This window comes from Vibrio sp. 2304 (assembly GCF_033339475.1).
GTDB lineage: Bacteria > Pseudomonadota > Gammaproteobacteria > Enterobacterales > Vibrionaceae > Vibrio > Vibrio alginolyticus.
Genome location: NZ_JAWOUQ010000010.1, coordinates 1 through 57,671, shown reverse-complemented (window position 1 = coordinate 57,671; position 57,671 = coordinate 1). Strand labels below are relative to the sequence as shown.

Here is a 57,671-nt window from a genome sequence, read left to right as displayed (position 1 = left end):
GATAGCATTGCGACCAATGGTGTTTGCTTAACGGTAGTTGACTTCGGAAGCCACTATTACAGTGCTGATCTGTCATTAGAAACCTTGAAGAAAACTGGGTTTGCTGAATACCAAGTAGGCGATAAGGTGAATCTAGAAAAAGCCATGTTGCCAACAACGCGATTGGGTGGACATATCGTTTCTGGCCATGTCGATGGGGTTGGTGAAATTGTCGAACGCAATTCAGTTGGCCGTGCGATAGAGTTTTGGGTTGCAATGCCTGCGGAAATTAGCAAGTACGTTGCAGAGAAAGGCTCGATTACTGTTGATGGTATTAGCCTAACCGTCAACGACTTACGTAAAAATGCTTTTAAGCTGACGATCGTTCCTCATACGAGTGAAGAAACTACGATTGACCAGTTTCAAGTGGGGCGCAAAGTCAACTTAGAAGTTGATGTACTTGCGCGTTATATGGAGCGTTTACTGCAAGGACAACAAGAAGATAAGGCCGAGTCTCGTATCACGATGGACTTTTTACAGCAAAACGGTTTTGCATAAGTCTTGGGAGTGGCTGCGTGAGGCATGCGATAAAGAGCAGACTCACAGAACACCGCGAGATTCATTGACTTGCTTAATGCAAAGCTCAAACTATTGACCTAACTAGCATTCACTGCAACGTAATTTTTCATTGCTGTCGCAATAACAAATTTAGAATAACGGGATAACAGACTATGCCAATCAGTACGCCACAAGAAATTATTGATGATATTCGCGCAGGCAAAATGGTCATCCTAATGGATGATGAAGACCGCGAGAATGAAGGTGACTTGATCATGGCTGCCGAGCATATTACGCCGGAAGCCATCAACTTTATGGCAACCTATGGCCGTGGCCTGATTTGTTTAACCATGACCAAAGATCGTTGCGAAAGTCTAGGTCTGCCACCAATGGTGCAAGACAATAATGCGCAATACACCACCAACTTTACTGTTTCGATTGAGGCAGCAGAAGGGGTAACGACTGGTATTTCAGCCGCAGATCGCGCACGTACCGTTCAAGCAGCAGTCGCGCCAAACGCTAAAGCTGCGGATTTGGTGCAGCCTGGTCACATCTTCCCTCTCGCAGCTCAAGACGGCGGTGTACTGACTCGTGCAGGTCACACTGAAGCTGGCTGTGATTTGGCTCGTCTTGCTGGTTTAGAGCCAGCATCGGTGATTGTTGAGATCTTAAATGACGACGGCACGATGGCTCGTCGCCCAGATCTAGAGATCTTTGCAGAGAAGCACGGTATTAAATTGGGCACTATTGCCGACCTAATTGAGTACCGCAATAACACTGAGACAACGATTGAACGTGTGGCAGAGTGCAAGCTACCGACAGAGTTTGGCGAGTTCACGTTAGTCACGTACAAAGACACCATTGATAACCAAGTGCACTACGCAATGTGCAAGGGCGATTTGAAAGAAAAAGCGCCACTGGTTCGCGTTCATCTTCAAGACGTTTTTACCGACTTACTACGTAGCGATCGTAATGCAGAGCGCAGCTGGACACTAGATAAGGCAATGAAACGCATTGGTGAAGAAGGCGGTGTGCTGGTTGTTCTTGGCCATGAAGAATCGACCGATCTACTTATTCATCGCGTGAAGATGTTCGAAGCGCAAGACAAAGGTGAAGCCCCAACGCTTGCTAAAAAACAAGGCACGTCTCGCCGTGTTGGCGTTGGTTCACAGATTCTTGCGGATCTCGGTGTACATGATATGCGCCTTCTGTCATCGACCAACAAAAAGTACCACGCGTTAGGTGGTTTTGGTCTGAACGTTGTTGAGTACGTCTGCGAGTAACAACCGAACAATAAGTTCCTAGTCTTTGACGTGCTTAACTCGTCAATGGCTAGGAACCGGTGATTTGCCTCCAATTTCCATTAGATATTGCTCACAAATTTGTGCTAGAATCCGGCGATTCTCACTTGATGAACATATTTCACTTATAAATAGAGTTAAAGGAAAGCTTATGAAAGTGATCGAGGGTGGCTTCCCAGCGCCAAATGCAAAAATTGCTATCGTTATTTCTCGTTTCAACAGTTTTATTAACGAAAGCCTACTTTCTGGTGCGATCGATACACTAAAGCGTCACGGACAAGTAAGCGAAGACAACATCACGGTTGTGCGTTGTCCAGGTGCCGTAGAACTACCTCTAGTAGCTCAGCGTGTTGCTAAAACTGGCAAATTCGACGCTATTGTTTCTCTAGGGTCTGTTATTCGCGGTGGAACGCCTCACTTTGACTATGTTTGTAGTGAAATGAACAAAGGTCTAGCACAAGTGTCTATGGAATTCAGCATTCCAGTAGCATTTGGTGTTTTGACTGTTGATACGATCGATCAAGCGATTGAACGCGCAGGAACCAAGGCTGGTAATAAAGGTGCAGAGGCTGCACTAAGCGCACTTGAAATGATTAATGTACTATCTGAAATTGATTCCTAATGGGGGCCAGTGTGAAACCAGCCGCACGTCGTAACGCACGTCAATTCGCTCTACAGGCGATCTACTCATGGCAAATTACTAAAGAGAATGTTGCCAAGATTGAAGAACAGTTTTTGTCTGGCGACAAATACGATGAAGAAGAACTTCATGCATCTGAGCCAGCGCTTGCTGCTCCAGAGACAGACGTAGCTTACTTCCGTGAACTATTAAGCGGTGTTGTACTTAGCCACGCTGAGCTAGATAGCAAAATTCGTCCATACATCTCTCGTCCTATGCAGGATTTAGATATGATGGAACTTGCTCTTCTTCGCCTTGCTATGTACGAGATGACTCGTCGCGAAGATGTTCCTTACAAAGTTGTTATCAATGAAGCGATTGAACTTGCAAAAGTTTTCGCAGCAGAAGATAGCCACAAGTTTGTGAATGGTGTACTTGATAAAGCAGCACCTCACATTCGTAAGAAATAACGATTTCTTCAATGAAAAGGTCAGCACATGCTGACCTTTTTTGTATCAAAAGCTTTTACATCAAAAAGTAAGTGAATTATGTCTGGTGAATTTAATCTGATAGACAAGTACTTCGTCGGTCGTCAGAGCCAACGTAAAGATGTCCATCTAGCCGCTGGTGATGATTGTGCTTTGGTCAAAGCGCCAGCTAATGTTCAGATTGCGATTAGCACGGATACATTGGTAGCTGGAACGCATTTCTTAGCCGACGCGAACCCAGCATGGGTCGCACACAAAGCATTGGCTTCTAACATCAGTGATTTGGCGGCGATGGGCGCAACGCCTGCGTGGGTGAGCTTTGCATTAACGATGCCTGAGCCAGATGAAGAATGGCTTGCTCCTTTCTGTGATGCATTTTTCGAACTGGCTGATTACTATGGTATTCAGTTAATAGGCGGTGATACCACCAAAGGGCCATTGTGTCTGACACTCACGGTGCAAGGTTTTGTACCTGAAGACAAAGCGCTCACGCGATCCGGAGCCAAGCCTGGGGATTGGGTATATGTAACGGGAAACCTTGGCGATGCAAAAGCTGGCTTGGATGTGATTCTAGATGACTCTCTGCGCAGCAGAGCCGGCGCGGAAGCACTAGAGCGAGCTCATTACCTTAGTTCTCCGCGTGTGCTTGCTGGACAAGCTCTTGTTGGCTTAGCCTCGTCGGCGATAGATATTTCAGATGGTTTAATCTCTGATATTAAGCACATTTTACAGCGATCTCAGGTTGGGGTGAGTATTGATGTCTCTCAGCTACCGATCTCTTCAGAATTAGTCCAGTTTTTAGATGATAAGATCAGCGCGCAGCAGTATGCTTTAGCAAGTGGCGAAGAATACGAGTTGTGTTTTACCGTGCCGGAGCAAAATCGAGGCTCGTTACAAAGCGCTTTATCTCATACTGGCTGTAAGGTCACATGTATTGGTCAAATCCGACCAAATGGAACCTTCGAGCTGCATGATAACAATCAACCACTTGATTGGGACTTAAGTGGCTTCGACCACTTTAAATGATCTGAGCTAAGCTCTAGCCAAGAGCCTGTTACTATTGAGCAACTCACAGGCATGACGATTGAAACCAAACTAGCAGTATAGGTTTAAGGATATGACCAACCCTCTTTCTCTGATTTCATTAAAGAACCCGTGGCATCTATTGGCGACGGGTTTTGGCAGTGGATTATCCCCGTTTATCCCTGGAACAATGGGCACACTGGCGGCCGTGCCTTTCTTTTTGTTGTTGGCACAATTACCATTTACGGCGTATGTCATTGTTGTTCTGATTTCGTGTGTGATCGGCATTCAAATATGCCAAGTGACCTCTGCAGACATGAAAGTTCATGATCATGGTTCAATCGTATGGGATGAGTTTGCAGGCTTTTGGATTACGATGAGCATTGTACCTGCACTGAATATTCCACTCACTGAATGGAAGTGGTTGATCACTGGCTTCATCTTATTTCGTTTTTTCGATATGGTAAAACCTTGGCCAATTGGGTGGCTAGATAAGCGAGTTCACGGTGGGCTGGGTATTATGGTTGATGATATCGTGGCGGGAGTTATGGCCGGTGTTGCCCTGTTTCTAGTCGCAAAATATGCGGGCTGGATGAATTAAACGTTGACCGTAAAAAAAGGGATGCTATGAGCATCCCTTTTTACATTCTATTTTGCTAAATAATCCAAGATGGATTTTTCAATTCCTTTTGCATCGAGACCAAGCTCTTCATGCAGTTCATCTTGTGTTCCCTGATGAATAAACTCATCGGGTAAACCTAGGTTCAACACAGGTTTAATGATTTTATCTTTCATCATGAACTCAACGACACCCGCACCTGCACCACCTGCGATAACATTTTCTTCTAACGTCACGAGCACGTCATGATCTGCGGCTAGTTGACGAATCAATGCCTCATCGAGCGGCTTCACAAAGCGCATATCAGCAACACTGGCGTTAAGGTATTCTGCCGCTTCTAGCGCGTTGCCCAGGAAAGTACCAAAGTTCAGAATAGCAACTTTTTCACCTTGGCGAACCATGCGCCCTTTACCGATTTCTAACGCCGTAAACTCAGTTTCGATTTCTACGCCCATGCCGCTACCACGAGGGTATCGAACCGCACTCGGGCCAGAATGTTTATGGCCAGTGTAAAGCATTTGTCGGCACTCGTTTTCGTCACTTGGCGCCATGATCACCATGTTCGGAATACAGCGCATAAAGCTCAAATCGAACGCACCTTGGTGAGTTTGACCATCTGCGCCAACGAGACCTGCGCGGTCGATCGCAAACATCACTGGTAAGTCCATGATCGCGATGTCGTGGATCAATTGGTCATAACCACGTTGCAAGAAAGTCGAATAGATAGCAACGATTGGATGATCGCCCGCAATTGCCATGCCTGTTGCCAGTGTCACTGCGTGCTGCTCAGCAATCGCCACATCAAAGTATTGGTCTGGGTACTCTTTTGAGAAACGCACCATACCTGATCCTTCGCGCATTGCTGGCGTAATTGCCATTAGCTTAGGATCTTGGGCCGCCATGTCACATAAAAAGTCACCAAAGATCTTTGAGTAAGTTGGCTTACCGCCACTGCTTTTCGGTAGACAGTTATGCGTTGGATCGAATTTAGGAACACCATGGTAGCCGATAGGATCTTTTTCGGCAGGCTCATAACCTTTGCCTTTCTTGGTCATGATGTGTAAGAACTGAGGACCTTTGAGCTCACGCATGTTTTTTAGCGTTTTGACGAGTTCATTGACGTCGTGCCCATCAATCGGGCCAATGTAATTAAAGCCGAATTCTTCGAATAGAGTACCAGGCACTACCATGCCTTTTAGGTGCTCTTCCGTACGGCGAACCAACTCTTTAATAGGTGGAACACCAGACAGCACTTTCTTACCGCCTTCACGGATAGAAGTATACAAGCTACCAGAAAGTACTTTTGCAAGGTGGTTATTCAGGGCGCCGACGTTTTCTGAAATCGACATTTCGTTGTCGTTCAAAATCACCAACATATCAGGATGAACGTCGCCAGCGTGGTTCATGGCTTCGAATGCCATGCCTGCTGTAATTGCGCCATCACCAATCACACTGACAATTTTACGGCCTTTGCCTTCTTTTTGTGCGCTGATGGCCATGCCAAGGCCTGCACTGATAGATGTCGAAGAGTGACCGACAGACAACGTGTCATATTCACTTTCTTCACGCCAAGGGAAAGGGTGTAGACCATCCTTTTGGCGAATTGTTGGCATTTTATCGCGACGTCCGGTGAGGATTTTGTGCGGGTAAGCCTGATGACCAACATCCCAGATCAATTTGTCGATAGGGGTGTTGTAAACATAATGCAGAGCGACAGTTAGCTCTACGGTGCCTAAGCCAGACGCTAAGTGTCCGCTAGATTGGCTCACTGAATTTAGCAGATACGTTCGCAGTTCATCACACAGATTTGGTAATGTTTCTTTCGGAAGAAGACGTAATTCTTCCGGTGTATTTGCTAACGCCAGTGTTGGGTACTTTGAAATATCAAGAGTCATATAAATGCGCGCTTATAGTGTTAATTTTTGCGCTCGATGACATATCGGGCGAACTCTTCGAGTAACTGAGTATTGTATGGGATAGCTTCCAATGCTTGAAGTGCTTCCTGTAACAGAGTGTGAGCTTTCTCTATGGCTCCCTCTAAACCCAGCAGGGAAGGATAAGTGCTCTTATTCAGACCTTGGTCGGAACCTTGAGGCTTACCCAGTGTTTCTGTGTCACTGATGATATCAAGAATATCGTCTTGAACCTGAAACGCCAAACCAATTGCTTTTGAGTAGCGCTCCAAGTGAGGTAGAACCTCGATACCTTTCTCACCAGCAGCTAATGCACCTAATTTTACCGCACAATCAATCAGAGCTCCGGTTTTTTTACGGTGTATCTCTTCCATTTCTTCAAGAGAAACTTGGCGATTTTCCGCGCCTAAATCTAAGGCTTGCCCTACACACATGCCGCTGGCACCAGAGGAATGCGCTAATGCTTTGATCATGTTGATGCGTTGAGCTTCTGCCGCCGGGCTTAATTGACCATCAGCAATAATAGTGAAGGCAAGAGTTTGTAGTGCGTCACCTGTCAGTATTGCGGTTGCTTCATCAAACTTAATATGACAAGTTGGTTGACCTCGACGCAGTTCATCATCGTCCATGGCTGGCAGATCATCATGAATGAGTGAGTAGGCATGTATACATTCGATAGCAGCGGCGGGGGTGTCTAAGTCTTCAGGTTTACAGCCGAGCATTTGACCTGTGATGTAAACAAGAAAAGGGCGAACGCGTTTTCCACCTAGCAAAAGGCCGTATTTCATTGCTTGAATCAATGGCTGCTCTTGATATGGAAGCTGATCGAGCCACAAATTCAATTGCTGATTGTTTCTTTGTTGAAAAGACGTCAATGTCTGTTGCATCACATTGCTCACTACTGATTGTTATTCTGAATCTGGTTTGAAGTCACTCAGTGGTGCTTCATCATCTTCACTAAGAAGAATACTCACGCGCTGTTCGGCGTCGCTTAATTTAGTTTGGCCTGCACGAGCTAAGGCAATGCCTCGTTCAAACTTACGCAGGGCATCATCTAGAGCAAGATCGCCATTTTCTAATTGATCAACCAAGCTATCAAGCTCTTCAATGGTTGCTTCAAAGGTCATGTTTTCTGGTTTCTTGACCGCCATCTTTTTTCTGCCTTAATCAAGCCTCGGGTAAGATGCACGAAAGTTACCTTAGCCTAGTAACTTGGTCAAATTTAACCTTATATAATTGTCACAAAATTAGCGTTCAACGAGTCTAAGCGGTGAAACCCCATATTTTGGTTGAGGTTGTTAAGTGTAATTTGTGATCCATTAGCTAAGATTTTTCTAAAAATTCTGCGCGAGTTGTCGATACAGGTAATAATCCGCCCAATGGCAGTATTTGAGTATAGCGTGAGGAGTGCTTTGTGGATTTAGCAACCCTATTAGGTTTGATTGGTGGTTTTGCATTCGTCATTATGGCGATGGTGCTTGGTGGCAGCATCGGCATGTTTGTCGATGTCACGTCGATCCTTATTGTCGTTGGTGGCTCAATATTCGTCGTGTTGATGAAGTTCACAATGGGACAGTTTTTTGGTGCGACAAAGATTGCTGGCAAAGCCTTCATGTTTAAAGCGGATGAACCCGAAGACCTGATCGCAAAAATTGTGGAAATGGCCGACGCGGCACGTAAAGGTGGTTTTCTTGCTCTTGAAGAGATGGAAATAAACAACACATTCATGCAGAAAGGCATTGATCTACTGGTTGATGGCCATGATGCCGACGTTGTGAGAGCGGCACTCAAAAAAGACATCGCGCTTACGGATGAACGACATACGCAAGGTACTGGTGTATTTCGCGCCTTTGGCGACGTTGCTCCTGCGATGGGAATGATTGGCACCTTGGTTGGTCTTGTTGCGATGCTTTCAAACATGGATGACCCTAAAGCGATTGGACCAGCAATGGCCGTTGCACTCTTGACCACATTGTATGGCGCGATCCTGTCCAATATGGTGTTTTTCCCTATTGCGGATAAGCTTTCTCTTCGCCGTGACCAAGAAACGCTAAATCGCCGTTTGATCATGGATGGCGTATTAGCGATTCAAGATGGCCAAAACCCGCGAGTGATCGATAGTTACTTGAAGAACTACCTCAATGAAGGTAAACGTGCCCTTGAGATTGACGAGTAACTTGGAGAGTCGTGATGGATGATGAAGATAACAAATGCGATTGTCCGCCACCTGGCCTCCCGTTATGGATGGGGACATTCGCAGATTTGATGTCGCTGCTGATGTGTTTCTTTGTTCTTCTGCTCTCGTTTTCTGAGATGGATGTACTGAAGTTCAAACAAATTGCAGGATCAATGAAATTTGCCTTCGGTGTGCAAAATCAGCTTGAAGTGAAAGACATTCCCAAAGGCACCAGCATTATTGCCCAAGAGTTTCGACCGGGTAGGCCGGAACCTACTCCGATTGATGTTATCATGCAGCAAACCATGGACATCACTCAGCAGACGCTCGAATTCCATGAAGGAGAGTCTGATCGAGCTGGTGGCACAAAACGTGATGAAGGCAAGTTAACGGGTGGGCAATCGCCAGAAACGTCAACTCAAAACAATGAGTCTGCCGAAGCGGACATGCAACAACAGCAATCTAAAGAGATGTCGCAAGAGATGGAAACCTTGATGGAAAGCATCAAGAAAGCCTTAGAGCGAGAGATTGAACAAGGCGCCATTGAAGTTGAAAACCTCGGTCAGCAGATTGTTATACGTATGCGTGAAAAAGGTGCATTCCCAGAAGGTTCGGCCTTCTTGCAGCCTAAGTTTCGTCCTTTAGTTCGTCAGATTGCAGAGCTAGTAAAAGACGTGCCAGGCATTGTTCGAGTATCTGGCCATACAGACAATCGACCGCTAGACTCGGAACTTTATCGTTCTAACTGGGATCTCTCTTCTCAGCGTGCAGTATCAGTCGCGCAAGAGATGGAGAAAGTGAGAGGCTTCTCTCATCAACGTTTGAGAGTGCGGGGTATGGCGGATACGGAGCCCTTGTTACCGAATGATTCTGATGAAAATCGTGCGCTTAACCGACGGGTTGAAATCAGCATTATGCAAGGCGAGCCTCTCTACAGTGAAGAAGTGCCAGTAATTCAATAACTAGGCTTTAGTTTTAAGTCAGTAAAGAGATAAGAAAGCGAGCAGATTGCTCGCTTTTTTTGTTTTTCCAATCCGCTTGGGTGTATAATCTTGCGCCTTAAAAGTGAGCTCAGACTACTTTTTGTGACTGAAACGCGGTTTTACTGCGTATGAAGTATTGAAGTTGAGTGTCACTCTTTGTTGATTGCGAAACTAACCTGCGAATTAGACTATGAAATTTATTGTAAAGCCCCATCCAGAAATTTTTGTAAAAAGTGAATCTGTGCGTAAGCGCTTCACAAAGATTTTAGAGTGCAACATTCGTAACATCATTAAGAGCCGCACGGAGTCTGTCGCGGTATTTAACCGTCGTGATCACATTGAAGTGACCTCTGAGAGTAACGAATTCCACGCTGAAGTTCTTGAGGTTTTGACTCATACACCAGGTATTCACCACGTACTGGAAGTGAAGCAAACTGAATTTAAAGACTTGCACGATATCTTCGAGCAAGTACTAGAACTCAACCGTGCTGCACTCGAAAATAAAACCTTTGTTGTACGTGCGAAGCGTCGCGGCAAGCATGACTTTACCTCCATTGAACTAGAGCGTTATGTAGGCGGTGGTTTAAATCAAGCGATTGAAAGCGCTAGTGTTAAGCTACGAAACCCAGACGTGACGATCAAGGTAGAAGTCTCGAACGACAAGCTAAACCAAGTATTGTCTCGTCATAAAGGCCTAGGTGGTTTCCCTCTGGGTACGCAAGAAGACGTGTTAAGCCTGATCTCGGGTGGTTTCGATTCTGGTGTTTCAAGCTATCTTCATATCAAGCGTGGTTCAAAAGTACATTACTGCTTCTTTAACTTAGGTGGTCCAGCACACGAAATCGGCGTTAAGCAGGTTTCTCACTACCTATGGAACAAATACGGTTCTTCAGCAAAAGTACGTTTTATCTCAGTTGATTTCGAGCCTGTGGTTGCGGAAATCCTAGAGAAAGTCGATGACGGCCAAATGGGCGTGATCTTGAAGCGTATGTTTATGCGTGCAGCAGGCATGATCGCTCAGAAGATGAAGATCGAAGCATTGGTAACAGGTGAAGCACTAGGTCAAGTATCGAGCCAAACGCTAACCAATCTACGCCACATCGATAACGTAACTGACACGCTGATTCTGCGTCCACTTATCAACTGGGATAAAGAAGACATCATCAATCTAGCACGTGAAATCGGCACAGAAGATTTCGCAAAGACAATGCCAGAATACTGTGGTGTTATCTCTAAGAAGCCAACCGTGAAAGCGGTGAAAGGCAAGCTAGAAGCTGAAGAAGAGAAATTCGACTTCAGTATCCTTGAGCAAGTGGTTCAAGAAGCTCGCATGATGGACATTCGTGATATCGCGAAAGAGTCTGAGCAAGCCGCACCAGAAGTAGAGCAAGTTCAAGCGGTAGAAGAGCACGCGGTTGTGCTAGATATTCGTAGTCCTGAAGAGGAAGACGATAACCCACTTGAAATCGAAGGTGTGGATGTGAAACATATCCCTTTCTACAAGCTGGGTACACAGTTTGGTGACTTAGACCAGTCTAAGACATACCTACTTTACTGTGACCGCGGTGTGATGAGCCGTCTGCAAGCGCTTTACTTGCAAGAGCAAGGCTTCAGCAACGTAAAAGTTTACCGTCCATAGCTGACTGTTAAAATACGTTAAAAGGCGCAAATTGAGACATCAATTTGCGCCTTTTTTGTTTTTGATCGCGTTACAGACAACCATTACTTAGCATAATGTTGAGGCTCATCGCAAAGCCATACACTTTGTGTTGATATAACGATAATTAATCCGAAAGAAGAGTAATAAAGTGATATTGCTGCCAGATATGCGGATGAGATTTTTGATAGATAAAAAAACACCGCCTAATTTAGGCGGTGTAACAAATTTGACAGACAGGTCAAAAATAAATACAGGAAGTATATGTTTTGTCACAGGGAGTGTGGACAAAACATTATGGTAGAAATCTACCTAACTCGAAATACGAGTTTGCAAACACAACATCGCAACAACGAAGCCAATTGATTTCCAAAGAAATCAAGCCGTTCAGGCCCGTGTTGCGGGGTGAAATATAGAATTTATCTGGCTGTTCGACAACGGACATTTTATAATGTTTCAGATTAAAAAAACTAATCCTATTAGAGGTCCCATATGTCTCGCAGATTGCCTCCATTAAATTCGCTTCGAGTCTTCGAAGCGGCTGCTCGTCATCTCAGTTTTACACGAGCAGCAGAAGAGTTATTTGTTACTCAAGCCGCGGTCAGTCACCAGATTAAAGCGCTTGAAGAGTTCTTATCATTGAAGCTCTTCCGTCGACGTAATCGTTCTTTGTTGTTAACAGAAGAAGGCCAAAGTTACTTTCTCGATATCAAAGATATTTTCACCTCGATTGCGGAAGCGACAGATAAGGTGTTGGAACGTAGCGAAAAAGGGGCATTGACGATTAGCCTACCGCCGAGTTTTGCTATCCAATGGCTTGTACCTCGTTTGGCCGATTTTAATGCTCAAGAGCCCGATATCGATGTACGTATTAAAGCCGTAGATATGGATGAAGGCTCACTGACTGATGATGTTGATGTGGCGATCTACTATGGCCGTGGGAACTGGCCAGGTTTGCGAGCAGATAAATTGTACCAAGAGTTTTTGATCCCACTTTGTTCACCTTCATTACTTTTGGGTAACAAACCATTAGAATCTTTAAGTGACCTCAAATTACATACTTTGTTACACGATACTTCGCGTAAAGACTGGAAGCAGTTTGCTCGTCATTACAACATTGAAGGCATCAACGTAAACCACGGTCCTATTTTTAGTCACTCAACGATGGTGCTACAGGCTGCTGCGCACGGTCAGGGGGTCGCGCTCGGTAACAACGTACTCGCCAAACCTGAAATGGAAGCCGGGCGACTCATTGCACCATTCGACGAGGTGTTGATATCTAAGAATGCATTCTATGTGGTGTGTCATGAACAGCAGGCAGATATGGGCCGAATCGCAACGTTTAGAGATTGGATGTTAGCAACCGCGAGAAAAGAACAAGAGGAAGTATTGGATGAATCACTGGATAGCTGAGGGACCTGAAAACGGACCGCTGTTTATTTTTGCTCACGGCGCAGGTGCGGGGATGGAGCATGACTTCATGACAGCGGTCGCCAAAGGATTAGTGGAGCAAGGTATTCGTGTAGTGCGTTTTAATTTCCCTTACATGGTGAAACGTTCGGAAGATGGCAAAAAGCGTCCGCCCGATCGAGCGCCAAAGTTGCTCGAAGCATACAGCGAAGTGATCGCTCACTTTACTTCTTCTCCCGTGGTTATTGGTGGTAAGTCAATGGGCGGTCGTATGTCGAGCTTGTTGGCTGAAAATGAGCTGGTGGCGGGCATTGCCTGTTTAGGGTTTCCATTTCACCCGCCGGGAAAGCCAGAGAAATACAAAGGCGAGCACTTAGCAACCATTGAGAAACCTACGCTGATTCTGCAAGGGGAACGAGACACCTTTGGTAAGCGTGAGGAATTCGATGATTTCGTCCTTTCGTCACAAGTAACGGTGAGCTTTTTACCTGATGGTGACCACAGCTTCAAACCGCGCAAGATCTCAGGTCATACTGAAGTGGGTAACATTGCACTCGTGATAGAGCAGTTAGCGGCGTTTATAAAAGAGGTGTACAGTGAAAAGTAAGTGGTTACTCTCATTCTCTGGTTTTTCTGGGCTGCTTTCGGTCGCTCTTGGAGCATTTGCTGCTCATGGGCTAAAAGCGACACTGGCCCCTTATTTGCTCGGTGTATTTGAGACCGGAGTTCTGTATCAATTTATTCACACGTTGGCGATTGTGTTTTGTGCCATTCTGCTTCTGCTCAATTTGGGACAAAAAGCACAAAAATATTTTTTCATTGCGGCGATTTGCTTTATTATCGGCATCTTTTGTTTTAGCGGCAGTCTTTACGCGCTGGCGCTGACGGGCATTAAGTGGTTTGGGCCAATTACTCCTGTGGGAGGATTACTGTTCATGATTGGTTGGTGTCTGTTCTTTTTTGCTGCGTTCAATATCAAAGAGGTCTCCAAGTGAAACAACTAATGCTCTATTGCCGTTCTGGCTTTGAGAAAGAGTGTGCTGGTGAAATTCAGGACAAAGCGACACAGTTGGAAGTGTATGGCTTCCCTCGTGTGAAGAGAAACTCAGGTTATGTTGTCTTCGAGTGTTACCAAGATGGAGATGCCGACAAACTTGCGAGAGGTTTAGACTTTAAGTCTTTAATTTTTGCTCGACAAATGTTTGCGGTAGCAGCTGAGTTTCAATCGTTGCCAAGTGATGACCGAATTAGTCCAATTTTGAATGAACTAGCAGACATCGAAGCATTCCCTCGTTGTGGTGATTTGAGAATTGAAACGCCAGATACAAATGAAGCGAAAGAGTTACTGAAATTCTGCCGTAAGTTTACCGTCCCAATGCGTCAAGCGTTGCGCGGCAAAGGCTTAATGCTGAACAAAGATAACGCGAAAAAACCAGTACTGCACATTTGCTTTGTTGAGCCTGGCCACTGTTACGTTGGTTACTCTTACACTGACAACAACTCACAGTTCTTCATGGGTATCCCTCGCCTTAAATTCCCAGCAGACGCTCCAAGTCGTTCAACACTTAAACTGGAAGAAGCATTTCATGTCTTTATTCCACGTGAAGAGTGGGATGAGCGTTTGGCACCAGGTATGTGGGGTGTGGATTTAGGTGCATGTCCAGGCGGTTGGACGTACCAATTAGTGAAGCGCTCAATGTTCGTTCACTGCGTTGATAACGGCATGATGGCAGACAGTTTGATGGAAACTGGCCAGATCAAGCACCATATGGTGGATGGTTTTAAGTTCGAACCAGACCGCAAGAACGTAACATGGATTGTTTGTGACATGGTGGAAAAGCCAGCTCGTGTTGCTCACCTGATGGGACAGTGGCTGTTAAAAGGTTGGGCAAAAGAGGCCATCTTTAACCTTAAGCTGCCAATGAAAGGGCGTTATGACGAAGTGCTGCAAGACCTTGAAAATCTCAAGCAGTTCCTCATTGATAATAAGGTAAAGTTCAAGCTACAAGCTAAACATTTGTATCATGATCGTGAAGAGATCACGATTCATATCCAATGTCTGTCGAATATTTCACCTTACTAACTTGATTCCCTGAGTCTTTTGGGGATAGTGATTAGGATAGAAAAAGCGCCTTCAAATGGCGCTTTTTTAATATCTGAGGGTTTCATGGTGTGAAACTACCATCGGGCACTACTCCGCTTTGTTTGGCCCTAAAAAGCGAATATCTTGCAAGTTAAAGCCTAGTTCGATATCGCACTTTAAAGCGGCGACGCGTTTACATAAACGAGCAGACTCAATGTGCTCATCCAATTTTTTACGGTATTTCGGTACGAGATCTTCACTAGCGTAGGCAGCTTCAATACTCTCAAACTGAGTGAGAATCTCTTTCGCTGCTTTCGGGCCAATTCCAGGTACGCCCGGAACCTGGCTAGAGCTTATCCCTGTTAATCCCCAGTAATCCGCTAGTTGACTTGGTTTTACGCCGAACTCTCTTTCGATAAATGGTTCATCTAACCAACGATGTTGGAAATAATCACGGATTTGTAGGGTAGGGGAAAGTAGCTGGCAGTAACCTTTGTCTGTGGAAACGATGGTGACTTTTTCACCATGGCTGGCCACTTTCGTTGCGAGTGTAGCAACCAAATCATCTGCTTCATCGCCTTCAGACAGCAATGAATCAATACCTTGCTCCCACCACGCTTGTTGAATCGCATCTAACCCTTGCAGTAATGGCTGAGGCATTGGTTTTCGGTTTTGCTTATAGTCAGGGAGAATTTCAGCGCGCCAACCTCTGTCTTGTTCGTGGTGATCAAAAACCGCGATGATGTGTGTCGGGTTGGCCTCTGACAGAATGCGAGTGAGGGTTCTTTGCGTTGTGCTTATGGTTCTTGCTATGTCGGTTGGATCTGGTTGTGCTGAGTGCACTCGGCGGATCAGGTTTAGGGCATCAATGATAACAAGATGAATAGACATAATGACTTAGCAATAAAAAAGGGGCGTAATGCCCCTAGTGTAACGAATGCTAGCCTGACTATCGACCACCAATTTCCGGGTGAGCGATTCGATAACACGGTTCGTAGTCTGAACCGCCAGGTAATTTCATTCGGTGCTGTTCGACAAAGTCTTTTAGCAACTTATCGAGTTTTTTCATGAGGACTACGTCGCCATGAATGGTGAAAGGCCCTCTACGTTCTATTTCTCGAATACCTTCAGCCTTTACGTTACCTGCAACTATGCCAGAGAAGGCTTGACGCAAGTTGGCCGCTAAAACTTGCGGTTCTTGATCTAGGCTTAAATCCAATTGTTCCATCGACTCATGAGTAGGTTCAAATGGCAGTTGGAAGTTTGGCTCAATTTTCAATGACCAGTTAAAGCTGTACGCATCGCCTTTCTCTTTTCGGTGAAGGCGTACCGAGTCCATGGAGCGTTTCATAATACGAGCGACTTCTGCCGGGTCGTCAATGATGATCTCGTAGTGCTTTTGCCCTTCCTCACCAAGTGTGTCGCGAATGAACTCATCAATAGAGCGGAAGTACTCTTCACTCTCTTTTGGTCCTGTTAATACGATAGGCATTGGCTGATCGGCGTTATCCGGGTGCATCATGATGCCAAGAATGTACAGTAGCTCTTCCGCTGTGCCCGGGCCACCTGGGAAAATAACGATACCATGAGCCATACGGACGAAAGCTTCCAAGCGCTTTTCGATGTCGGGCATGATGACCAGTTCATTTACTATTGGGTTTGGTGGCTCGGCAGCAATAATCGAGGGTTCGGTTAAACCAAGATAACGTTGCTGAGTATAACGTTGCTTTGCGTGCCCAATTGCTGCACCTTTCATCGGCCCTTCCATTGCACCAGGGCCGCAACCTGTGCAGATGTTAAGTTCACGCAGGCCTAGCTCGTTACCCACTTCACGTGTGTACTGATACTCCACTCCATTGATAGAGTGACCACCCCAACATACGACAAGATTCGGTGCGATACCCGGAGTTAATGCTCTGGCATTACGAAGAATGCCGAACACGAGGTTCGTAATGTGAATTGGGTTAGTAAGGTTGAGCCGTTGGGCGTCTGCCAAATGCATGTTTACGTAAACGATATCACGCAATACGGAGAACAGATGCTCTTGGATACCTTTAATTATTTCGCCGTCAACAAAAGCGTGCTCTGGCGGATTAGTCAGCTCAAGCTTAATACCACGCTCACGACGCATGACGTTGACATCAAACGATTGGTATTTATCGAGCAGTTCTTTCGAGTTATCGGTATGGCTACCGGAGTTCAACACCGCTAATGTGCAATTACGGTACAGCTGATAAAGTTCACTCGAGGCTGTGTTCTTTAAGCGCTCTACTTCTAGTTGAGATAGCAAGTCCATGCTACCAGCGGGGCTTATATGGGTAATCATAACGCCTCCTTGTGTTGCATTAATTTGAGGGAAAGTACCAACTTACCTTTTTGGTGTTATACGTATGATTTGATGAAAGGTAGTTGGCCGATTTGGTTTTATGGTTATCAACTCCCAAGCAACCTCAAGATGATACATTTGCCTTTTATAAATACATCATCTTGAAGTGACTTGGGTTTTTACAGCTTAGCAGACTAAAAGGGAAGAAATGTGATAACTCGTTGAAAATGGGTGGTTATAAAGCGTAGATTGCACCAAATTTGGTTTATTTGCTCGCTTTTTGTACGAATCTTAGCTCCAGTTAAGCTGGTTTGTTCCACGTTTTTTAGCGTCCGCAAGCATCTTGCCAAGACGATCGAGCACATACTCTGGCGTATCGGACTCTTTGAAAGACGTCGATACAGCAGCTAAGGTAATCATGATATTTTGCTCACGGAACTTAAAGGGTAATTGGCTAATATCACGCTGGATATGCTTAATCAGATCCAGTGTGTATTCTTCAGATTGTTCCGGGACGAGTAGAATAAACTCCTCGCCACCAAAGCGAGCTACTGTTTCCGTTTCTGATACGCGCTTGTTAATAGTACGAGCGATGATCTTCAGCGCTTTATCGCCAGCCGTATAACCATAGCTATCATTCACCGCTTTGAAGTTGTCTACATCAAATAGCACAACACGAAGGTTTTGCTGAGAGCGAATCCAACGGCGATACTCTAGCTCTAGTCGATCGTTAAATGCAGTGCGGTTATAAACTTTAGTCAGCGGGTCGAGCAACATACGCTGAGCTTGGTCATCTAAGCGTCGACGATAATCTTGCGTAGTTTCAAATACCGCTTCGAGTTGGTTCTTACTGTAACTCAACCGTTCTTGCAGCGCTTGCTCTCGCTCTTCCGTCATTTTCAGTCGCTCTGTCAGCGACGCCATTTTTTCGAGAAGAGGCGTGATTTCTTTTTTCACAACCGCGATATCTTGAGCTTGATTAAGTGACTTTTGGCTTAATTCAACCAAGCTGTTCATTTCTGTGTTGAGCTCTTGGCGGTGTTCAAAGTAGGTATGATGCTGGTCGACGTTCTGATGAACGGTTTTTAGGTTACTTGCGAGAGAAGTGTTCAGCTGATCAAGGAATTGGCTAGACGCCTCGCGCTCGAACTTTGTTGCTTCGACAACCAATTTCAGCGTTGAGAGCGTAAGCTCAATGAGAGACTCGGCACTCACGCCAAGGAGCAACTTAGCGCGAATATCCAGCAATCTATCGCCTGATTCTCCTTCGAAATCCAGCTCTGTAATAGTATGTTGGAGGTCGCTGGCTAAGCACTCAAGCTGAGATCTGTCGGGATTGTTTTCAAATTCACTAAGATGTAGACGTGAATTAGACGTGATGATTTTCAGAGCGCGTTCGTAAATACTCAGTAGCTTAGTGGCTTGATCAGCTTTATTGCTGGCGTGAACTTCAGAGAAACTCATCAGGTTCCGTAGTTCACGTTTTAACTGCGCAGGTAAGCCAGTGACACGTTGCAGTGTTTCACCACTGTGCTTGATTTGTTCGTCAAGGTAACCGTTCTGTTTATCCATCGTCTTCGACTGCTGTTTGAGCATCCTCTCTAATACCGCTAAACGCGGGATAAGAGTGCTGATATCTTTTTGATGTTGCAGCTCTTGTTGGATTTCAAATAGGTAGTTGGATACCTGAGTATTCGAACCCTGGCAAGCTGAAGACAATGATGCCACAACGCGTTTAAGAACTTGTTGTTCACGTTTGAATTTGAGTGAAGTATCACGATGAGTCAGTCTGAGTTGGTCAAGTTGACAACTCAGCTGATGCAGCTGCGACTGAATATCGGATTCCAAGATTCCCATGAAGTGACTACGGTTAAGTCCATGTACTACTGACAATTATCTGATAATAACAAAAAACTTTATAGCGTCATTAGTTATTACGTTCAACAGGCGTTTAATTATCCATTTTTTAATATTTTCTTGATGTCGTCCTCATTCTTGTAGGACGAATGGATCTTGATCAGGCCTTGGCTAATGGCATGTTGACAGGCAGTTCTTATGTTACCTGTTGCAAAGCTAGCAGCAGGCGCATTATCGATGGCTTTTAAGAACACCCAGTGGCTTTGCTTATCCTTCAAGCTGACTTCTCGTGCGATGTGAGTCGCAAGCAACAACAGATCGAGTAATTCCTCATCGTTAATTGCAGTGTAGGCTCGGGGTAAGAACGGATAATCGCTGATGCCCATACGAATAATACGATTGACGTTGTGTTGCTGAGCGAACTCATTCACCCAAGTCTGGAATTTTTCGAACATGACTTCGGCAGAAGCATCACGGTCAGCGTTCGGTTCAATGTAGAGTAAGTTCGCATCTGAAAAATGGTAAAGACGCGACGGTTTTTCTATTTTTTCCGCAAGGAAGTCGCCAAATGCCCGTTCTAGTTCTAGACCTGCCTTATAGCCGTTATGGACGTACATGCTTCGTAAGAATGGCAAATCGATCATAACAAAGCGTAGGCGATCATTAAGTGGTTCGTGGATCAATTCACCCATTTGCCATTGCTCGAAAGTTTCGCTCGACTTTTTCAATGAGCGAGAAAGCTTAACATTCAGCATACGCAAGTTACGTAAACGAGAGCGAGAGTGGGTGAAGAGGTCGTTACGCAGTTTTTCGATTTCACTTGCTTGGCGCTGCATAATGACACCACGGCGCATAATGAACAAAAACATGACCAAGACAGTAATAAACAATGCAAATGAGATTTTCTGGAATTTACGATGCTCTCTTTCCACTTGCTCTAAGCGTTCTGATTGACCGATGTAATGGATGGTTTGTTCGGCAAATTCTTTTTGCTGACGGAACGCATCCTCACTGATTTGGTTAAGCTGCTTTTGTTCTAGACGAACGAGGTTGGTGTATTTTTTATAAGCTTGCAGAGAAAGTTTGTATTCGCCTGCCTGCTCGTAACCCAACCCAAGTAAACGGTATGACTGCTGCTTAATGAAGTTGTTATTTTCAGGTGACTTTTCAGCAAGCGCTAACGCCAGCTTAGCATTAGTAATGACGTCTTTACTGTCATTTTGATGATAAGCCAGACCTGACTGAAGCAGGGCAGCCTTTGCTTCAAGCTTAGGAATATTGGTGTATTCTAAAAGCTCTTTAGAGCGGTCTAAGTACTGCTCTGCTAGCGCGTAGTTATAGAGTTGTAGGTAGGTAGCCGCCAAGCTTAAGCGAATTTTAATGATTCTATTGATGTTCTTACTGGTACTTTCATGGTCAAGCACGTTGAAGTAATGCACTAATGCAAGGTTAAACTTACCCTGATAAAAGTAGATGTCGCCCATTTGCTCTAGGACGTCCGCTAGGATCGGAGAGCTAGGGTAAGAGTCATAAAAATCTGCGGCTTGAGATAAGTATTCGATCGCTTTGTCGTACACTCGTCGCTCCTGGAAGAGCCTAGCCAAAAGGCGATTCACTTTTGCTAATCTTGCACCACTGTTACTTTCAATAGATTGCCAATAACCGTATAGCAGTTCTGACAAAGCCAAATTGTACTTCTTGCTATTGAGGTAAAACTCGCCGACGGCAGTGTAGTAGTCGATCAAGGCTAACTCAGAGCGGCTATCGTCAAGCATGGTCTTTGCTTCAGAGTAAAAGTTTTCCGCTTTAATGATATCGCCACTATGTGAAGCGAGGAGTGCTCTTTGCATCACTAGTCGGTAGCGAACGCTGTCGGTGCGTTGTAATACGGCATCGGCTTCATCGAGCTGTTGTTCAATTTGGTTAAGCGTGTCTTCCGCTTTTGAGTAGTTTTCGTCGTACATCCAAATCATTTGGTTGCGCATCAGCTGGAGATCTAAGTCCATGTACGGCAATTGATATTCTTGCGCTAAGCGTTCCGCTTTATTTAGGTGCTCGATAGCCGAACGAACATTACCCATGGCGTAATCTGCCTGAGCGATAATCTTGTGCGCTTCGATGGTGCTGCTTGGTGTGCGAACGCTACGATCTGTTTCGTCGCGAGACATGGCTGAAGGGCTGTCACTTTCTTTGCGTTCTGTTAGCTCACGCTGTGACAAATAGTTGGTTGCCGCTTGTTTTGCTTGTGATGGCTCTATTTCCGCCAATTGTTGTGCTTCGTTGAGTAACGCGGACGATAAAATGGTTGCATGAAGTGGCTGTACAAACAGCAAGCAAAGAAAGCCAATCAACTTGAATAGACGCGAACTGTCCCAAAACATCCTTTCGTTCCCTCGAACTGTTTTTAGATATTGCGATAACGGCGAAAAGCCTCAATTAGCCGTTTAAATGCGGGTTGAAGCCATTTGGTATAGTAACATGCTTGGACAATAAAAACGTCCGGCAACCCTTTAGATTGCCGAACTTATTTCTGTTGCCTATGCGCTTACTGACGAGCCATACGGTGATTGTGAGCTGGCTTATCTTGTTCCGTTGAGCGGTAAGGGTTGATATCCAAGCCACCACGGCGCGTATAGCGGGCAAATACGGTCAGTTTGCTTGGTTGGCAGTATTTCATTAGATCCGTAAAAATACGCTCTACACACTGTTCGTGGAACTCATTGTGCTCGCGGAAAGACACTAAGTAACGTAACAGCTTCTCACGATCTATTTTTGCGCCTTGGTAGCGAATTTCTACACTGCCCCAGTCGGGTTGGTTAGTGATCAAACAGTTTGATTTCAATAGGTGGCTATGTAGCACCTCTTCAACTTGTACTTCACCTGCCGCACCTTCAAGTAAATCGGCATCAAAATCGTAACTGGTGATGTCAATGTCTTGGTCATCTATACATTCACCGTCCATTGTCACAATAGGTTGATTGGTATAGTGGGTCACTGGATTCACCTCAACCAGCACCTTTTCACCTGCGCATTCAGACAGGTCTTGTGTTAAACGCTCAGTCACTTCTTCCCAGCTTGCAAAGCGGGTTTGGTTGTAGCTGTTTAAGTACAGTTTGAAAGACTTCGATTCAATCAAGTTTGCACTGGTGGCTGGAATGTATACTTCGCCAACGGCCACTTGTGGTAAACCTTTACTATTTAACCAAGACAGTTCATACAGCGTCCAAATGTCGTGCCCCATAAAAGGCAGAGTATCGCCTAACTGAAGGTCATCTCGGTTCAGGCTGCGAGGGACTGGTTGCAGCAAGCTTGGGTCATACTGGTTCGCATACTCGGTCGTTTTACCTAGTGTTAGGCCAGCAAGCTCTTTAGCGTCAGAATATTTGCTCATACTTTGTGGTCGTTTTCGATTAGAATGGCGAGAATTTTACTGAATCCGCTGGTCAATTGCCATCCGGCAAGTACGGCTATCTGATAAATAAGGAATGAGGAGACCTTCATGACCCAAAACGTTACTCAGGCGCTACAAGAGTTCAGCCTGCGCTACCAACAAGCTTGGCAAGCTAAGCACAATGAGTTGCCAAGCAGTGAAGAGCTTGCAGAGCTTGTTTCTCCTTGTGTCGAAGAGAAGCGTGATGGAAAGGTGCTTTGGAAATCGGTCGCACGTGATGAAATGGCCGATTTCACCAATGTGGAAAATGCGATTGAGTTGTCACTGCAAGATGATGTTAAAGCCTTTTATGGTTCTCAATACTGCGCCGATATGGAGGCAATTTGGCAAGGTAATTCGTTGACGCTGCTGCAAGTGTGGAGCGATGACGATTTCGTGCGTCTACAAGAAAATATTCTTGGTCATTTGGTGACGCAGCGCCGCTTGAAACTTAAACCAACAGTATTTATCGCAGCGACAGATGAGGAAATGGATGTGATTTCTATTTGTAACCTCACTGGCAATGTGATTCTAGAGCGTTTGGGCACCTCTAAACGTGATGTATTGGCAGATTCATTGGTTGAGTTCTTGAATAAGTTAGAGGCTGCCGTCTAAGTATGTATGTTGTTGAGTTGCAGTTTGAGTGTTTTGATAACACCACCGTCAGCGCGGTAGACAAAGCCATTAATGGCTTGATGGATGCTCTGCGTTACAACGGCCAAGTATTAGGTCGTGAATTCCCGATAGTGATGGGAGAAGGTGAATTTTTCGTTCGTGTTGTTTGCCCAGAACAAGACAGCTTGCATCCACGTTATCACTCAGATTTCGTCAAAGTGTGCATGAACCGTTTGTCGGATGCGTCTTTGCTTGCTCCGAAAATGCGTATGCTGGGGCGTGATTTGAATTCAGAACAAGCAGCCGAAGAAGAGACACCTAGCTGGCAAGTGTTGTACACGACTTATGTTCATACGTGTTCGCCTTTGCGAAGTGGTGAAACCCTGTTGCCAATTCCTTTGTATCGTAATGAGCCAACACTTAATGGAGACCATAAAGCCGTCATTAAGTGGCAGACTGAGTGGCAAGCGTGTGATGAAATCCAAATGGCAGGGGGTTGCCGAGCGGAACATGCGGCGCTGCACGAAATTTGCGATGTGGATAGTGTGCTGTTTCGCCGAGGTTGGGACTTACGTGGCCGTATCGAATACATCACGAAGATCCCTACGTACTATTACCAGTATCGTGTCGGAGGTCAGTCGCTGGAGAGCGAGAAAGCGCGCAAGTGTCCAAAATGCGATGGCGAGTGGCTACTCGATGAGCCACTACATGACATATTTCATTTTAAGTGTGATGACTGCCGAATCGTGTCGAATATCTCTTGGGACCACCTTAAGTAGCGAATTGAAGCTACTTAAATGGGTAGATGACAAATAGAAAGGGCTGATGTTTTCACATCAGCCCTTTTGTGTTTAGAACGTTTATGTTTAGAACGTTGTTTTCAGTCATGTTTTGAAAAGTGGGATTACCAACCTTTCACAACACCGCCTTTGAACAGCTCTTTTGCCGCTTCGTAAACTTCTTCCGTTTGGTAAGCTTTTACAAAGTTTTGTACGTTTTGCGCATTAACATTTTCTTCGCGAGCGACAATTAGGTTTACGTATGGTGAGTCTTTATCTTCAACGAACACGCCGTCACGCTCTGGCGATAGGTCGATAGAGCTTGCGTAAGTGGTGTTGATGATAGATAGCGTTACGTCATCCAGTGAACGTGGAAGCTGTGGGGCTTCTAGTTCAATGATTTCGATATTTTTAGGGTTGCCTACGATGTCACGTACTGTAGCGAGTAGACCAACGCCATCACGTAGCGTAATCAAACCTTGTTGCTCAAGAAGCAGTAGTGAGCGACCTAGGTTAGTTGGGTCGTTTGGTACTGCGATGCGTGCGCCATCTTGAATTTCATCAATTGATTTTACTTGCTTTGAGTAACCAGCAATAGGGTAAACGAATGAGTTACCCGCGATAGCCAGTTTGTAGCCGCGGTCTTTCACTTGTTGGTCTAGGTATGGTTTGTGCTGGAACGCATTCGCGTCTACTGAACCATCATCCAGAGCGGCGTTTGGTGTTACGTAATCGGTAAATGTTACTAGCTCAACGTCTAGGTTGTATTTCTCTTTTGCTACTTTAGCGGCAACTTCGGCTACTTGTGCTTCAGCACCAGCAATAACGCCAACTTTTACTTTGTTTACGTCTACTTCTTTGTCGCCGCAACCCGCTAGAGCAAGAGCAGAGGCGGCCGTTGCTACAGTCAAAAGACCTTTAAGGCTAAATTTCATCTTTATCTCCTTATAATTTGTATTTTTGATGCTTATCTGTGGTCTACACGGCGCACCACTGCGTCGCCGATAGACTGAATAATCTGTACTAGAACAATCAACATCACGACAGTCACGGCCATGATAGTTACATCGTAGCGGTGGAAACCGTAACGAATGGCTACGTCGCCTAGGCCGCCGCCGCCTACCGTACCCGCCATAGCTGAGTAGCTAACGAGAGTGACCAAGGTAATCGTTACTGAGTTAACAATAGTCGGCATTGCTTCAGGTAGTAGAACTTTTGTGATGATCTGTGTTGGTGTCGCCCCCATTGACTGCGCTGCTTCCACCAAGCCTGTCGGTACTTCTAATAAAGCACCTTCAATAAGACGAGCGACAAAAGGAATGGCGCCAATAGTCAGTGGGACGATTGCTGCGGTTGTGCCGATAAAGGTTCCAACTAGCATTTTTGTCACTGGAATAATCGCTACCATCAGTACGAGGAATGGCACTGAGCGACCAATGTTAACGATAGCGCCTAAGCCGCTATTTAGTTTGGTGTTTTCAAGTAGGCCGCCTTTCTTAGTAATATGGAGGATTACGCCTAATGGAATACCCACAGCAAAGCCGACTAATCCGGCAACCGCAACCATGTAAAGCGTTTCCCACGTTGCACCTAAAAGTAGTTTGCTGTTTAAACTCAGCCATTCAGAAATCGTATTAAAGGACATAACCAAGTACCTCTACTTTTACGTTGTGCTTACGCAGGTATTCAAGAGCTGCGTTGTCATCTTCTTCGTTACCAAATAGCTCTGCGACCATCATGCCGAATTTCACGCCACCAGCGTAATCAAGGTCGGAACTCAAAATACTCACATCAATATTGTATTTACGAGAAATTTGCGACATTAACGGTGCATCGACGGTTGCGCCAGTAAACTCTAAGCGAACCAACGGGTAGCTGCCATCAACACGCTCTGCTTGCAGACGTGCTTGGTAATCTTCAGGAATGGAAAGATCCAGCGTTGAGCGAATGAATTGGTGCGCTAGCTCTGTCTTAGGGTGCGCAAAAATATCGCCAACGGTGCCTTTTTCCACCAGCTCACCACCACCGATGATTGCTACTTCGTGACAGATACTTTTTACGACTTCCATTTCGTGAGTGATAAGTAAAATCGTGATGTTGAGTTTGCGGTTGATCTCTTTCAATAACTCAAGGATAGATTGAGTTGTTGCCGGGTCTAGTGCACTAGTGGCCTCATCACAAAGCAGCACGCTAGGATCGGATGCCAATGCACGAGCAATTGCCACACGCTGTTTTTGTCCGCCACTTAAGTTAGATGGGTAGCTCTCGTGTTTGTCGGCTAAGCCTACAAGCTTTAGCAACTCAGTTACTTTTGTTGTGATTTGCGATTTGTCTTTACCTGCCAGTTCTAGGGGTAATGCCACATTATCAAACACAGTACGAGACGAAAGCAGGTTAAAGTGCTGGAAGATCATGCCAATGTTACGGCGTGTTTCGACTAGTTGTTTTTTACTGAGTTTGGTTAGATCTACACCATCAACGATGATGGAACCAGAGGTCGGTGCTTCTAGCATGTTGACACAGCGAATCAGCGTACTTTTACCAGCACCTGATGAACCGATAACACCAAAGATGGTGCCTTTGTCGATGTGTAGGTTAATGTCTTTCAGGGCAAGGATTTCCTTACTGCCTTGGTAGAACACTTTATTGACGTTTTTTATTTCTATCATGTTTCAACCTGCCCAAAGATACGGGGAACTTCGCTGTCAAAAACGGCCTTTGACAGAACTTAATGTTGAGCTTTATCTCAATTTTCAGTTGATGCTATGGGTTAAGCAGAATGAAGTCAATAGATATTTTTACGTCTAGACGTCTAAATGTATGGATGTTCTGTTTTGAAACGAAGATGTATAGATAACAAGCAGGAGGTAGACGGCAGGGCACCCTCAGATTTACCGATTCTTGCCCAACAAATCAACCGTTTTGTCGAGGCCAAGAATGAATTAGATAGTGTTGAAGTTTATAAGGTATGTAATAATCTGATTAAACCGAGTTAATAGAGAAATACGTTTTGGCAAAACCTGCTGTTTTTATCGATCGTGATGGCGTGATAAACGTTGACCACGGCTACGTTCATGACGAACATGATTTTGAGTACATTGATGGTGTATTTGAAGCGACGAAAGCGCTAAAAGATAAAGGCTACCTTCTAGTGTTAGTGACGAATCAATCGGGCATCGCACGCGGTAAATTCAGTGAAGACCGTTTCTTGTCTCTGACTCAATGGATGGATTGGAACTTTGCTGATAAAGGTGTTGAGTTCGATGGTATCTATTACTGTCCACATCATCCAGAACATGGCATTGGCGAGTACAAGCAAGATTGTGAGTGCCGTAAGCCAAAACCAGGCATGTTCATTTCTGCGCGTGACTTCTTGAAGATCGACATGGAGAAATCTGTGATGATCGGCGATAAAGCTGAAGACATGATGGCAGCAGAAGCGGCAGGCGTTGGCACTAAGATTTTGGTTCGCACTGGTAAGCCAGTAACGGAACAGGGCGAAGCCATTGCAACGGTAGTATTAGATAGCATTGCAGATGTGCCTGCGTACTTAAACAAGTAATCTTCATTACTGACTGAGATAAGGGAAGCCACTGCTTCCCTTTTGTTTGATTCCTTCTTTTAATCTGAACACTTATGAGCAAAAAACTCACCATTCTTGATATCGCAAAATTGGCAGGCGTGGGCAAATCAACAGTAAGCCGTGTGCTTACTAACGATCCCAAGGTAAAACCGCAAACGCGTGAGAAGGTAGAGCAAATCATTCGTGAATCAGGCTACGTCCCATCAAAGTCGGCGCAGTCGATGCGTGGTGGCAGCCAAAAAGTCATTGGGGTTATCATCTCCCGTTTAGACTCACCATCAGAAAATCGCGCCGTTGGTACCATGCTCAATGCTTTGTATTCCGCTGGTTATGATGCGGTGATCATGGAAAGCCAATTCGATCGCGATAAAACCAATGAGCATTTGGATGTGCTTAAACGTCGCAACGTCGATGGGGTGATCGTGTTTGGCTTTACTGGATGTGATGAGCGAGCATTGGCGGAGTGGGGGAATCGTATCGTCGTGATCGCGATGGACACGCAAATGGTTTCCTCGATCAACTACGATAACCAAGGTGTGATAGACATGGCTTTGTCTCACCTTGAGCAGCAATCTTTATCTCGCATTGCTTATATTGGTGTTGATCCTGAAGACAAAACCACTGGCTTAGCTCGTCTAAATGCTTATAAAGCTTGGTGTCAACGCAAGCAAATTGCACCTTGTTTCCAAACGGGTAAGTTGAGCCATGAAAGTGCTTATCAGTTGGTAGACAAAGTCCTTCAATCTGATACTCAGGCCATCGTGTGCGCCAGTGACACTATCGCGTTGGGCGTGATTAAGCGTCTTCAAGAGTTAGGACGTGAAGACGTGGTTGTGACAGGTGTTGGTGGTAATGAATTGCTCTCTTTCCTTTTCCCTAAAGTATTTAGTGTCGACCCAGGTTATACCCTTGCAGGTGAGAAGTCCGCTAACATGCTGATCAATCAATTAAATGGCGATGAGGAAGTGGTTCACTTTACTCAACAGCCTATCGTTTGTTAATCCACACTAAAACGATCTGCTCTAAAATTATACTGTGATCATTCTCAATTAATGGGACTGTTCCCATTTTGTTTTTTGTCTTCGAATGGCAATATTAAAATTAAGAAATGGGAATGTTCCCATTTATAAAAACAAAATGATGAATCGAATGTATCCAATACAGGGTGGACAAAGTTATGAGTAAGATTGCGCGTCAAGATGTACAGCGTCTTATTGAGCTGGTCGGGGGATCGGACAATATTGCCAGTGTAAGCCACTGCTTAACTCGCTTGCGTTTCGTGTTGAATGACACTGACAAAGCCGATACAAAACAGTTAGATGCACTGCCTATGGTGAAGGGCTGCTTTACCAACGCAGGTCAATTTCAGGTCGTCATCGGCACTGAAGTTGATGAAGTTTACAAAGTACTGATCGAGCTAAGCGGCAAAAGTGAATCGAGCAAAGATGAATCTAAGAACGCTGCTCGTCAAAACATGAACATCGTTGAGCGTGGTATTTCCCACCTTGCTGAAATCTTTGTACCACTGCTACCTGCGATCATCACCGGTGGTCTGATTCTTGGCTTCCGTAACGTGATTGGCGACATCAAGATGTTTGATGGTCAAACGCTAACGGAAATCAGCCAGTTTTGGGCAACGGTACACTCTTTCCTATGGCTAATTGGTGAAGCAATCTTCTTCTTCCTACCAGTTGGCGTGTGTTGGTCGACAGTGAAAAAACTCGGCGGTACTCCGATTTTGGGTATCACATTGGGTGTCACGCTGGTTTCGCCACAGTTAATGAACGCCTACCTAATTGGTAAGCAAGTACCCGAAGTGTGGGATTTTGGCTTATTCGCCATCGAGAAAGTGGGCTACCAAGCGCAAGTGATTCCGGCAATGCTCGCTGGTATGGCACTGGCGTTTATTGAAACCAACTTAAAACGCATCATTCCGTCTTACCTTTACCTAGTGGTTGTGCCGTTTGTCTCTATCATTGTGTCTGTGATTCTTGCGCACTCTATCATTGGCCCATTCGGTCGTATGTTGGGTGATGGTGTTGCTTTCGCAGCAAAAGCAGCCATGACAGGTGACTTCGCAATGATTGGCTCAACCATCTTCGGCTTCCTATACGCGCCATTGGTCATTACTGGTATTCACCACACCACCAACGCGGTTGACCTTCAATTAATGCAAGAGCTAGGCGGCACGCCAATTTGGCCTCTGATTGCGCTTTCAAATATTGCTCAAGCGTCTGCGGTCGTCGGCATCATTATCATCAGTAAAAAACATGGCGAGCGTGATATCTCAGTACCTGCGGCTATCTCTGCTTACCTTGGTGTGACCGAGCCGGCGATGTACGGCATCAACTTGAAATACAAGTTCCCAATGCTGAGCGCGATGATCGGTAGTGCGTGTGCTGCTGCTATTTGTGGTAGTGCGGGCGTAATGGCGAACGGTATCGGTGTGGGCGGTTTGCCGGGCATCTTGTCTATCCAACCGCAGTTCTGGGGCATTTTTGCTTTGGCTATGTTAGTCGCAATGCTAGTACCTGCTGCATTAACGTTAATTCTTTATAAGCGTGCACAAGCCAAAGGTGAGCTTGAGCCTGCAAACGCGTAATTCTATTTGAGGCAGTGACTTGGCTGCCTCCTCCTATTTTTCTTTTCAAATTTTAAGTTTCCGATTACTGGTAAGTGAGTGTTAGAAATGGCTATGACCAAGCATGATGAGAGCTGGTGGAAAACCGCAACCATCTATCAAATTTACCCAAAAAGCTTTTGTGACAGTGGCAGTAAAGGCACGGGCGACATCAAAGGGATCATTTCTAAGCTGGATTATCTTAAGCATCTTGGTGTGGATGCGATTTGGCTGACGCCGGTTTACCAATCACCAATGATCGACAACGGTTATGACATATCCGATTACTACTCGATCAACCCTGAGTTCGGCACTATGGAAGATTTCGATACTTTGCTAGCAGAAGCGCATCAGTTGGGCATTCGTATTATCATGGACATTGTAGTGAACCACACGTCGACAGAACACAAGTGGTTCCAATCCGCACTGGGTGATAAAAACAGCCCATACCGTGATTACTACATTTGGAAAGATCCGGTAGATGGTGTAGAACCAAACAACTGGCAATCTAAGTTTGGTGGTAACGCTTGGGCGCTGGATGAAAAAACAGGCCAGTACTATTTGCACCTTTTTGCTAAAGAGCAAGCGGACTTAAACTGGGAAAACCCAGTAGTGCGTGAAGAAGTGAAAGAAGTCATCAGCTTCTGGGCAGACAAAGGTGTCGATGGTTTCCGTCTCGACGTTATCAACCTGATTTCCAAGCAGCAAGATTTTCCAAGTGACGATATTGGTGATGGTCGTCGTTTCTACACGGATGGTCCACGTGTGCACGAATACCTTCAAGAGATTAGCGAATCTGTGTTTCAAAAATACGGCAGCGTGACGGTGGGTGAAATGTCTTCCACTACGCTAGAGCACTGCCAGCAATATTCTTCGCTAGACGGCAAAGAGCTATCCATGGTGTTCAACTTCCATCATCTGAAAGTCGATTATCCAAATGGTGAAAAATGGACCAAAGCGCCGTTTGATTTCATTCAGTTAAAACAGATCTTCAATCATTGGCAAACGGGCTTAAATGGCAAAGGGTGGGGGGCGCTGTTCTGGTGTAACCACGACCAGCCACGCGTTGTGAGCCGATTAGGTAACGACGAGCAATACCGTGTTGAATCTGCCAAGATGCTTGCGGCATCAGTGCACATGATGCAAGGCACACCTTATGTTTACCAGGGGGAAGAGATCGGCATGACCAACCCGGGTTATACCGAAATCAGCCAATATCGTGATGTTGAAAGTACTAACATGTACGACATCATGGTCAACCGTGATGGTGTATCTCATGACGATATGATGGCGATCTTGGCACAGAAGTCGCGTGATAACTCACGTACACCAATGCAATGGAACAGTGCAAAACACGCGGGCTTTACTGAGGGAACGCCGTGGCTTGAAGTGGCGCAGAATTACTCTGAAATCAATGCTGAAGCTGCGGTTGCCGATTTGAACTCGGTGTTCTACTTTTACAAGCGTCTGATTGAACTGCGTAAACAGGTTCCAGTCATCACCGATGGCCGTTACGAGGACCTGCTGCCAGAGCACAAACGTATTTTCGCTTACGCTCGTCAGAACGATAAGCAAACGCTTTTGTGTATCAATAACTACTACGCTGAAGAGGTGGAATGCGTTCTGCCAGAACGTTTTGATATGAGTAAGGCGAAAAACTTGCTATCTAACTATCAAAACTCAGCGAGCGCAGTCGCGTCAAACCATCAAGTGTTACGACCTTACGAAACTCGTATTTTATTGATAGAAGAATAAACTCGGGTGTCATCACCCCTAAGATTGATGTTCGAGATGAAGGCTTTGGTGTGCTCCCCAAAGCCTTCTTTTATTGAGATATCCTAGCTTATTTTGTTTCAATCGCTGTTAGCTGCACTTTCTCTTCGTTGATTTGTACTTGTTGTACTTTTAGCAGTTCAATTTGTTCAATCAGACCTAAGCTCGGATTAAACCAACGTTCTGCCGAAGTGGCGAACTCCATTGAGTCCATGTCATCACAGTTTAGGTTGTAGATGTTCTCTTCCATCAGGTATGCCGCTTCAATTTTCTTGCCTGAGATCGAGAACGCTTTACGCACGCCAGTCTCTCGGATTTGCTGTTGCCAAACCACTTGGCAAGATGCTGTCATAGGAAGGTTTTGTACCCACTCATGCTCTTCAAAACGGTCTAGAAGGTTGTGAACTGCGTAGCCTGTAAGAGTGGTTTGCAGAGACATAGTTTCTTTACCGATGTCAATATTCGGGCTTTTCTCTTTTACGTCGTCACCGTTTAGGCGGAAAATCGGACCGCTGTGCATAAGCATGGCAATAAACTGATGACCAATGAAATAAGCGTCAGTGATTTCATGGAGTGCACCATCTGATCCTGCAAAGTAAAGCGTATTGCTCTCTTCGTCGTCGTTGTACTGCTCGTCTGAATAGTAGAACTGTTCGGCGCCGTAGTTCACCAAGTCATTAACCAACTGGACCATTGCCTCGCTGTTTGGGGTTTGTGCCAATGCTGCCAATATTTGCTCGCTATCCATCGCTTGGAAGCTCAGTTTCATGTCGCCCTCTGGTTGGCCATCCAAGCTAAACGAATAGCTCAATTGTGTGTTTGGTACAGGAGCGAAAATGGAGTTGTGAATCGAGACGTCGAAACTTTCTTGAGGCACTTTGTTTGGATTCGCACTGCCAGAAGACGAACCTCCGCCACAGCCGTAAAGAGCCAGAGTTGCTGCTGCGATAAGCGTCATTTTGTTTAGCATGGTTTACATTCCTGATTGATAAGGCCGCTTCATGTTGGGCCGTTGCTTGAATGCGAGCATGCTAAGTTCAGTGAGAGAAAAAGGGCAAAAAACAAAAGATAATAGGGGTTAATGAAAGCTTAATTTTATATTTAGGTCTTTGTTTTATTTGGGGTTATTTCGTTGGCTACGTTAGTGCAATACTCGTTAATGAGCGCTTTCCATCGGCTTATGATTTCTTGATCGGTCACACTAACATGCAACGTTTTCCACGGTTGGAGGCAAGTCTCTTTTGATTCAGATTGAGAAAGACGCTCAAACAAGGTTTCGGAAGGTAAAACGCGCAGCAGCGCCACCAGTGATTCCATGTAGTTGAGACGGAACTGTTCAAGTTTGTTCTGCTTGTAAGCAATGTGAGACACAAAGGTATAAATCAGTGCGTTTTGGATACGTGAGTCGCCATCTGGTGTCGTTAACAGAGCTTTTGCCCTGTCTAAGTTACCTAATTTGAAATGCAATAGACCTAACCAGAGGCTCAGCTCATCTGGCAAAATATCAAACGACGATTGTACTTGAGTTAAATACGCTTCCAGCTTTTGATGTTCGTGCTCGTATAAGGCGAGATGTCTTGCTGTTGTGATAGCCGCAAACTCATCAGATTGTCGGAGAGGTTGGCTAGAAAAGGCATTCTCGAATAACATTTTTTTGTGAATATCCGAAAGCTGCCACGTACTTGCCGAAGGTGCAGGCAGATTGAAGTATTGCGCGACATCCGAGTGCATTTGGAAAATATCCGATTGTAAGGCAGATAAACGCAGTGTGTACTCATTGCGAAACGCCAGCTTGCCCGTCGCAGGATAAATAAGGTTCATCTGCGCTTTCAAGATGCCCTGTTTTGTGCCGTCTTTTAACTCGATATTGAGTTCGTAGTCGCTGGTCTGCATGTTTCGTGCGCCAGGGAAATATGGCGTATGACTGATAGGATCAAGAAAGTAACTAGGAGCATCTTGGTTGGCGATGTCGGTGTATGGATATTCGACCTGTTGTTGCAGCAAGATGGCTTTGACCAGTATGCGGTATTTTCGCGCCTGAGAGCCGATTGAATCGACACGGTTGAGTAGTAGCTCGACTTTGGGAATCAGTAGTTGATGACGTGTTTGTTGTGTTGAGATTTCTTGGCGTTGCCATAACAAGCTTGCGAGTGTCATGCTACATACCGCAAGTATGGCACATAAGCTGTAAGCAAAAATCAGCTTGAAGTTCTTATTACTCACCACCTGGGTTGAGATAACGCGCCGATGGTTTTTCGCTGGTGGCACTAAACGAATATTGGCAGGGTTAAGAAAGTAGCCTTTGCGGGGGTAAGTGACTAAAAGCTTAGCGGCATCGTATTCGGGTAAGTACTGCTGTAGCAGTGCACGTAAGGTGCTAATGCGGTTCGTGAGCACATTCTTAGAGATGAACTTGCTCTGCCAAATGGTTTCAATAATGGTGTCAGCAGAGAGTGGGTGGCCAACGCTTGTTAACAGCAGTTCTAATAATTCAACGGTGCGAGGTTCAAGATCAATCGCGATAGCATCTTGATGAAGGCTCTGTGTCTTCGGGTTATAGATCAGCTCTCCAATCGCAATACAACTGTGAGTCTGTTTAGCTTGTTGCAGAAAGTCGCGCATACCGTACCGATCTATTTGGAAATCGCGAAGTATTATATAGCGATTGGAGCGCGAAATCTTATAAATCGCGCTTCAATCATTATCAAAAATTTATGAACCGTAGGTCACGGAATAGCGGTGCGGTTTGTGGTTCATCGCTAACACGACATTGAGTGCAAACGCCCCCAAAATTGAAAGGCCAATCACTTCTGGTGTGACAAAGAAGAATGAAGCAAACAGGATACATGCATCGATTGCCATTTGGCTTTTGCCAACTGAAATGCCAAATTTGTCTTGGATAAACAAACACAGCACGTTAAAGCCACCTAAGCTGGAGCGATGTCTGAATAGGATCAGCATACCGAGCCCCATTAAAAGCCCGCCTGCGACGGCGCAATAAACTTCATTTACCGATTCGAGCGAGATTAGCAAATAAAGATGATCGGCAAAGATAGAAACCAACGCGCCAGAAATGGCACTATTAATGGCGAAATGACGGCCGAAGCGTTTCCATGCTAGTAAGTAAAAAGGACTGTTTGCTAAAAAGTACAGCACACCAAAGGTAAAAGGTGTAAATTGGCTAATAAGCAGAGCCAATCCAGTCGTGCCTCCCGTTAGAAGGTTCGCGGATTGGAGAAAGAAAACGCCTTGAGCTACTAAAAAGGTACCCGTGAGAATCGCTATCCAGTCTTCTTTTAATGAGTGTTTTTCCATCAATGTTGCAGTCATTAGTGATAAATAAGGCGTGCATAGTAGTAAAAAGATGATCTTTTCGGTAGCTAGAGGGTAAAATTTACGGTAAACCTATGTAATTGCTGTTTTACAGGGTGTAAAGCACAAATTTGACAGGCAATAGATTGTCGTTATGCGATTGCAATGCTGGCATGATAAACATTGCTTGTCATCATGAAAAAACTGCATGAGAAAAATTGTAAATTTCTCTTTATGACCTAAATCAAATTATGTAGAATGCGCGCCATTAGGGTGACGAAAACGTTTGCGTCGGGTCATTCAACAGTTTTTTTGCAACTTTCAGTACTAATCTGAGTCAGGAGATACAGATGCTTAAGCGTGATATGAACATCGCAGATTACGATGCGGAACTGTTCGCAGCTATCCAGGAAGAAACTCTTCGCCAGGAAGAACACATTGAACTTATCGCTTCTGAAAACTACACAAGCCCACGTGTAATGGAAGCGCAAGGTTCTCAGCTAACGAACAAATACGCTGAAGGCTACCCAGGTAAGCGTTACTACGGCGGTTGTGAGTACGTAGATAAAGCTGAAGCACTAGCAATTGAGCGTGCATGCCAACTATTTGGTTGTGAGTACGCTAACGTACAGCCTCACTCAGGTTCTCAAGCAAACAGCGCAGTTTACATGGCGCTTCTTAACCCTGGCGATACAGTTTTAGGCATGAGCCTAGCACACGGTGGTCACCTAACTCACGGTTCACCAGTAAACTTCTCGGGTAAGCACTACAACGTTATCCCTTACGGTATCGATGAAGCTGGTCAAATCAACTACGACGAGATGGAACAGCTAGCACTTGAACACAAACCTAAGATGATCATCGGTGGTTTCTCTGCTTACTCGCAAATCGTTGATTGGAAACGCATGCGTGAAATCGCTGACAAAGCAGGTGCTTACTTATTTGTTGATATGGCGCACGTAGCTGGTCTTATCGCCGCCGGTGAATACCCAACACCAGTACCGTATGCTCACGTGGTAACAACAACGACGCACAAAACACTAGCAGGTCCTCGCGGTGGTCTTATCTTGTCAAATGCTGGCGAAGATATGTACAAGAAATTGAACTCAGCAGTGTTCCCTGGTGGTCAAGGTGGCCCTCTAATGCACGTTATCGCTGGTAAAGCAGTAGCGTTCAAAGAAGCGATGGAGCCAGAGTTCAAAGCTTATCAAGCTCGCGTAGTGAAAAACGCAAAAGCAATGGTTGGTCAGTTCCAAGAACGTGGCTACAAAATCGTATCTAACGGTACAGAAAACCACTTGTTCCTTGTTGACCTAATCGACAAAGATATCACTGGTAAAGACGCAGACGCGGCACTAGGTGCAGCAAACATCACTGTAAACAAGAACTCAGTACCAAATGACCCACGCAGCCCATTCGTAACGTCTGGTATTCGTGTAGGTACGCCAGCGATCACTCGCCGTGGCTTCACTGAAGAAGATGCAAAAGAGCTAGCAAACTGGATGTGTGACGTTCTAGATAACATCGGCAACGAAGAAGTTATCGAAGCGACAAAACAGAAAGTGCTAGAAATTTGTAAGCGTCTACCGGTTTATGCCTAACTGTTCTTCATAGAATGAGTCGATTTCGGTGTCGAACATACTCATTTGCTCGCGCAAACTCCGTGTGTTCTCCTAGAACTCGACTCGTCTATTTTGAACATTGATATACTAAAGGTCCTCATTTGAGGGCCTTTTTGTTTGTCTGGCGTTTGGAATGAGATATAGCGAGAGTGTGTGATAAGGGGATGGCTACCAACACTGTCCCTTTTCAATATATCCAAACCACGTCATTCCGACGAGCCGAGGCGAGATCAGGAATCTTGTTGAGGCACACTCTTTTACTCAGAGTTTCCCTAAAAATCCTCAGTATTCTGAAAACAGATTCTGAATCACGTTCGTACCTCGCTGTTCAGAATGACGGTGGTAGAATGGCTTTTTATCATCATTTGCCAGATACAAAAAAGGTTGGCACTGAGCCAACCTTTTCTCTTCAAAACAAGCTTTTCAAAACAAGCGAGAGCTTATTTAATCTCGATACCTTGAGCTTGCATATCGGCATGGTAAGAAGAGCGCACAAATGGACCACACGCTGCATGCGTGAAGCCAAGTTCTAGTGCAACTTCTTTTAGCTCGTCAAACTCTGATGGTGGAACGTAACGTTCTACTGGCAAGTGGTGACGGCTTGGCGCTAAATACTGGCCTAGAGTCAGCATCGTTACGCCGTGTGCGCGTAGATCTTTCAGTACTTCGATGATTTCTTCTTTGGTTTCACCAAGACCCATCATCAAACCAGACTTGGTCGGTACATCTGGATGCTGCTCTTTGAACTTCTTAAGGAGCTCAAGTGACCATTTGTAGTTCGCACCTGGGCGAGCTTTACGGTAAAGACGTGGCGCGGTTTCTAAGTTGTGGTTGAAGACATCTGGCGGATTGTCTTTCATTAGATCAAGCGCTACATCCATGCGACCACGGAAGTCAGGAACCAGTGTTTCAATCTTAATATGCGGGTTTAACGCACGGATCTCGCGGTTACAATCGGCAAAGTGTTGTGCACCGCCGTCACGCAGATCGTCACGGTCAACAGAAGTGATTACTACGTATTTCAGCTTCATATCGGCAATGGTTTTCGCCAGTTTTTGAGGCTCTTCTGCTTCCGGTGGTAATGGGCGGCCATGAGCAACGTCACAGAAAGGACAACGACGAGTACAAATAGCACCTAAGATCATGAAGGTTGCTGTACCGTGGTTAAAACATTCCGCTAGGTTCGGGCAAGATGCTTCTTCACATACGGAGTGAAGTTTATTCTTACGCATCGCCGCTTTGATGTCTTGAATTCGTTGGCTGTCGGCTGGTAGCTTGATCTTCATCCAATCAGGCTTACGTAGCACTTCTTTCTGCTCTGTAGGCATGTTCTTTACGGGAATCAATGCCATTTTATCGGCGTCACGATATTTAACGCCTTTTTCCATCTGGATTGGTTTGCTCATGCTTTATTACCTTGAGAAGGTGCTTCTGTGCTGAATTCTACTTGCTCATAATCGAGCAAAGTAACGAGTTCTTCTATTAATTGTTTTTCTACGGCTTCTACATTGTCTGGGCCGCCAAATTGGCTGACCTGAACCATTTCCATACCTTCATAACCACAAGGGTTAATACGCAGAAACGGTGTTAAATCCATATTTACGTTCAAGGCTAAACCATGAAACGAGCATCCTTTACGAATGCGTAAACCGAGAGAGCATATTTTCTTACCGGCAACGTAGACACCTGGTGCGTCAGGTCGCGCGGCTGAGTCAATATTGTATGCTTTTAGCGTGTTGATCACGAGGTTCTCGATTGTGGTAACGAGATCTCGTACACCTATTTTTTTTCGGCGTAGGTTGATCAAGAAGTAGGCGACCAACTGACCAGGGCCATGATACGTAACCTGGCCTCCGCGATCACTTTGTACAACAGGAATATCGCCAGTGTTAATCAAGTGCTCAGCTTTACCTGCCTGTCCTTGCGTAAATACTGGGTTATGTTCTACCAACCAGACTTCATCACGGGTTTCTTCTGTGCGTTGGTCGGTGAACTCATGCATCGCCTTCCATACAGGCTCATAGTCTTGGCGGCCAAGTCGTTTTACAACAAGTTGGTGTTGCATGGGAATTCCTGTTGCTAATATATAAAGTTTTTGGATTATAAACCGGATAACCCTGATGCTCTACCGCTGCGTAACAGATTTTTAACTGAAAGCGATGTAAAGCCTCGTTATCTCTTTGATAAATAAAAAGAAAGCAGCCAAGGCTGCTTTCAAAAAAAATTTAATCTATCAAAAAATTATAGAACCATACGTACGATGTCAATTTCACCTAACTCTTTGTACAGTGTCTCAACCTGCTCGATAGAGGTTGCAGTAATGTTGATTGACACAGAGTGGTAGTTGCCCTTAGCACTTGGTTTAACGGTCGGGCTGTAGTCACCTGGAGCATGGCGCTGAATAACTTCAAGAACAAGCTCTGGAAGTTCAGGCTTTGCATGACCCATTACCTTGTAAGTAAATGAACAAGGGAACTCAAGCAGGTCTTTTAATTTTGCATCAGAGTTGATGGTTAGCATATCGATAACTCCAGTAGATATTCGTTGCGGTGCGAAATAGTACAGTCAAATTAGGGGGAACTCAAGACGAGGAGCTCAAACTTAAAAAGCCGCCCATTCAGGCGGCTTTGTGAATAAGTTTGCTACTCTAACGTTCTTTTTAGAAGAAGCTCTTGAATAACAATACGATGTAATCCCACATACGGCTAAATAGACTACCTTGCTCTACGGTTTCTAGTGCCATTAGTGGGTACTCGGCAATATCTTCACCATCGATCTGATAGTATAGCTTACCAACTACATCACCTTTATTAATTGGGGCTTCTAGCTCTTTTTCAAGGACGAAGCTTGCTTTTAGGTTTTTCGCTTCACCACGCGGTAGTGTTACGTAAGTATCTTGGTCAAGACCCAGTGCTACGGTGTCTTTGTTACCCATCCACACTTTTTCTTCTACGAACGTTTCACCTGCTTTGTGCGGTGCCACTGTTTCGAAGAAACGGAAGCCGTAGCTTAGCAGCTTTTTGCTTTCTGACTTACGAGCATTGGCATCTTTAGTACCCATAACGACCGCAACCAAGCGCATTTGACCTTCAGTTGCTGAACTTACTAGGCTGTAACCCGCATTACTTGTGTGACCCGTTTTGATGCCGTCAACGTTCATGCTCTTATCCCAAAGTAGACCGTTACGGTTGTATTGGGTGATGCCGTTGTAAGTAAATTTCTTCTCTGAGTACACTCGGTACTCATTTGGTACGTCACGGATAAGTGCTTTACCCAGCAGTGCCATGTCGTATGGTGTTGAGTACAACTCTGCGTTATCTAAGCCATGAACGTTGGCAAAGTGCGAGTTAGTCATACCCAATGTGTTGGCCCAAGCGTTCATTAGGTCAACAAACGCATCTTCTGAACCTGCAATATGTTCTGCCATCGCAACACAGGCATCGTTACCTGACTGGACGATGATACCTCGGTTCAGGTCACGTACTTTAACTGTTGTGCCTACTTCAATGAACATCTTTGATGAATCAGGGAAGTTTTTCGCCCACGCATTTTTACTGATGGTGACATCATCATCTTCTGAGATATTACCACGCGCTAGCTCTTGGCCGATTACATAGCTGGTCATCATCTTAGTCAGACTAGCTGGAGACAATTTTGTGTTCATCTCTTTCTCTGCCAGTACTTTACCTGAATGGTAATCCATCAGCACGTAGCCCTTCGCCGCGATTTGAGGGGCATCTGGAACAACGATAGGTGATGCAAGAGCAGATTGAGCGAAAGTTGCAGAAAGGGCAACCGAAGAAACGAGAATAGATTTCACAAACTTATTTTTATTCATGGTAATTCAAATTTTTGGGTTAACTGCAGACATCTTATCAGAATCCCTAGTTATGTAAGAGGGGGATCAAAGAGAAATTCATGACACGAGGTCATTTGGCAGTGTTGTGTTTTTTAATAAATGCAGACGAATAGCCGAGCAACTTTACTTTATCTAGTGTGGCTTGCGTCAGGGAATAGTCAGTAAATGGCCCTAACAACAAGCGATAAGACTCTTTCGCACTCTCTAGGAAAGTTTCTGTATCCAATTTTTGACCAAGCTCGGTACCTAAAGTTCGCGCGCGCTCTTCATTTTTTGATGATGCCACTTGAATAACGTACCTAGGGTGCGCTTCTAATGACTTTTTGTCCGTGGGCTGATTGATACTGATCACTTCAATTTCCACGTTCGCGGTGCCTGTTTTTATGACATCTAACTTGTGCGCGGCGGCATAGCTTAAATCAATGATACGGCCATCGTGAAAAGGACCTCGGTCATTAACTCGTACTATGGTGGTTTTGCCGTTGTCAGTATTGGTAACTTTTACGTAACTTGGTAACGGTAGCGTTTTATGCGCTGCCGTCATTGAGTACATGTCATAGATTTCGCCATTAGAAGTCAAATGACCTTGGAATTTTTTCCCATACCAAGATGCGCGGCCTTTTTCTTTAAAGCCTTTCGCATTGCGAACTATTTTGTAGTCTTTGCCACGCAAGTGGTAATCTTTGTTCCCACCTAGGCTGTACGGTTCATATTTAGGATGCGCATCCTCGATGTGTTCGACTGAAAGCGGTGTATCCGGTGCAACATCGGATTCGAGTTCGTAACGGCCTTCTTGTTCTTTTTGGCTAGTTGATGAACAGCCTGCCAAAATAAGAGCAGAGAAAACCAAGGAATATAAAGCGCGTTTTTGCATGTCTAGGTCGCCTTAGAGAATGCTTTTCGGTGCGTATGAATCGACATTAGAATACCAAAACCAGCCATCAAGGTTACCATTGATGTGCCGCCATAACTGATGAGTGGCAACGGTACACCTACTACAGGTAGGATGCCACTTACCATGCCAATATTTACAAAAATATACACGAAGAAGCTGAGTACAATACTGCCTGCCATCATTCGTCCAAATGCGGTTTGCGCTTGGCTGGCGAGATATAAACCTCGTCCAATAATAAATAGATAGATGGCTAAAAGGCAAAGGAAGCCAATCATACCCCATTCTTCAGCAATTACTGCAAAGATAAAGTCAGTGTGTCGTTCAGGAAGAAATTCTAGTTGTGACTGCGTACCTTGCAACCAACCTTTGCCGGAAATACCGCCGGAGCCAATCGCAATTTTACTCTGAATAATGTGGTAGCCCGCTCCTAGCGGATCAGACTCCGGGTTAAATAGAGTACGAACTCTCACTTTTTGATACTCTCGCATCAAGAAAAACCACAGAATTGGAATGAAACCACCTAATGCAATCGCAGCACCAGCAATTATTTTCCAGCTAATGCCTGCGAGGAAGATAACAAAAATACCGGAAGCCGCGATCAGGATTGAGGTACCTAAGTCAGGCTGTTTTGCAATGAGAATGGTTGGTAAGCAGACCATAATCAGTGCAACAATGAGTGTTCTTAGCGTTGGTGGGAGGGGCTGTCTACCAACATAGCGAGCCACCATTAATGGCACCGCGAGCTTCAATAGCTCTGACGGTTGAAAGCGCACAAAACCGAGGTTAAGCCAACGCTGCGCGCCTTTCGATGCTTCACCGAAAAACAGCACGCCGAAAAGCAGTATAACGCCACCAACGAACATCAAAGGTGCCAAGCTTTCGTAAGTTCGTGGAGAAAGCTGTGCAAGGACGAGCATCACAACGAGTGAAAGCACCATTCGCATGGCTTGGCGATCCATCATCAGTAAACTTTGGCCACTGGCGCTGTACATGATCACCAGGCCAAATCCCATCAGGGCCAGTATGCCAAGTAGGAGTGGTAAGTCGATATGGAAGCGTTCAAACAGGGCGCGATTTTTACCTGTAGAGGGATCCATCTTCATTACTGTTTTACCTCTTTCTTCGCATTGTTTTCAGGCTCAATTTCTTCTGGACCAAGAACGACTCGGTCAAAAATTTTCCTTACTACTGGGGCACCGTTACTAGAACCACCACCGGCATTTTCTAGTACTACAGTGACGACCACTTTAGGATCATCAAATGGTGCAAAGCCAGTAAATAACGCATGGTCACGTAAGTGCTCGGCGATCTCATCGGCGTTGTACTCTTCGTTTTCACCCAGACCGAAGACCTGTGCAGTACCTGATTTACCCGCTGTTTCATAATTCATTTTGTAGAATGAGCGACGAGCTGTTCCGCGCGTGCCATGGTTTACCCGACGCATGCCTTCTTTCGCCATATCCCAGTACTTTTTAGGCACATTCTTGATTGGTGGGTAAGTCACGTATTCTGTCGTTTGCTGCTCTTCGAAGTCGTTACCATTTTCTATCGTCGCTTTGAGCAAGTGAGGTGCGATCACTTCTCCCTCGTTTACTAATACGGAGGTTGCTTTGGCGATTTGCATTGGTGTTGCTGTCCAATATCCTTGGCCGATACCTACAGGGATCGTATCACCTTTATACCACGGGGTTTTATGGCGAGACATTTTCCAGTCACGAGTCGGCATGTTCGCCTTACTTTCTTCGTAGATATCAATGCCAGTGTAATCACCAAAACCGAACATCATCATCCAATTCGAAATACGGTCAATGCCCATGTCATAAGCGATTTGATAGTAGAAGGTATCAACAGACTCTTCGATCGACTTAATGATATCGACGCGTCCGTGTCCCCAACGCAACCAGTCCCGGAACGGACGTGTGTTAGAGTTTGGTATGCGCCAATAACCAGGATCATTTCGTGTGGTGTTAGGTGTGACGACACCTTCTTGCAGCGCGGCTACCGCCATAAATGGTTTGATGGTAGAGGCCGGAGGGTAAATGCCAAGTGTAGTGCGGTTGACCAAAGGACGGTTTTTATCGTTCAAAAGGGCGCGATAATCTTTACCTGAGATTCCGTGCACGAACGAGTTAGGATCGTAGCTAGGGCTTGAAACCATAGCCAGTACGCCGTTGTCTCTAGGATCGATTACTACAGCACTGCCTCGGCGGCCGTCCAACAATTGGTGTACGTACAACTGCAAGTTGATATCAAGGTTTAAAACGATGTCTTTTCCGGGTACAGGTGGAACGTACTTTAAGGTACGAATTACTCGGCCGCGGCTGTTTACCTCGACTTCTTGATATCCGGCTGTACCGTGTAAGAGGTCTTCGTAGTATTTTTCAATACCCAGCTTACCAATGTCGCGAGTGGCTTGATAGTTTGCGTCTTTTTCTTCTCGGATCAGGCGTTGCATGTCGCGATCATTAATTCGAGAAACATACCCAATCACGTGGGTTAAGACTTCGCTGAAAGGGTAGTAGCGCTTTAAGGTCGCACTTATTTCCACACCTGGAAAGCGGTACTGATTGACGGAGAATACCGCTACTTGTTTTTCGTTCAGTTGGGTAAGCAGTGGGACCGATTTAAATCGACGAGTCCGTTTACGCTCGTGGTGGAAACGTTCAATCTGGTCTGGTGTAATTTCCAGAATAGTTTGTAATTCTTGGATGGTTGCATCAATGTCTTTAATTTTTTCTGGGGTCAGTTCTAAGTTAAAGACGGGACGGTTCTCTGCCAGTAAAACGCCATTTCGGTCATAAATTAGACCTCGGTTAGGCGCGATAGGCACCACTTTGATGCGGTTATCGTTCGAGCGGGTTTGATAGTCTTGAAACTGGTTCACCTGAATGTTGTACATGTTGGCAACCAGAGCTCCCATCAAGACAACAATGCCGATAAAAGCAACAATAGCGCGGCTGGCAAACAGACGCGCTTCGGCTTGATAATCTCGGATTTGACTGCGGCGTTTACGAATCATTAACGCTTGGCTCTAAAGTTAAACAACGATTATTCGCGATGATAAGGGTGGTTAGCGGTGATGCTCCACGCTCGGTACAAGCTTTCTGCCATTACGATACGCACTAGAGGGTGGGGTAGCGTTAAGGCAGACAATGACCAGCTTTGGTCTGCTGCAGCTTTGCATGCAGGAGCGAGTCCTTCAGGACCGCCGATTAATATTGATACATCACGGCCATCTAATTTCCAAGCTTCTAACTGCTCAGCGAGTTGAGGAGTGTCCCATTTTTTACCTGGGATATCTAACGTGACGATACGGTTGCCTTTTGGTACCGCAGCGAGCATCGCTTCCCCTTCTTTTTGCAGGATGCGAGCGATATCGGCATTCTTACCACGCTTGCCAGCAGAGATTTCAATCAACTCCAACGGCATATCATGCGGGAAACGGCGACGATATTCTTGAAAGCCTTCCTCAACCCATTTTGGCATTTTTGTGCCAACAGCAATTAGTTGAATTTTCAAAAGATTAACCCCAGAGTTTTTCTAGCTGGTAGAGTTCGCGGTGCTCTTCTTGCATCACGTGAAGCATGGCGTCGCCCATATCAAGGACTACCCATTCACCTTCGTTTTCACCTTCCATTCCTAGTGGCTCAAGACCGGCTTTTTTCACCTCTGTTGCAACATGGTCAGCGATGGATGAAACGTGGCGTTTGGATGTACCAGTACAGATGATCATGTAATCTGTCACGCTTGATTTATCTTCCACATTTAGGACGATAATGTCTTCCGCTTTCATGTCGTCGGCTTTATCAGCTAAAAAGTCTTTCAGTTCTTCGCGAAGCACTCGGTTTTCCTCGGTTTGTCTCTTATCTCTACAGTGTTTTACATTCTTGCTTGCAAAACAGGTCGCGCACTATATCACGCTTTGATTTTTAAATTGCCAGCTTAATATCAGGAGAGCAGGTTTCTAAGCTCAACTGATGAATAGTTGGCCATACAGACTCGTCATACTGAGTTTTGGCTTTTATCTCGGCTTGAGCCAACAAGGAGAGCAATGCACAAATACGACTCGCTGATAAGCGGGCCAGTGCTGCGTTATAGAGTGGACGCTTGTTTTGCCAAACTCGATATTTCTCAAATACCTGGTTCATTCCCATTTGAGTTAAGTCTTGATGCATATTTAAAAGTTGGCTCAACTCTTTTTGTACACTTCGAATCAAGATCACGGTCTCAACCCCTTCCGCCTCAAGTTGGCGAAGAATACGTTGTGCACGGTTTGCTTTACCTGCCAGTAAGGCGTCGATCCAGTTAAAGGTAGTGAAGTGGTTATGGCGACTTAGGGCTTCCTCTAAACGTATGATGGTCAGCTCACCATCCGGGTAGAGTAGGGCCAATTTCTCTAAGCTTTGTGTCAATGCAAATAGGTTACCTTCATGCCATTGAGCCAACATTTGCAGTGATTGTTGATCGGGTTTTAGGCCCAACGTGCGGCAACGTGCCTGAATGAACATAGGTAAGCGTTGTAGATCTGGCGACAAACAGCTTACCCAGTCGCCTTTTGAGCTTAATGCTTTGAACCATTTCGCATTTTCTTGGGCTTTGGTCAGTTTGCTACCAACAATGACGAGCATGATGTCATCATGCAGCATATCACACAGTGTTTGCAGCTCTTTGCTGACGGCGGTTGTCACGCCACTCTCTGGAATTTCAAGCTCGATCAATTGACGGTTTGAGAACAGGCTCATCGCTTGGAAGCAATCGTAAACTTGATTCCAGTCGATGCTTGCGTCTACCGCAAAACGGTGTTTTTCCTCAAAACCTTGTTGAAACGCTGCCTTTTGGATTGCTTGGCGGCTCTCTTGAATCAGTAACGGCTCATTACCAAAGATTAGGTAAACCTGTTTAACTTGTTTAGTTAAATGATCCGTTAGCTTATCGGCATAAATTCGCATAGTGATTAAGAGTTTGTGTTCGCTGGCTCAGAGATTTGTCCTGCTTCATATTCGGCACGAATACGGCCCAACTGGCGCATCATCTGTTTTGCAGCTTGCAAGCGCATCTCGTCTTCAATTACGTCACGTTCAACAGATTTTGCAAGTGCCGTCAACGGGTTGTCTAGGTAGTTGCGGTTTACTGTTGTCGTAAAGTTTTTAGAGCCATAGCCAGGAATCGTCACACGGTATTTTACTACGTATGTCAGCTCTTTTTCTGCTGCACGGCTATTTTGATACAGAGACAGTGTACGCTCATCGATAGTCGCTTCCGTCAAATGAAGGTTGGGTACCGTCGATGATGGTTGAACAAGTTCAACTTTGTTCAGTTCGAGTTGAGAGCGAACATAGCGAGTTAATTCACTGTATTCATCGTAGCTGGAGAAAGACATAGTGTGCAGCTCTTCCGGTACGGAATACTCGCCGCGAAGGTGAAAACCACAGGCAGAAAGAAGCCCCGCTAATACCAATACCACTGGTAGTTTAATCAAAGAGAAAAAGCGCATTGATTGTATTCATCCTAAATTGAAGGGGTTATTTACCTTAAACCACTCATGTGAATGGTTTGAGGTAAATAAACAGGGTAGAAAACTACCCTGTTTAATGACTCTTGGTTAACAAATAAGTTCGCTAAACAGAGACAAATTGACAGCTGCGATTAGTTTGCAACAATGTTCAGCAGTTTACCTGGAACGTAAATAACTTTACGAATAGTCAGGCCATCAGTGAACTTAACCACGTTTTCGTCGTTTAGACCAAGCTGTTCGATATCGTCTTTAGAGATATCCGCTGGGACTGTTAGCTTCGCACGTAGCTTACCGTTAACTTGAACAACGATAGTTTTTTCGTCTTCAACTAGCGCTTTTTCGTCAAACGTCGGCCATGCCGCGTTATCAATGTCTGTTTCACCTAGTGCTGCCCATAGCTCGTATGAGATATGCGGAGTGATAGGGTAAAGCATGACAACAATAGCTTTCAGTGCTTCGTCAAGGATTGCACGATCTTGCGCAGATTCTTGAGGCGCTTTCGCTAGTTTGTTCATCAGCTCCATGATCGCTGCGATCGCGGTGTTGAATGTTTGACGACGAGCGATATCGTCCGTCACTTTCGCGATAGTTTTGTGAACGTCGCGGCGAAGTGCTTTTTGATCACCAGAAAGCGCTGAGGTATCTACTGCTTCTGCTGCGCCTTTCGCTGTGTGCTCTTTCACTAGTTTCCAAACACGTTTTAGGAAGCGGTTCGCACCTTCTACGCCAGACTCTTGCCATTCAAGTGTCATGTCCGCTGGAGACGCGAACATCATGAATAGACGTACTGTGTCAGCGCCGTACTTATCTACCATTTCTTGAGGGTCGATACCGTTGTTCTTAGACTTAGACATCTTGATCATGCCTGAGTGCGTTACATCGCGACCTTCAGTGTCTTTAGCAGAAGTAATGCGGCCTTTACCATCACGTTCAACGGCTACGTCTGTTGGAGCTACCCACTCTTTGCCGCCTTTCTCGTTCTCGAAGTAGAACGCATCAGCCAGTACCATGCCTTGACACAGTAGTTGCTTGAACGGTTCGTCAGAAGTTACGTAACCCGCATCGCGCAGTAGTTTGTGGAAGAAGCGTGAGTACAGTAGGTGCATACAAGCATGCTCGATACCACCGATGTACTGGTCTACTGGTAGCCAATAGTTTGCTTTTTCTGGGTCTAGGATGTCGTCCGCTTGTGGTGAACAGTAACGCGCGTAGTACCAAGAAGATTCCATGAACGTATCGAACGTATCTGTCTCACGTAGAGCAGGTTCGCCGTTAAAGGTTGTCTTCGCCCACTCTTTGTCTGCTTTGATTGGGCTCGTTACGCCGTCCATTACTACGTCTTCTGGAAGAATCACTGGTAGTTGGTCAGCAGGTACTGGGTGAACTTCACCGTCTTCAGTGGTTACCATTGGGATTGGCGCACCCCAATAACGTTGACGAGATACACCCCAGTCGCGTAGACGGAAGTTTACAGTCTTAGTGCCTTTGCCCTCTGCTTCTAGCTTCGCTGCGATTGCGTCGAATGCCGCTTGGAATTCTAGGCCATCGAATTCACCTGAATCGAACAGTACACCTTTCTCAGTGTATGCTGCTTCAGAGATGTCTAGCTCGCTGCCATCAGCAGGCTTGATAACTGGCACGATGTCTAGACCGTACTTCGTTGCGAACTCGTAGTCACGTTGGTCGTGCGCAGGTACAGCCATTACCGCGCCTGTACCGTAGTCCATCAGAACGAAGTTTGCTACGTATACTGGTACTTCGCGGCCGTTCAATGGATGAATAGCAGTAAGGCCAGTTGCCATACCTTTCTTCTCCATTGTCGCTAGCTCAGCTTCTGCAACCTTGTTGTTCTTACATTCGTCGATAAACGCTGCAAGCTCTGGATTGTTCTCTGCTGCAAGAGCTGCAAGAGGGTGGCCGGCTGCGATACCCACGTAAGTCACACCCATTAGCGTATCTGGACGTGTTGTGTAAACTTCTAGGTCTTGTTGACCCTTAACTTCAAACTTCAGTTCAACACCTTCAGAACGACCAATCCAGTTGCGCTGCATGGTTTTCACCATTTCAGGCCAACCTTCAAGCTTGTCTAAGTCGTCTAGTAGCTCTTGAGCGTACTCAGTGATTTTGATGAACCATTGAGGGATTTCTTTTTGCTCTACAGGCGTATCACAACGCCAGCAACAACCGTCTTCAACCTGCTCGTTTGCAAGAACAGTTTGGTCGTTAGGACACCAGTTAACAGAAGAAGTCTTTTTGTAAACTAAACCTTTCTCGTAAAGTTTAGTGAAGAACTCTTGTTCCCAGCGGTAGTACTCCGGTGTACATGTTGCGAATTCACGGTTCCAATCGTAACCAAAGCCTAGAAGCTTAAGTTGGTTCTTCATGTATTCGATGTTTTCGTAAGTCCAAGGTGCTGGCGCAGTTTTGTTTTTTACTGCTGCGTTTTCTGCAGGTAGACCGAATGCGTCCCAACCGATTGGTTGCATCACGTTTTTGCCTTGTAGGCGTTGGAAACGAGATACTACATCACCGATAGTGTAGTTGCGCACGTGACCCATGTGCAGTCGACCACTTGGGTATGGGAACATGGACAGACAGTAGAATTTTTCTTTATTTGGGTCTTCACTTACAACAAAGGTTTTGTTGTCATCCCAGTGCTTTTGAACTTTTTGTTCAATATCTTGTGGGTTGTATTGTTCTTGCATCGATGGTATCCGTTATCTTGGAATTTGTGAGTTCGGTTAGAACAGACTTAAATAGATCGTCATAGAATACCTAAAGCTAGGGATCACAACAATAGCCAATCTGTACCCATGCGCCCTTAAGTGACGCAGGTAGGAGAAAGATGGAGGTCAGTTATGCCTAAACGTAAAACAGGTTATGAGGAAATGCTCGAGGATGTGATTGAAACCTTGAAGCACAGTCCGGAAGAAGTTAACAAAGCGATTGAGACGTCGGGCAAAGTGGTGGATGCTGCTAATGACTTGACCAAAGATGAATTGGCTTTAATCAAAGCGTACCTTAAAGCAGACTTAAAAGAGTTTTCAGAGAGTTACGAGGATAGCAAAAGCGGTCCGTTTTACTTAACGATTGCGGATTCGATATGGCAAGGGCTGTTAGAGATTACAGACCGAACTAAAGTTGAGTGGGTTGAGTTGTTCGATGACTTAGAGCATCAAGGGCTATATGAAGCAGGAGAGGTGATAGGCTTAGGCACTTTAGTTTGTGATGAGTGTGGTCACAAGACAACGTATAACCACCCAACAGTAATCATTCCGTGTATTAAGTGTGGTCACAAAGGCTTTACTCGTCAGTCATTAAAGCCATAAATGGCGAGTAACGACTGTATAATGCAATGAATAAAAAAGAGGCTTAGTCGCCTCTTTTTTGTCTTTTCTACTTTCAAGCTGTTATCAGCTCTGTTTTCTTCTTAAACCGAAAGCCAGCGCTAAACTTAACCCTACCCAAATATACAATGGCCAAGTACCAACGATTCGATATGGCGTTTTCCCATCGGTTGGGGTGAGCTCTGCGCGCAGTACTGCAGTTTCAAACTGCGGAACTTGCTCAACGATTTTACCCTTGTGATCGGTTACCGCTGTTAATCCATTGTTAGTCGAGCGGATGAGCGGTTTGCCCAACTCTAAGGCACGCATACGGGCGATCTCCATATGCTGAAGAGGGCCGATAGAGTGACCAAACCATGCATCGTTTGAAAGCGTTAGAATGAAGTCTGTTTCGTCAGTCACATTTTGACGCACTTGCTCATTAAAGATGATCTCATAGCAAAGCGCTGGTGCCATGTGCATGCCATTCGCAACGATGTTTGGCTGCACAAAAGCCCCACGGCTAAACGATGACATCGGTAGGTTAAAGAATGGCGCTAATGGGCGCAAAATATCTTCAAATGGTACAAACTCACCAAACGGTAGTAGGTGATGCTTATGGTAACGTTCGCTTAAATCGAAGCTGTAGTCACCGTATGGTGTGATGCCGAGGGACAGAATACTGTTGTAGAACTGTCGATCTTCAGCTTGGTTGACGACACCGGTGATGATTGCGCTGTTATTCATTTTTGCAGCGCTGTCGATATTGCTCAAAAATGAAGGCACTTCAATTTCAAAAGCAGGAATTGCTGCTTCTGGCCAAACGATAATGTCAGCATCCCAGTTTTCACGAGTTAAGTCAGCATATTTCATTATGGTTGGCCAGCGTTGACTTGGTAGCCACTTTAGGTTCTGGTCTACGTTACCTTGAATCAGCGCGAGCTTAGTCGTGTCTTCTGGTCGGGGTGTTACCCAATCGTAGTTGCGAATCCCAAAGCCAGTACTGAGTAGTACCGCAGGGATAATCACCATCAGCCACTGCTTATGAATCCATGCATAGGCTAACGCCCCTGCGCTGATAAGGATAAATAGAGTAAGCAGTTCTACGCCGCCAATTGGTGCAAAGCTTGCGAGTGGAGCATCTATCTGGCTATAGCCTAGCCATAACCAAGGGAAGCCGGTCATCACCCAACCACGCAACCAATCACTTATCAGCCATAAAGCAGGTGCAGCGAGAAGTGCTTTTGTGAGCGTAAATTGAGGAAACAGCTTGTTGTTGAGCCAAGCAAATAAGCCTGAATAAACAGCCAAGTAGGCAACAAGTAAGCCCATTAAAAATAAATTGGCAATGAGCGGCATACCGCCAAAACCGGAGATACTGACGTAAACCCAGCTAACGCCAGTTGCAAATTGACCTAACCCCCAAGCATAACCAATCCATAGTGCGCGTTTCGGAGTTTGGTTAGCAAGAAGAATCAGTAGAATTGCAGGGCTAAGAATGGCAATAGGCCACAGCTGGTAAGGAGCGAAAGCGAGTGTAGTAGAGGCGCCAACAAAAGCGGCCACTAAGGGCCGCTTAAGGCGATGAAAGAGTTCATTCATCATTGTAATTTTCTGAGATTCCCAATGGGTATCGCGTTACTCTTGAGTGGCTTCAACCAGGGTTTCTTCGTCTGGGATCGTCACTTGGAGTTGAATGACACGACGGTTATCGGCAGCGGTGACTTTGAAGTTGTAGCCTTCAATTTCAACCAGTTCACCACGAGAAGGTAAGTGACCAAAGGCAGTCATGACCATACCACCAACGGTATCAACTTCCTCATCGCTGAAGTTGGTTCCGAATGTCTCATTAAACTCTTCGATGGTTGTCAGCGCTCTGACAGCAAACGTATGCTTGCTCAGCTTACGAATGTCCGTCTCTTCACTTTCATCGAATTCATCTTCAATATCCCCGACGATTTCCTCAAGGATATCTTCAATGGTTACAAGACCAGAAACACCACCGAATTCATCGACAACAATGGCCATATGATAACGTTCTTCACGGAATTCTTTCAGCAGTCGATCAACGCGTTTACTTTCCGGTACTACAACCGCTGGTCGAATGACTTCTTCGATATCAAATGGATTGCTGCCTGAGCCTAAGTATTTAAGTAAGTCCTTCGCTAGAAGTATGCCTTCCACATGGTCTTTATCTTCGCTGATCACAGGGTAGCGAGAGTGTTGAGCATCGGTAATCAAAGCAACCAAGGTATCAAGGTCGTGAGTACGCTCAACGGTAACCATTTGCGAACGCGGGATCATAATGTCACGCACACGCATTTCGGAGATTTCCATAACACCTTCAAGCATATCGCGAGTGTCATGGTCAATCAGGTCGTTAACTTCAGAGTCGCGGATAACATCCACAAGCTCTTGGCGATCTTTTGGTTCGCCCTGAAATAGTTGACCTAGACGTTCAAAGAAGGACTTTCTACTCGGACCTTCTGCCTTTTCTTTCTTATCTTCGTTAGAAGAGGGAGAATTATCTTCGTTCATTGTTTCTCAATTAAGTAACGCTATCAGAAGTGTGATAGCACACATAGAGAGGCGAACACGAGAGTCATTTAGGTGGTTCGCCTTTCCCTGTCGAGTGGCCAATAGCTACTCTTTTTCAGCAATGTAAGGATCTTCATAACCCATACCTTGCATGATTTCGGTTTCGAGGGACTCCATCTCTTCGGCTTCGTCATCCTCTATATGATCATAACCTAGCAGATGCAAGCTGCCATGTACAACCATATGCGCCCAATGTGCTAGCAGAGGCTTGCTCTGTTCAACCGCCTCTTTTTCAACAACTTGGCGGCAAATAATCAAATCACCAAGTAAATCTATTTCCATACCAGGAGGTGCTTCAAATGGAAACGACAACACATTAGTTGGTTTATCTTTGCCGCGATACTCATGGTTGAGCGTATGACTTTCTTGTTCATCAACAATACGAATTGTGACTTCGGCTTGTGGCTGGAAGAGAGGAATGGTCTTATCTAGCCACAATTGGAAATCTTGCTGCGAAGGCAGACCTTCTTCATTTTCGACTGCCAGTTGCAGATCAAGTTCAATCGCCATGATTATTCCTTAGTTGAAGCAACTTGTGCATTCAATTCGGCTTTTGCTGCTTCTAGTAACTTCGCATCGCGTTCTTCACGACGGCGTTTCTCGAACTCTTTACGCTCTTTCTGGTCTTGTGCTTCCCACTTCTCGTACGCGTTAACGATACGAGCAACCACAGGGTGACGTACAACGTCGTCGGCTAAGAAGAAGTTAAAGCTGATGTCGTCAACTTCGCTTAGTACTTCAATAGCATGACGAAGACCCGATTTCGCACCACGAGGTAAGTCAATCTGCGTGACATCACCAGTGATAACCGCGCGAGAGTTAAAACCAATACGCGTTAGGAACATCTTCATCTGTTCAACTGTGGTGTTCTGACTCTCATCAAGAATGATAAAGGCGTCGTTTAGAGTACGACCACGCATGTAAGCAAGAGGGGCAACCTCAATCACGTTACGTTCAATCAGCTTCTCTACGCGCTCAAAGCCCAGCATTTCAAATAGAGCGTCGTATAGCGGACGTAGGTATGGGTCGACTTTCTGGCTTAAATCACCAGGCAGGAAGCCCAATTTCTCACCAGCTTCAACCGCTGGACGAGTAAGTAGAATACGACGGATCTCTTGGCGCTCTAGTGCGTCAACAGCTGCTGCTACAGCAAGGTAGGTTTTACCTGTACCAGCCGGGCCAATACCAAAAGAAATATCATGCGTGACCATGTTAACCAAGTACTGCGCTTGGTTTGGCGTACGTGGTTTGATCACACCTTTCTTGGTTTTGACGAAGACTTCTTTACCATGCTCGATGTTAGACTCAGTATTCTGCTCAAGAACACCAGACTCTTTGATCGCTAGATGGATTTGCTCAGGCTCAATATCTGGGATCTCACCTCGTACAGGTGCGGTATCAACATATAGAGTTTTCAGGATATCCAGCGCAGCTGATGCGGTATGAGGTTTACCGACAATCGTAAAGTGGTCACTACGGTGGTTAATTTCAACGCCTAGACGACGTTCTAAATGCTTGATGTTGTCATCGAATGGACCGCACAGGCTAGCTAGTCGGCGGTTGTCTGAAGGTTCTAGGTTAATTTCTAGAGTTACGATTTTATTGCTCAATGTTGCCTCTCATTTTTTGCCACTTAGTGAGAGCCTGATAACGACCAGGCTCTCCATGGCTATTTATACGAGCTTACGGCGTAAAAGTAGCTACACCCAGCTCATCTTCGCGACGTGTTTTCGCCATCATCTGCGTTGGGGAAATCACACTACGAAGATCCATGTCTTTTTCAGTACGTACTAGCTCACCACGCAGTGAGTTTGCAAATACGTCTACGATCTTCACATCAACGAACTGACCAATTAGGTCTGCACTACCTTCAAAGTTTACTACACGGTTGTTTTCTGTACGAGCGCGCAGTTCCATTAGGTTTTTCTTCGAAGGACCTTCAACTAGAACACGTTGTTCTGTGCCAAGCATTAAGCGAGAGTAACGCATCGCTTGAGCATTGATAGTTTGCTGTAGTTCGTAAAGGCGCTCTTTCTTCACTTGTTCTGACACATCACAAGGGTAATCCGCTGCTGGCGTGCCTGGACGTGGAGAGAAAATAAAGCTGAAGCTCATGTCAAAGTCTACATCTTTGATTAGCTTCATGGTGTCTTGGAAGTCTTTGTCTGTCTCACCAGGGAAACCAACAATAAAGTCTGAACTGATTTGAATATCAGGACGAGCTTTACGCAGTTTACGGATGATCGATTTGTATTCGATAGCGGTGTGAGGGCGTTTCATCATCGTTAGGATACGGTCACTACCACTTTGCACAGGTAAGTGCAGGAAGCTCACAAGTTCTGGCGTATCTTCGTATACTGCGATGATGTCGTCTGTGAATTCTAACGGGTGGCTCGTCGTGAAACGAATACGGTCGATACCATCGATAGACGCAACCAAACGAAGCAGTTCTGCAAATGAACAGATCTCACCATCGTGCATAGGACCACGGTACGCGTTTACGTTTTGACCCAGAAGGTTTACTTCACGTACGCCTTGTTCAGCAAGTTGGGCGATTTCGAACAGTACGTCATCCATTGGACGGCTTACTTCTTCACCACGAGTGTACGGTACGACACAGTAAGTACAGTACTTAGAGCAGCCTTCCATAATAGAAACGAATGCTGTCGCACCTTCAGCGCGAGGTTCAGGTAGGCGGTCGAATTTTTCGATCTCTGGGAACGAAATGTCCATAACTGGTGCATCATCGGACTGAGATTGTTTGATCATCTCAGGTAGGCGGTGCAAAGTTTGTGGGCCAAAAATAACGTCAACGTATGGTGCACGTTCACGAATATGGTCACCTTCTTGCGTTGCTACACAACCACCTACACCGATAACTACGCCAGGTTTTTTATCTTTTAGTGTTTTCCAGCGGCCTAGCTGGTGGAAAACTTTCTCTTGCGCTTTTTCACGGATCGAACAGGTGTTAAGTAGAAGTACGTCTGCTTCCTCTGGCTCTTCCGTCAGCTCGTAGCCGTTTGCAGCATTAAGCAGGTCGGCCATTTTTGATGAATCGTATTCGTTCATCTGGCAGCCCCAGGTTTTAATTAGCAGTTTCTTACTCATCTCACTTTCGCTCGTTCAGTTGTACTTAAATCGGAGAGCTATTGCTCAAATTATAGCCGCCATCACGGCGGTAAGCGGCGTATTGTACTGCTTTAAAAAGCACCTGACTAGTGATCTAGCTAATTCTCTGCAAAGCCTGATGAAATCTAGTTTTTCGCCCTATGCTGAACAAGGTTTTTTGTTAAACAATTTTGTAAAAGTAGCCATGGAAAGTACAATAAAAAACGCCAATTAATCAGCACGATGAAGAGTGAAAAATGAACAAGTATGACATCGCCGTGATCGGTGGCGGTATGGTCGGGGCAGCCGTCGCTGTTGGATTTGCCAAGCAGGGCAGAAGCGTTGTCTTGGTTGAAGGTACAAAACCTAAAGTTTTTGATGCCGCTCAGGCGATGGATATTCGTGTATCTGCAATCTCGCACCAGTCGGTGGAGTTACTTGATTCACTCGGAGCATGGTCAGAGATCAAGAGCATGCGAGTTTGTCCTTATCGGCGGTTAGAAACTTGGGAGCACCCAGAGTGCCGTACTCGTTTTCACTCTGATGAATTGTCATTGGATCAGCTAGGTTACATCGTTGAAAATCGCCTAATCCAATTAGGTCTTTGGCAAGTCTTCTCTAAGTATGAAAATCTAACCGTGATGTGTCCTGAGCGATTAAAAGCCATTGAGTTTGCAGATGTAAATCTTGTGACACTAGAAAGTGGGGCGCAGTTTGAAGCTAACTGGGTGATTGGTGCTGATGGTGCAAACTCTAAAGTTCGTCAATTGGCTGGAATTGGTGTAACTGCGTGGGATTACCGACAACACTGCATGTTGATTAACGTGAAAACAGAATTGCCTCAGCAAGATATTACTTGGCAACAATTTACACCTTCAGGCCCACGTTCATTTTTACCTCTGTGCTCTTTGAGTAACGACGATGGTCAAATAGTAGGCCAAGGTTCTTTGGTTTGGTATGACTCGCCTAAACGTATTAAACAACTGTGTGCGATGGGTAAACCTCAACTAAGGGAAGAAATCTTACGTCATTTCCCTGCAGAATTAGGCGATATTGAAGTTTTACAGTTTGGCTCATTCCCACTCACTCGTCGTCATGCGCAAAGCTACTCAAGCAAAAATTGCGTATTAGTGGGTGACTCTGCCCATACGATCAACCCGCTTGCAGGGCAAGGGGTAAACTTAGGCTTCAAAGATGTAGACGTTCTCCTTTCGGTAACAGAACAACAAGAAAAGCTGGAAGATACCTTACTCGCGAAATACGAACGCGCACGTCGACCTGACAACTTACTCATGCAGACGGGCATGGACTTTTTCTATAAAGGTTTTAGCAACGATCTAGGGCCATTGAAGTTCGTACGTAATTCTGCATTGAAGCTTGCTGAAAACTCAGGGCCAATTAAGGCTCAAGTACTGAAATACGCGTTAGGTATGTAGTAAGCTACTCAAATCACAGATAGAAAAAAAGCGAGCCATGAGCTCGCTTTTTTAATTCGGCAAATCTAATGATTTTCCGAGTCCAGAACCAAAAAAAGAAAAAACCCAGCAAAGTCATGCTGGGTTTTCCGATAATGGTGCGGAAGGAGAGACTTGAACTCTCACACCTTGCGGCGCCAGAACCTAAATCTGGTGCGTCTACCAATTC

The 57,671-nt window shown here is 45.4% G+C and carries 54 protein-coding genes (1 of these 54 running past the window's edge); 22 read left to right on the top strand and 32 right to left on the bottom strand.

Annotation, left to right across the window (positions count from 1 at the left end; translation table 11 throughout):
• The 6 genes from R7P64_RS17990 to pgpA all read left to right on the top strand — a co-directional run.
• On the top strand, window positions 1-537 hold the 3' portion of the coding sequence (locus R7P64_RS17990) for a riboflavin synthase (protein ID WP_005381574.1). It extends 117 nt beyond the left edge of the window; only the last 537 of its 654 coding nucleotides appear in the window; its start codon lies off the left edge, out of view; its stop codon occupies window positions 535-537.
• Window positions 538-710: 173 nt separating this feature from the next.
• On the top strand, window positions 711-1,820 hold the full coding sequence (gene ribBA / locus R7P64_RS17985) for a bifunctional 3,4-dihydroxy-2-butanone-4-phosphate synthase/GTP cyclohydrolase II (RefSeq protein WP_005381573.1): 1,110 nt from the start codon (window positions 711-713) through the stop codon (window positions 1,818-1,820).
• 169 nt (window positions 1,821-1,989) lie between these two features.
• Complete coding sequence (ribE, locus tag R7P64_RS17980; protein WP_005381572.1) at window positions 1,990-2,460, top strand: 6,7-dimethyl-8-ribityllumazine synthase; 471 nt, start codon at window positions 1,990-1,992, stop codon at window positions 2,458-2,460.
• Window positions 2,460-2,927, top strand: a complete 468-nt coding sequence (gene nusB / locus R7P64_RS17975; RefSeq protein ID WP_005381571.1) for a transcription antitermination factor NusB — start codon at window positions 2,460-2,462, stop codon at window positions 2,925-2,927. Before ribE ends, nusB begins: the two co-directional genes overlap by 1 nt.
• A 78-nt stretch (window positions 2,928-3,005) precedes the next feature.
• Entirely contained in the window at window positions 3,006-3,971 is a 966-nt protein-coding gene (gene thiL / locus R7P64_RS17970; protein WP_005381570.1) for a thiamine-phosphate kinase, read from the top strand.
• A 91-nt stretch (window positions 3,972-4,062) separates the two neighbouring features.
• On the top strand, window positions 4,063-4,569 hold the full coding sequence (gene pgpA, locus R7P64_RS17965; RefSeq protein WP_031780838.1) for a phosphatidylglycerophosphatase A: 507 nt from the start codon (window positions 4,063-4,065) through the stop codon (window positions 4,567-4,569).
• Between the two features lie 47 nt (window positions 4,570-4,616).
• On the opposite strand, the gene dxs is transcribed toward pgpA, so the two are convergent.
• The 3 genes from dxs to xseB are packed head-to-tail and all read right to left on the bottom strand — an operon-like array spanning window position 4,617 to window position 7,651.
• Window positions 4,617-6,482: a 1-deoxy-D-xylulose-5-phosphate synthase gene (gene dxs / locus R7P64_RS17960; RefSeq protein ID WP_213911241.1), complete on the bottom strand. Its 1,866-nt coding sequence runs from the start codon at window positions 6,480-6,482 to the stop codon at window positions 4,617-4,619.
• 20 nt (window positions 6,483-6,502) lie between these two features.
• Window positions 6,503-7,387, bottom strand: a complete 885-nt coding sequence (gene ispA / locus R7P64_RS17955) for a (2E,6E)-farnesyl diphosphate synthase (protein ID WP_005383621.1) — start codon at window positions 7,385-7,387, stop codon at window positions 6,503-6,505.
• Window positions 7,388-7,408: 21 nt separating this feature from the next.
• A complete protein-coding gene (xseB, locus tag R7P64_RS17950; RefSeq protein ID WP_005381566.1) occupies window positions 7,409-7,651 on the bottom strand; it encodes an exodeoxyribonuclease VII small subunit in 243 nt (80 codons plus the stop codon).
• 263 nt (window positions 7,652-7,914) lie between these two features.
• Between xseB and pomA the strand changes: the two genes are divergently transcribed.
• From pomA to rlmM, 7 genes are all read left to right on the top strand, one after another.
• Window positions 7,915-8,676 (top strand): flagellar motor protein PomA, encoded by a 762-nt coding sequence (gene pomA, locus R7P64_RS17945; protein WP_005381564.1) that lies wholly within the window; start codon window positions 7,915-7,917, stop codon window positions 8,674-8,676.
• A gap of 14 nt (window positions 8,677-8,690) precedes the next feature.
• A complete protein-coding gene (locus tag R7P64_RS17940; protein ID WP_042521210.1) occupies window positions 8,691-9,638 on the top strand; it encodes a flagellar motor protein MotB in 948 nt (315 codons plus the stop codon).
• 211 nt (window positions 9,639-9,849) lie between these two features.
• Window positions 9,850-11,298, top strand: coding sequence for a tRNA uracil 4-sulfurtransferase ThiI (gene thiI, locus R7P64_RS17935; protein ID WP_005383617.1), 1,449 nt, complete (start codon window positions 9,850-9,852; stop codon window positions 11,296-11,298).
• A 510-nt stretch (window positions 11,299-11,808) separates the two neighbouring features.
• Entirely contained in the window at window positions 11,809-12,729 is a 921-nt protein-coding gene (locus tag R7P64_RS17930) for a transcriptional regulator GcvA (protein ID WP_005383616.1), read from the top strand.
• Window positions 12,710-13,333 carry an alpha/beta fold hydrolase gene (locus tag R7P64_RS17925; protein WP_154204797.1) on the top strand — a complete coding sequence of 208 codons (624 nt, stop codon included), beginning with the start codon at window positions 12,710-12,712 and terminating at the stop codon, window positions 13,331-13,333. Before R7P64_RS17930 ends, R7P64_RS17925 begins: the two co-directional genes overlap by 20 nt.
• Window positions 13,323-13,721 carry a DUF423 domain-containing protein gene (locus R7P64_RS17920; protein WP_154204796.1) on the top strand — a complete coding sequence of 133 codons (399 nt, stop codon included), beginning with the start codon at window positions 13,323-13,325 and terminating at the stop codon, window positions 13,719-13,721. Before R7P64_RS17925 ends, R7P64_RS17920 begins: the two co-directional genes overlap by 11 nt.
• On the top strand, window positions 13,718-14,809 hold the full coding sequence (gene rlmM / locus R7P64_RS17915; RefSeq protein WP_017820611.1) for a 23S rRNA (cytidine(2498)-2'-O)-methyltransferase RlmM: 1,092 nt from the start codon (window positions 13,718-13,720) through the stop codon (window positions 14,807-14,809). Before R7P64_RS17920 ends, rlmM begins: the two co-directional genes overlap by 4 nt.
• Window positions 14,810-14,917: 108 nt before the next feature.
• Here the strand turns inward: rlmM and xni are convergent, their stop codons facing one another.
• The 5 genes from xni to queF form a co-directional block, all read right to left on the bottom strand.
• Window positions 14,918-15,700: a flap endonuclease Xni gene (gene xni, locus R7P64_RS17910; RefSeq protein ID WP_213969055.1), complete on the bottom strand. Its 783-nt coding sequence runs from the start codon at window positions 15,698-15,700 to the stop codon at window positions 14,918-14,920.
• Window positions 15,701-15,758: 58 nt separating this feature from the next.
• A complete protein-coding gene (gene ppnN, locus R7P64_RS17905; protein WP_318123782.1) occupies window positions 15,759-17,135 on the bottom strand; it encodes a nucleotide 5'-monophosphate nucleosidase PpnN in 1,377 nt (458 codons plus the stop codon).
• Window positions 17,136-17,426: 291 nt separating this feature from the next.
• Window positions 17,427-18,992 (bottom strand): sensor domain-containing diguanylate cyclase, encoded by a 1,566-nt coding sequence (locus R7P64_RS17900; protein ID WP_005381978.1) that lies wholly within the window; start codon window positions 18,990-18,992, stop codon window positions 17,427-17,429.
• Between the two features lie 98 nt (window positions 18,993-19,090).
• Window positions 19,091-21,373, bottom strand: coding sequence for a tetratricopeptide repeat protein (locus tag R7P64_RS17895; protein ID WP_318119027.1), 2,283 nt, complete (start codon window positions 21,371-21,373; stop codon window positions 19,091-19,093).
• 164 nt (window positions 21,374-21,537) lie between these two features.
• Window positions 21,538-22,383 carry an NADPH-dependent 7-cyano-7-deazaguanine reductase QueF gene (gene queF / locus R7P64_RS17890; RefSeq protein WP_213886769.1) on the bottom strand — a complete coding sequence of 282 codons (846 nt, stop codon included), beginning with the start codon at window positions 22,381-22,383 and terminating at the stop codon, window positions 21,538-21,540.
• 108 nt (window positions 22,384-22,491) lie between these two features.
• Here queF and syd point away from each other — a divergent pair, with 108 nt between their 5' ends.
• Window positions 22,492-23,037 carry a SecY-interacting protein gene (gene syd / locus R7P64_RS17885; protein ID WP_318119029.1) on the top strand — a complete coding sequence of 182 codons (546 nt, stop codon included), beginning with the start codon at window positions 22,492-22,494 and terminating at the stop codon, window positions 23,035-23,037.
• Between the two features lie 2 nt (window positions 23,038-23,039).
• The gene (locus R7P64_RS17880) at window positions 23,040-23,816 is read left to right on the top strand and encodes a Zn-ribbon-containing protein (protein WP_005383605.1); all 777 of its coding nucleotides are present in this window, start codon (window positions 23,040-23,042) and stop codon (window positions 23,814-23,816) included.
• Between the two features lie 125 nt (window positions 23,817-23,941).
• On the opposite strand, the gene R7P64_RS17875 is transcribed toward R7P64_RS17880, so the two are convergent.
• Genes R7P64_RS17875 through metN form a run of 3 tightly spaced genes read right to left on the bottom strand, consistent with a single transcriptional unit; the run spans window position 23,942 to window position 26,485 of the window.
• Window positions 23,942-24,751: a MetQ/NlpA family lipoprotein gene (locus R7P64_RS17875; protein WP_005381966.1), complete on the bottom strand. Its 810-nt coding sequence runs from the start codon at window positions 24,749-24,751 to the stop codon at window positions 23,942-23,944.
• Between the two features lie 32 nt (window positions 24,752-24,783).
• A complete protein-coding gene (locus R7P64_RS17870) occupies window positions 24,784-25,461 on the bottom strand; it encodes a methionine ABC transporter permease (protein ID WP_005383604.1) in 678 nt (225 codons plus the stop codon).
• On the bottom strand, window positions 25,451-26,485 hold the full coding sequence (gene metN, locus R7P64_RS17865; protein ID WP_005381962.1) for a methionine ABC transporter ATP-binding protein MetN: 1,035 nt from the start codon (window positions 26,483-26,485) through the stop codon (window positions 25,451-25,453). Before metN ends, R7P64_RS17870 begins: the two co-directional genes overlap by 11 nt.
• 341 nt (window positions 26,486-26,826) lie before the next feature.
• On the opposite strand from metN, the gene gmhB reads away from it, so the two are divergent.
• The 4 genes from gmhB (at window position 26,827) to treC (ending at window position 31,774) form a co-directional block, all read left to right on the top strand.
• The gene (gene gmhB / locus R7P64_RS17860) at window positions 26,827-27,378 is read left to right on the top strand and encodes a D-glycero-beta-D-manno-heptose 1,7-bisphosphate 7-phosphatase (protein WP_054729997.1); all 552 of its coding nucleotides are present in this window, start codon (window positions 26,827-26,829) and stop codon (window positions 27,376-27,378) included.
• Window positions 27,379-27,452: 74 nt separating this feature from the next.
• On the top strand, window positions 27,453-28,400 hold the full coding sequence (treR, locus tag R7P64_RS17855; RefSeq protein WP_005381960.1) for a trehalose operon repressor TreR: 948 nt from the start codon (window positions 27,453-27,455) through the stop codon (window positions 28,398-28,400).
• Window positions 28,401-28,576: 176 nt separating this feature from the next.
• Window positions 28,577-30,001: a PTS trehalose transporter subunit IIBC gene (gene treB / locus R7P64_RS17850; RefSeq protein WP_054729996.1), complete on the top strand. Its 1,425-nt coding sequence runs from the start codon at window positions 28,577-28,579 to the stop codon at window positions 29,999-30,001.
• A gap of 87 nt (window positions 30,002-30,088) precedes the next feature.
• Entirely contained in the window at window positions 30,089-31,774 is a 1,686-nt protein-coding gene (treC, locus tag R7P64_RS17845) for an alpha,alpha-phosphotrehalase (RefSeq protein WP_191116343.1), read from the top strand.
• Between the two features lie 88 nt (window positions 31,775-31,862).
• Here treC and R7P64_RS17840 read toward each other — a convergent pair whose 3' ends face one another.
• The 3 genes from R7P64_RS17840 to R7P64_RS17830 form a co-directional block, all read right to left on the bottom strand.
• Window positions 31,863-32,762 carry a hypothetical protein gene (locus R7P64_RS17840; RefSeq protein WP_318123779.1) on the bottom strand — a complete coding sequence of 300 codons (900 nt, stop codon included), beginning with the start codon at window positions 32,760-32,762 and terminating at the stop codon, window positions 31,863-31,865.
• Between the two features lie 131 nt (window positions 32,763-32,893).
• The gene (locus tag R7P64_RS17835; protein ID WP_318123777.1) at window positions 32,894-34,414 is read right to left on the bottom strand and encodes a transcriptional regulator; all 1,521 of its coding nucleotides are present in this window, start codon (window positions 34,412-34,414) and stop codon (window positions 32,894-32,896) included.
• Window positions 34,415-34,504: 90 nt separating this feature from the next.
• Window positions 34,505-35,107, bottom strand: a complete 603-nt coding sequence (locus R7P64_RS17830; protein ID WP_031780204.1) for a YitT family protein — start codon at window positions 35,105-35,107, stop codon at window positions 34,505-34,507.
• A 347-nt stretch (window positions 35,108-35,454) separates the two neighbouring features.
• Between R7P64_RS17830 and glyA the strand changes: the two genes are divergently transcribed.
• Window positions 35,455-36,705: a serine hydroxymethyltransferase gene (gene glyA, locus R7P64_RS17825; protein WP_213964613.1), complete on the top strand. Its 1,251-nt coding sequence runs from the start codon at window positions 35,455-35,457 to the stop codon at window positions 36,703-36,705.
• A 461-nt stretch (window positions 36,706-37,166) separates the two neighbouring features.
• Here glyA and lipA read toward each other — a convergent pair whose 3' ends face one another.
• The 12 genes from lipA to leuS form a co-directional block, all read right to left on the bottom strand.
• Complete coding sequence (gene lipA / locus R7P64_RS17820) at window positions 37,167-38,132, bottom strand: lipoyl synthase (protein WP_005391329.1); 966 nt, start codon at window positions 38,130-38,132, stop codon at window positions 37,167-37,169.
• Window positions 38,129-38,791 carry a lipoyl(octanoyl) transferase LipB gene (gene lipB / locus R7P64_RS17815; RefSeq protein ID WP_318123775.1) on the bottom strand — a complete coding sequence of 221 codons (663 nt, stop codon included), beginning with the start codon at window positions 38,789-38,791 and terminating at the stop codon, window positions 38,129-38,131. Before lipB ends, lipA begins: the two co-directional genes overlap by 4 nt.
• Window positions 38,792-38,967: 176 nt before the next feature.
• The gene (gene ybeD / locus R7P64_RS17810) at window positions 38,968-39,246 is read right to left on the bottom strand and encodes a DUF493 family protein YbeD (protein ID WP_005384135.1); all 279 of its coding nucleotides are present in this window, start codon (window positions 39,244-39,246) and stop codon (window positions 38,968-38,970) included.
• Window positions 39,247-39,385: 139 nt separating this feature from the next.
• Window positions 39,386-40,564 carry a serine hydrolase gene (locus tag R7P64_RS17805; protein WP_005384132.1) on the bottom strand — a complete coding sequence of 393 codons (1,179 nt, stop codon included), beginning with the start codon at window positions 40,562-40,564 and terminating at the stop codon, window positions 39,386-39,388.
• 91 nt (window positions 40,565-40,655) lie between these two features.
• A complete protein-coding gene (locus R7P64_RS17800) occupies window positions 40,656-41,459 on the bottom strand; it encodes a septal ring lytic transglycosylase RlpA family protein (protein ID WP_017635670.1) in 804 nt (267 codons plus the stop codon).
• Between the two features lie 2 nt (window positions 41,460-41,461).
• Window positions 41,462-42,583, bottom strand: a complete 1,122-nt coding sequence (gene rodA / locus R7P64_RS17795) for a rod shape-determining protein RodA (protein ID WP_005384128.1) — start codon at window positions 42,581-42,583, stop codon at window positions 41,462-41,464.
• Entirely contained in the window at window positions 42,583-44,499 is a 1,917-nt protein-coding gene (gene mrdA, locus R7P64_RS17790; protein WP_005384126.1) for a penicillin-binding protein 2, read from the bottom strand. The genes rodA and mrdA overlap by 1 nt, the downstream gene beginning before the upstream one ends.
• 29 nt (window positions 44,500-44,528) lie before the next feature.
• The gene (gene rlmH / locus R7P64_RS17785) at window positions 44,529-44,999 is read right to left on the bottom strand and encodes a 23S rRNA (pseudouridine(1915)-N(3))-methyltransferase RlmH (RefSeq protein WP_017821762.1); all 471 of its coding nucleotides are present in this window, start codon (window positions 44,997-44,999) and stop codon (window positions 44,529-44,531) included.
• 4 nt (window positions 45,000-45,003) lie between these two features.
• On the bottom strand, window positions 45,004-45,321 hold the full coding sequence (gene rsfS, locus R7P64_RS17780; protein ID WP_005373015.1) for a ribosome silencing factor: 318 nt from the start codon (window positions 45,319-45,321) through the stop codon (window positions 45,004-45,006).
• 88 nt (window positions 45,322-45,409) lie between these two features.
• Window positions 45,410-46,429, bottom strand: a complete 1,020-nt coding sequence (gene holA / locus R7P64_RS17775; protein ID WP_054576930.1) for a DNA polymerase III subunit delta — start codon at window positions 46,427-46,429, stop codon at window positions 45,410-45,412.
• A 5-nt stretch (window positions 46,430-46,434) separates the two neighbouring features.
• Window positions 46,435-46,974, bottom strand: coding sequence for an LPS assembly lipoprotein LptE (gene lptE, locus R7P64_RS17770; RefSeq protein ID WP_005373019.1), 540 nt, complete (start codon window positions 46,972-46,974; stop codon window positions 46,435-46,437).
• 152 nt (window positions 46,975-47,126) lie between these two features.
• Window positions 47,127-49,700, bottom strand: coding sequence for a leucine--tRNA ligase (gene leuS / locus R7P64_RS17765; protein ID WP_005384121.1), 2,574 nt, complete (start codon window positions 49,698-49,700; stop codon window positions 47,127-47,129).
• 153 nt (window positions 49,701-49,853) lie between these two features.
• On the opposite strand from leuS, the gene R7P64_RS17760 reads away from it, so the two are divergent.
• Window positions 49,854-50,324, top strand: a complete 471-nt coding sequence (locus tag R7P64_RS17760) for a zinc ribbon-containing protein (protein ID WP_005373024.1) — start codon at window positions 49,854-49,856, stop codon at window positions 50,322-50,324.
• Window positions 50,325-50,408: 84 nt separating this feature from the next.
• Here the strand turns inward: R7P64_RS17760 and lnt are convergent, their stop codons facing one another.
• From lnt to miaB, 5 genes are all read right to left on the bottom strand, one after another.
• Entirely contained in the window at window positions 50,409-51,926 is a 1,518-nt protein-coding gene (gene lnt / locus R7P64_RS17755; RefSeq protein WP_005384119.1) for an apolipoprotein N-acyltransferase, read from the bottom strand.
• A 33-nt stretch (window positions 51,927-51,959) separates the two neighbouring features.
• Window positions 51,960-52,859: a CNNM family magnesium/cobalt transport protein CorC gene (corC, locus tag R7P64_RS17750; protein WP_005384118.1), complete on the bottom strand. Its 900-nt coding sequence runs from the start codon at window positions 52,857-52,859 to the stop codon at window positions 51,960-51,962.
• Window positions 52,860-52,964: 105 nt separating this feature from the next.
• Complete coding sequence (ybeY, locus tag R7P64_RS17745; RefSeq protein ID WP_005373030.1) at window positions 52,965-53,429, bottom strand: rRNA maturation RNase YbeY; 465 nt, start codon at window positions 53,427-53,429, stop codon at window positions 52,965-52,967.
• Between the two features lie 2 nt (window positions 53,430-53,431).
• Window positions 53,432-54,529, bottom strand: coding sequence for a PhoH family protein (locus tag R7P64_RS17740; RefSeq protein ID WP_005373033.1), 1,098 nt, complete (start codon window positions 54,527-54,529; stop codon window positions 53,432-53,434).
• 73 nt (window positions 54,530-54,602) lie between these two features.
• Complete coding sequence (miaB, locus tag R7P64_RS17735) at window positions 54,603-56,027, bottom strand: tRNA (N6-isopentenyl adenosine(37)-C2)-methylthiotransferase MiaB (protein WP_005373038.1); 1,425 nt, start codon at window positions 56,025-56,027, stop codon at window positions 54,603-54,605.
• A gap of 257 nt (window positions 56,028-56,284) precedes the next feature.
• On the opposite strand from miaB, the gene R7P64_RS17730 reads away from it, so the two are divergent.
• Window positions 56,285-57,463, top strand: a complete 1,179-nt coding sequence (locus R7P64_RS17730) for a 2-octaprenyl-3-methyl-6-methoxy-1,4-benzoquinol hydroxylase (RefSeq protein WP_213903845.1) — start codon at window positions 56,285-56,287, stop codon at window positions 57,461-57,463.
• Window positions 57,464-57,476: 13 nt separating this feature from the next.
• Here the strand turns inward: R7P64_RS17730 and R7P64_RS17725 are convergent.
• The coding region (locus R7P64_RS17725; protein ID WP_318119033.1) for a hypothetical protein at window positions 57,477-57,671 on the bottom strand (195 nt) is incomplete at its 5' end.

Bases quoted from the DNA above. Each gene is read 5' to 3' on its own strand.
- nusB (WP_005381571.1), top strand. From the start codon at position 2,460: ATGGGGGCCAGTGTGAAACCAGCCGCACGTCGTAACGCACGTCAATTC.
- R7P64_RS17930 (WP_005383616.1), top strand. From the start codon at position 11,809: ATGTCTCGCAGATTGCCTCCATTAAATTCGCTTCGAGTCTTCGAAGCG.
- R7P64_RS17900 (WP_005381978.1), bottom strand. From the start codon at position 18,992: ATGGGAATCTTGGAATCCGATATTCAGTCGCAGCTGCATCAGCTGAGT.
- thiI (WP_005383617.1), top strand. From the start codon at position 9,850: ATGAAATTTATTGTAAAGCCCCATCCAGAAATTTTTGTAAAAAGTGAA.
- lipA (WP_005391329.1), bottom strand. From the start codon at position 38,132: ATGAGCAAACCAATCCAGATGGAAAAAGGCGTTAAATATCGTGACGCC.
- R7P64_RS17940 (WP_042521210.1), top strand. From the start codon at position 8,691: ATGGATGATGAAGATAACAAATGCGATTGTCCGCCACCTGGCCTCCCG.
- R7P64_RS17835 (WP_318123777.1), bottom strand. From the start codon at position 34,414: ATGCGCGACTTTCTGCAACAAGCTAAACAGACTCACAGTTGTATTGCG.
- ppnN (WP_318123782.1), bottom strand. From the start codon at position 17,135: ATGATTACCCATATAAGCCCCGCTGGTAGCATGGACTTGCTATCTCAA.
- lipB (WP_318123775.1), bottom strand. From the start codon at position 38,791: ATGCAACACCAACTTGTTGTAAAACGACTTGGCCGCCAAGACTATGAG.
- R7P64_RS17880 (WP_005383605.1), top strand. From the start codon at position 23,040: ATGTATGTTGTTGAGTTGCAGTTTGAGTGTTTTGATAACACCACCGTC.
- leuS (WP_005384121.1), bottom strand. From the start codon at position 49,700: ATGCAAGAACAATACAACCCACAAGATATTGAACAAAAAGTTCAAAAG.
- R7P64_RS17760 (WP_005373024.1), top strand. From the start codon at position 49,854: ATGCCTAAACGTAAAACAGGTTATGAGGAAATGCTCGAGGATGTGATT.
- holA (WP_054576930.1), bottom strand. From the start codon at position 46,429: ATGCGAATTTATGCCGATAAGCTAACGGATCATTTAACTAAACAAGTT.
- lptE (WP_005373019.1), bottom strand. From the start codon at position 46,974: ATGCGCTTTTTCTCTTTGATTAAACTACCAGTGGTATTGGTATTAGCG.
- R7P64_RS17840 (WP_318123779.1), bottom strand. From the start codon at position 32,762: ATGCTAAACAAAATGACGCTTATCGCAGCAGCAACTCTGGCTCTTTAC.
- mrdA (WP_005384126.1), bottom strand. From the start codon at position 44,499: ATGATTCGTAAACGCCGCAGTCAAATCCGAGATTATCAAGCCGAAGCG.
- R7P64_RS17730 (WP_213903845.1), top strand. From the start codon at position 56,285: ATGAACAAGTATGACATCGCCGTGATCGGTGGCGGTATGGTCGGGGCA.
- queF (WP_213886769.1), bottom strand. From the start codon at position 22,383: ATGAGCAAATATTCTGACGCTAAAGAGCTTGCTGGCCTAACACTAGGT.
- metN (WP_005381962.1), bottom strand. From the start codon at position 26,485: ATGATAGAAATAAAAAACGTCAATAAAGTGTTCTACCAAGGCAGTAAG.
- lnt (WP_005384119.1), bottom strand. From the start codon at position 51,926: ATGATGAATGAACTCTTTCATCGCCTTAAGCGGCCCTTAGTGGCCGCT.
- dxs (WP_213911241.1), bottom strand. From the start codon at position 6,482: ATGACTCTTGATATTTCAAAGTACCCAACACTGGCGTTAGCAAATACA.
- R7P64_RS17895 (WP_318119027.1), bottom strand. From the start codon at position 21,373: ATGTTTTGGGACAGTTCGCGTCTATTCAAGTTGATTGGCTTTCTTTGC.
- corC (WP_005384118.1), bottom strand. From the start codon at position 52,859: ATGAACGAAGATAATTCTCCCTCTTCTAACGAAGATAAGAAAGAAAAG.
- R7P64_RS17925 (WP_154204797.1), top strand. From the start codon at position 12,710: ATGAATCACTGGATAGCTGAGGGACCTGAAAACGGACCGCTGTTTATT.
- miaB (WP_005373038.1), bottom strand. From the start codon at position 56,027: ATGAGTAAGAAACTGCTAATTAAAACCTGGGGCTGCCAGATGAACGAA.
- ribE (WP_005381572.1), top strand. From the start codon at position 1,990: ATGAAAGTGATCGAGGGTGGCTTCCCAGCGCCAAATGCAAAAATTGCT.
- thiL (WP_005381570.1), top strand. From the start codon at position 3,006: ATGTCTGGTGAATTTAATCTGATAGACAAGTACTTCGTCGGTCGTCAG.
- treR (WP_005381960.1), top strand. From the start codon at position 27,453: ATGAGCAAAAAACTCACCATTCTTGATATCGCAAAATTGGCAGGCGTG.
- R7P64_RS17805 (WP_005384132.1), bottom strand. From the start codon at position 40,564: ATGAATAAAAATAAGTTTGTGAAATCTATTCTCGTTTCTTCGGTTGCC.
- glyA (WP_213964613.1), top strand. From the start codon at position 35,455: ATGCTTAAGCGTGATATGAACATCGCAGATTACGATGCGGAACTGTTC.
- treC (WP_191116343.1), top strand. From the start codon at position 30,089: ATGGCTATGACCAAGCATGATGAGAGCTGGTGGAAAACCGCAACCATC.
- ybeY (WP_005373030.1), bottom strand. From the start codon at position 53,429: ATGGCGATTGAACTTGATCTGCAACTGGCAGTCGAAAATGAAGAAGGT.
- ybeD (WP_005384135.1), bottom strand. From the start codon at position 39,246: ATGCTAACCATCAACTCTGATGCAAAATTAAAAGACCTGCTTGAGTTC.
- ispA (WP_005383621.1), bottom strand. From the start codon at position 7,387: ATGCAACAGACATTGACGTCTTTTCAACAAAGAAACAATCAGCAATTG.
- R7P64_RS17875 (WP_005381966.1), bottom strand. From the start codon at position 24,751: ATGAAATTTAGCCTTAAAGGTCTTTTGACTGTAGCAACGGCCGCCTCT.
- R7P64_RS17830 (WP_031780204.1), bottom strand. From the start codon at position 35,107: ATGGAAAAACACTCATTAAAAGAAGACTGGATAGCGATTCTCACGGGT.
- R7P64_RS17870 (WP_005383604.1), bottom strand. From the start codon at position 25,461: ATGTCCTTTAATACGATTTCTGAATGGCTGAGTTTAAACAGCAAACTA.
- R7P64_RS17800 (WP_017635670.1), bottom strand. From the start codon at position 41,459: ATGCAAAAACGCGCTTTATATTCCTTGGTTTTCTCTGCTCTTATTTTG.
- rodA (WP_005384128.1), bottom strand. From the start codon at position 42,583: ATGAAGATGGATCCCTCTACAGGTAAAAATCGCGCCCTGTTTGAACGC.
- treB (WP_054729996.1), top strand. From the start codon at position 28,577: ATGAGTAAGATTGCGCGTCAAGATGTACAGCGTCTTATTGAGCTGGTC.
- syd (WP_318119029.1), top strand. From the start codon at position 22,492: ATGACCCAAAACGTTACTCAGGCGCTACAAGAGTTCAGCCTGCGCTAC.
- xseB (WP_005381566.1), bottom strand. From the start codon at position 7,651: ATGGCGGTCAAGAAACCAGAAAACATGACCTTTGAAGCAACCATTGAA.
- ribBA (WP_005381573.1), top strand. From the start codon at position 711: ATGCCAATCAGTACGCCACAAGAAATTATTGATGATATTCGCGCAGGC.
- xni (WP_213969055.1), bottom strand. From the start codon at position 15,700: ATGTCTATTCATCTTGTTATCATTGATGCCCTAAACCTGATCCGCCGA.
- pgpA (WP_031780838.1), top strand. From the start codon at position 4,063: ATGACCAACCCTCTTTCTCTGATTTCATTAAAGAACCCGTGGCATCTA.